We start from the raw sequence: 57,166 nt of genomic DNA, 5'->3' as shown, positions 1-57,166 counted from the left end.
ACCTGTTCTGGATGGGGCGTTATGCCGAGCGTGCAGAAGCGGCCCTGCGGATACTGCGTACGGCCTTTATGATGCTGAATGGCGAAGAGCGTATCAGCGATATAACCCAGCATCAGCTACTGCATGCCGTCTCCATGATCACCGCGACGCCGTCACGTTCCACCGATGACCAGACCGCAGAAGAAGCTCTGCGGGGCATTATCGAAAATGGTTCGGTACTGCGCAGCATTTCCGGCAACCTTAATGCGATGCTTTATTGCGCCGATGAAACCAAGGAACTGTTGTCGTCGGATACTTACCGCGTTATCAACGACATTCGTGATGCCTTGAACATGCTGGGTATCAGCTTTTCTGGCAGCCTCGCATCGGCGCCGGAAGAAGCACTCGACCCGCTGGTGACCGCGCTGATGGCTCTTTCCGGTCTGACCCAGGAAAGCATGATTCGTGGTTTCGGCTGGCGTTTTATGGATATGGGAAGACGTCTCGAACGGGGTTACCAGATCGCGATTGCAATCGACAGTCTGATTGTACCGGTATTGTCCGAGTCGGATCAGAGCAAACTGTGTGAAGCATTATTGCTGTCGCTGGAAGCCCTGATCAGTTATCGCCGCCGTTACCGTGCCCGTGTCGGCATCCAGACGAGTCTGGATCTGGTGATGATGGATCCGACCAATCCGCGTTCCTTGATGTATCAGGTGGAACAATTGCGGCAGCATATTCGGGCGCTGCCGAAAACACCAACCCAGATGCACGAGTTGGCCGCCGATGAGCGCCGGATTCTTGAGTGTGAAACGCTGCTCAAATTATCGTCGCTGGCTGAACTGAGTAAAGCCGACGGATTCCAGCGCAGTCACCTGGATGAGCAAATGAAAAAGATCGCCAGCCAGCTGAGTGGCTTGAGTGAAATGATTACTGACAAATACTTTGATCACCGGGAAGCCTCACAGCAACTGGTTAACAGTACCTGGGAAAGTATCTAGTGTTATATCGAATCCGTCATACCACAGAATATGTTTATCACAGTCGGGTATCCCACTGTTACAACATGGCCCATGTCACACCTCGGGATACCTTGCGACAGCAATGTTTATCGACACGTGTTGATGTGCTGCCAGGTGCTGCATTTACCTCCAATCGCAGTGATTATTTTGGCAATAACGCCTACCACTTTGAAATTCAGAAGCCGCACAAGAAACTGGTGATTACATCCACCAGCGAAGTACGGACGGGAGTACAAAAAGCGGCACCCGACCTGGAGTTTGGAATCAGTTGTCGTGATGCTCTTGAGGCGATGAGCAGCTCCCGTGCTCCAGAAGTGTTATTGGCGCGGGAGTTTCTGCTGGATTCACCGATGCTCAAGTCATCGCAAATCTTGCAAGAATTTGCCGCTAATCTGTTTGAAGATGACAAGCCGCTACTGACTGCTGTCATGGCGCTGACCAGTAAAATTTACCAGGAATTTGAATATTCACCGGCATCCACCACCATTGCGACGCCGTTGCAGGAAGTCCTGGATACCCGCAGAGGTGTCTGTCAGGACTTCGCCCACCTGCAAATTGCCATTCTGCGCTCACTGGGGTTTGCGGCCCGCTATGTCTCCGGTTATCTGGAAACCCTGCCGCCGCCAGGGCAAGAAAAAATGGTTGGGGCTGATGCCACACACGCCTGGTTAGCGGTTTATGCACCCGGTGAGGGGTGGTTTGAATACGACCCTACCAATAACTGTATGGCACATGAACAGCATATTGTGACGGCCTGGGGACGGGACTTCTATGACGTGACGCCGGTGTGCGGGGTGATCTACGGTGGCGGCAGTAATCCAGTGCTACGGGTTGCGGTCGATGTAACACGCCTGACCTGAGCCGCTGTATTTTTACCTGAAGGACAGTTGATGATTCGTACCCTGATGATTAACGGCAATGGCCAGGCGTCCATTGGTGGAGAGGAGTTGGTGCATGACTGGCGTAACGACGCCAGCAGTCGGCTCTGGCTCGATTTGACGTCGGAAGGACTCGAACAGCATCAGGCAGAACGGCAGATATTGTTGGGACTGGGTTGCCATGCGCTGGCCATCGAAGATGCCCAGCGTGATCGCCACCCGCCCAAGCTAGAAGTATTCGACGACCACGTGTTTATCCTGTATCGCGGTATCGCCCGGTTTGATAGCCAGTTACACCATAAATCCCAGTCGATTTCATTTTTTATCAGTGAGCGTTTGCTGATCAGCTATCACCCGTTACCGGCGGAAAGTATCAATCGTTTGATGGCAGGACATGGCGGTATTCATTTACAGCGCTGCCCGGCCCAGTTGGCGTTACGCATTATGCATACCTCGGCCGGTATGTATCTGGAACATGTACTGGCGTTTGAAGACCAGCTGAGTGACCTTGAAGATGCCTTGCACGACCAGGGAACCGATGCCCTGATGCGCCAGTTAATGGGCTATCGGTCACGACTGGTAAAGCTGCGGCGCATTTTTAATTATCACCAGAGTATTACCGATGAGCTGAAATCCAGTGATCTGGCGCTGTTTGAACAGCCGGATCTCGGGCTGGATCACACTTTGAATGATCTGCACGACCGCTTTGAACGTCTTGCCAGTCTGGTGTCGATGTTCTACGACATTTGCGGCGATCTGATTGACGGTTATCTGGCCGTTACCTCGCACCAGCTCAACAACACCATGCGAGTACTGACCGTGATTACCGCGATTTTTATCCCGTTGGGTTTTCTGGCCGGGCTGTACGGTATGAACTTCGAATACATTCCCGAACTGAAACTCCACAACGGCTACTTTATCTTGCTGGGGGCCATGGCTACATTAGCCGTTGGGTTGCTGGCCTGGTTCCGCAAGCTGCGCTGGTTATAAGCGCAGCTGGCATCTCGGCTGTAAACCAGGAAAGCGATCCCCAAGGCACTTGACCTGTTACCTGAGTGCCCGTTCCATAACACCAAACTCGCTCTGGCTCCCCTCTAATAGCACATCATCCCTAACGGCGGGAGCCGAGCGTCCCAGCGGCAAATTGCTCCAGCGTTTTCATCGGGATATGGTCGCTGGTGTGGCGGCCGTACCAGGCGAGCTGGATTTCTCCTTGCTCCGAAATCAGGAAATCGGCAGGCACCAGTTTGATATGAGGATTCTTCGTATCGCCAGTGCCACCTTTCAGCAAGCCACTGACGATACGGGGCAAGCGTAACAGTATGGCTTTGACGATGGCCATGGCAGATTGCTCGATACCATAACGTTCGTACAGTTGCAGATCGGGGTCGCTCAACAAAATAAAGGGACGCGGATGACGAGCAACAAAATGTCTGACTTCTTCTGCGGTTGAGCTGAATACGGCGATAACTTCAACGTTGGCGGCTTGCAAGGTTTTGTATTGGTTGGTGAGTTCATAAAGGCGCAGGTTGCAGAAAGGGCAGGCGGCATCACGAAAAAAGGCCAGCAGAATCTTTTTCCCGGCGTAATGGCTCAGACGAATGGGATTGCCGTAAATATCTTTAGAAGAAAAATCAATGGGAGAACATGGGGCAGTGAGTTTCATGATGCAAGTCCCTGTCTGAATTGAGCGGGTGATGTAATGATTATCCCAGCCAAGTGTGGTCAGGCAGCGGATGATGTTATTCAGGTCGTACTGTCGAGATGGTAATCCCGTTACGAGTTTATACCATGAATACCATCCCTTTGTTCCCGGAATGCGGTTGGCGACAGGCCAACCCGGCGGCGAAAAAAGCGCGAAAAATAGGCCGGGTCATTAAACCCCAGATCATAGGCGATCAGTGAAACCGGCACTGAGGAATAAATCAGCATACGCTGGGCTTCCAGTATCAGGCGGTCGTAGAGCAGGTCGGTGATGTTCTTGTCGGCCACCTGCTTGCAAGTACGGCTCAGGCTGGCCGGGGTGGTGCACAGTTCCTGCGCATAAAACTCGACCGCCTGGTGTTGGCGATAGTGCCCTTCGATCAGGGTGTTCAGGCGGCGGAAGCGTTCGCTGTGAATATCTTCCGGGCCGGTTTCCGGACGCTCTTCGACCAGACGCCCCAGCTTGATCAGTAAACCGAATAGTAGCCAGGCAAACATGGCTTTTTTGCCAATGGCATTACCCTGATACTCATCCGTCAATTGCAGGGCCGTCTGGTCGATAAAGGCCAGATCCTTCGGGTGGTGGGTCAGGTTGATAATACGGGCGGTTTGCAGTAATTCCTGTTCGAACGGAAACTGGCGGGCAAACTGGTCGTCCTGAATCAGCAGGCGGGAGACGGTAATCACGCAGCCTTCGGTGGCTTCGCGTTCAAATTCGAAACCATGCACCACCCCGGCAGGTACCGAGATAATCACCGGCGCACTGTGGTTTTCTTCCTGGCCATCAATAAATATCCGCACTGAACCGGTGTGGACAAAGACCAGTTGGAACATATTCGGATGGGTATGAATATTGATGGCCCAGTCGAACAGTCTGGCCCGGCTGGGAATATCCTCAATGTGGACAAACTCCGGGTCACTGGCGGACGGCGCCTCGCTGTACAGGGTGTAGCGGGAAATTCGCTGATACGTACCGGATGGTGATTTGGCGTTGCCATCGGTTGCTCTACTGGATTGCGCTGAATTCATAAGATGTTTTTATTGTTGTTTTTGTAAGCCATGGCTTTGCGACAGTATTTGCCGAAAGCCATGGATGTTATTGGCAGGCGTCGTCGGCTACGACAACAATCAGCTGCTGAATTCTTCGGTATCAATTTCAACCTGCTGGGCCGGGCTGTAGCGGCTGCCGGTGACGGTGGTCTGATTGATCAGCAGGTTCAGCTGGCGGATGATGTCGGCAGACAGGGTAATGTCTTGGGTTTGCAGGTTTTCTTGCATGTGGGCCACTGAGCGTGTCCCGGGAATGGGGACGATATGGTCGCCTTGAGCGCAAACCCAGGCCAGTGCCAATTGCGCAGGCGTACAACCAACCGTGGTGGCAATCTGGTGGTACTGTTCCAGCAGCTTGAGGTTGGCAGCAAAGTTCTCTGGATAAAAGCGCGGCATATTACGGCGAATATCCTTCGGCTCCAGTGAGTCCACGTCCTGCAGGCCATTGGCGAGGAAGCCACGCGCTACCGGAGAGAAGGCAACAAAGGCGGTACCCAACTCTTTAGTGGCTTGCAATACGGCGATTTCGGCGTTACGGCTCCACAGCGAGTATTCGGTTTGTAACGCTGCAATCGGGTGTACCGCATGGGCCTTGCGCAGGGTGTCGGCGGAGACTTCAGACAGGCCGATCGCACCAATTTTGCCTTCTTTTACCATCTCGGCCAGTGCCCCAACCGATGCTTCGATCGCTGTGTTCGGATCAAGACGGTGCAGGTAATAGAGGTCGATGTGTTCAACCTGCAAGCGCCGCAGACTGTTTTCGACCTGTTTGCGCAAGGTGGCTGGAGCGCCATTGATTTCCTTGACGCCGCTTTGCTCGCCGATCTGCATGCCGCCTTTGGATGCCAGAAAAATATCGTTGCGCAGCGTTTTCAGGGCCTTGCCCAGCAGCAGTTCGTTCTTGCCACCACCATACAAGGTGGCGGTATCAAAATGGCGATAGCCCATATCAAACGCGGCATGTAATGCCTTGATGGCTTCGTCTTCCGGGAGCGGAACACCATAGGCATGGGACAGGTTCATACAACCCAGACCGATACCGGGGTTGTTAAATTCAGTCTTCAGCGTGGTCATAAAAACACCTCATGTCAGAAACGGAAAAACCGGCGGAGCCGGTTTTGGGAAGCGAGTTGGCGCGTGATTCGGAGTTGCAGCGTCGGATGCTTGACTCGTTCCCACGCTTCGGCGTGGGAACGGATGCCACCCATGGCTACCATGCCGGAGCGTGGGAGCCAGCAGTAGAGCAGCAGATCACCGCAGGATTCCGTTACAACGGATTATTCGGCTTCCAGCAACTGTTCCAGCTTATCCAGAGTTTCCATTGCGGGCAGAACCTGGGCAACAGAAGAGTTAGGCTCACGGCCTTCTTTGACGGCGGCGATGAATTCACGATCCTGCAGTTCAATACCGTTGTTGGATACGGTAACGCCTGACAGGTCGATCGGGTTTTCGTAGCCATCTACCAGGTCATCGTAACGGGCGATGTAGGTGCCCTGGTCACAGATGTAGCGGAAGAAAGTACCGAATGGGCCTTCGTTGTTAAACGACAGCGACAGGGTACAGATTGCACCGCTGGGTACTTTCAGGCCAATGCTCATGTCCATGGCAATGCCCAGATCTGGATGAATCGGACCTTGTAGCGCCTGAACCTTGCTGCAAGTTTCACCGGTCTGATACTGGAACAGGTCAACGGTGTGACAGGCGTGGTGCCACAGCAAGTGGTCGGTCCAGGAACGTGCCTGACCCTTGGCATTGGTGTTGGTACGACGGAAGAAGTAGGTTTGTACATCCATCTGTTGAACGTTCAGCTCACCGGCCTGGATCTTGTTGTGAATCCACTGGTGAGACGGGTTAAAACGACGGGTCTGGCCAGACATGGCGACCAGGCCGGTACGCTGCTGCACTTCAACCAGCTTGCGAGAGTCTTCGATGTTATCGGCCATCGGAATTTCAACCATCACATGCTTGCCGGCTTCCAGACACTGGATCGCCTGGGAGGCATGCATGCTGGTCGGTGTTGCCAGCAGTACGCCGTCAACGTCGTCACGGGCCAGGGCTTCAGCCAGGTCGGTACAGTAGTGTGGAATGCCACGTTCTTCTGCTACCTGTTTGATGACGTCGGGACGGGTACCGACAACGGATACCACTTCAGCGCCTTCAATGTTGGCGACCGCGTCCAGGTGTTTCTGGCCAAAGGCGCCGGCGGCACCTGCAACACATAATCTCATTCTTGTTCTCCTGATCTGTGTGTCTGTAGCACCGGGGATGCCGGTTATTTACTGGGTTTGCAAGGAATATTGCAGCAACAGGCTGGCGGAATGTTCAGCGTGAACGCTGAATGATGGGAGTTCAGCGCTGAAAGTTCGCAAGCGTACTGAAGATTGACATCGAACGGTCTGAAAAAACGCCCGCTGCCAATATTGCCCGGTGTGATCCTGAAGAACCATACCTGAGCAACACGGGACAACGGGCAACAACACAAAACTCAAAACGACCAAGTTCGAGAACTCCAATCTAACATTGGCCCCGGAATCAGGGTAATTGATAAACCGGATTAGCTATTCAATTTTGATAATGCATTGTTCTGGTGCGGCAAAAAAAAGAGTGTCTCGACAGACTCGTGTCATTGTTTGCCGGGGCAATAAAAACCGTTAAAAAGTACCAGCTTGTGGGCCTGTAGCCGCCTTGTTTTTTACTGCTGGCCTGAATTGATGCAGGCACGGTCGGTTGCCGTTACCCTATTTTCAAGCTGGTTCTGGCCTGATTAGCTATCAGGTATTGGTTTTCTACAACGATCCTGTTTGATCACTCACAGATCACTCACAGATCACTCACAGATCACGGCAGGCGGCGGCCTGCTCGCGCAATATATCCAGAAACTGCATCTGGCTGGGGGTTGCCTGCCAGTTCTGGCGTAAGGTGATGCCGATAGCGCGACGGGTATGTTCAAGGGTGACGGGTAATACGGATAACAGCCCGGTATTCAGTTCATGTTCTATCTGATGAGTTGAAATCAGGGTCAGGCGGTCGCTGCCGCGTAACAGTTCCCTAATCAGGATTTGAGAACTGGTTTCGACCAGTCGTTGTGGCGGCTTGATGTCATGTTGTTCAAACAGTGCCTCAAATGCCTTGCGGGTTGGAGTGCCTTCGCGCGGCACAACCCAGGGGTAGCGGGGCAGATCGTTCAGGGTCGGCAGCGCGAGATCACCGCTGGCGGTGATGAGTAGTGGGTGTGCTGGGCGGCAAATAATCGCCAGCGGCGGGGACAGCAGCTCTTCCTGCAGCACGTCGTCGACTGGTGGCGGGAAGCGCAGGGCACCAATGAGAAAATCGAGATCGCCGTGGCGCAGGTGGTGCAGCAGATCGTCGTAGGGCGCATCGACGACCTGGATATCGATATCCGGGTGCCTTTCACTAAACCGAATAATGGCCTCCGGCAGGATTGAGGTGCGCGCCAGCGGCATGCTGCCCAGTACGATTTTGCCCACTTCACGAAATTGCAAGGCGCTGACTTCAGAGTAGCCCTGATACAACTCCGAAAAGGCCAGCTTGGTCGCACGAGCCAGTGCCTGAGCGGCTTTGGTGGCACTGATGCCGGTGCTGGTCTTCTCGAACAGCGGCACTTGTAACAGGTGCTCCAGCTCGCGGGCGGCCCGATGCAGGGAGGACTGGGAGACACCGACCGCACGGCTGGCGATGCTGAAATTTTCTGCTTCGGTAACGGCCACCAGTGCCTTGAGTTGGGTCGTGGTCAGCAGTGAGACCATCTGTTGTGCCGACTGGGTGCGACTGCTGCCGGAGCGCAAGGCTTCCCTGGTGCCTTGTAACAGGCAGGAAATACAGCGTTCGACACGGTTATACCAGACGTCTCCCGAGGCTGTGGGGTACATGCCTTCGGCACGGCGTTCGAATAGCTCGGTTTGTAACATGTCTTCCAGTCGCGCCAGTGCCTGGGTGATCGCAGGCTGTGACAAAAAAACCCTCGGAGCGGCCTTGCTTATGCTTTTTTGTTCGGCAACCTCAAGAAAGACGCGCAGGTGTCGCAGGTTGGGTATGACAAAATCCATCACTTGCTCCAGAGCTTCGAATAAACAGGTCTATATCAAAATCCAATATTGTAGCAGTGAAATTGAAATAGCCAGCCCGGCATGTCAGTTCCTACCATGGGAGGCAACATCCAGGCAGCTGTAAGCTTTGCCGTCAGTCGTTTGGAAGTACCGCTTGTCGAGCACCTGTCTGCCACTTCTCTTCCGGACGGCAGGTTTCGGCATCCGACAGACGCTGCGGTTCGCTGTTTGCCTGCTCTGCGGGAACAGGCCCTGCGAACAACACCATCAACGAGCGAGAGAAGAATAATGATCATCGATTGCCATGGGCACTACACCACGACACCTCCAGGCGTAGGCGAATATCGCGACCAGCAAAAAGCTGCCGTCGCCGCCGATCCGCTGTTCAAGGGTGAAAAAGGCACGATTAATATCACGGATGACGAGATTCGCGAGTCCATCGTCAATAACCAGCTGAAGCTTCAGCAGCAACGCGGCACGGATCTGACCATCTTCTCTCCTCGCGCCAGCTGGATGGGACATCACATTGGTAACGAGTACACCAGCCAGTTCTGGACGGAACATCAGAACGACATTATTCGTCGCGTCTGCGATCTGTTCCCTGAAAACTTTGTCCCGGTCGCCCAGCTGCCACAGTCTCCGGGTGTTGATCCGGCCAAATCCGTGCCCGAGATCATTCGTACCGTTGAAGAAATGGGCTTTATCGGTATCAACCTGAACCCGGATCCCAGTGGCGGTCACTGGAATGGTTCATCGCTGGCAGATCGCTCGTTTTACCCGATTTACGAAAAAATGGTTGAGTACGATATTCCGGCCATGGTGCACGTATCGGCATCCTGTAACGATTGTTTCCACACCACCGGCTCCCATTATCTGGGTGCTGACACGACCGGCTTCCAGCAGTTGATGATGTCGGACGTGTTCAAGGACTTCCCGGAACTGAAAGTTATCATTCCACACGGCGGCGGCGCAGTGCCTTACCACTGGGGACGTTTCCGTGGCCTGGCGCTCGACAACGGTTTTGAGTTGGAAGAACGGGTACTGAACAATGTGTATTTCGACACCTGCGTGTATCACCAGCGTGGTATCGATCTGTTGCTTGATATTGTACCGACCAAAAATATTCTGTTTGCCTCTGAAATGATTGGCGCGGTGCGCGGTATTGACCCTGACACTGGCCACTACTTCGACGATACCAAACGCTACATCGACGGTAACACCGCGTTGTCTGCTGAACAGAAAGCGGAAATCTTTGAAGGTAATACCCGTCGCGTCTTTAGTCGCCTGGCTCTGCCCCAATAAACTGGCCTGTGTGATTAAACTGAGGAATCAGAATTATGAAAGAAACCGTCGTAGTACAACATATCGAACGAGCCGACCAGACCGTAATTGATGGTTTGGCAGAATGTGGCGTCGCCACTATCCACGAGGCCCAGGGACGCGTTGGCTTGCTGGCGTATTACATGCGCCCGATCCAGCAAGACAAGAGCGTTGCCGGTTCCGCCATCACGATCTCTGGTGCTGCCGGTGATAACTGGATGATGCACGTGGCGATTGAGCAGTGCCAAGCCGGTGACATCATGGTGTTTGCCCCGACCTCACCGTCCAATCACGGTTTTTTTGGTGATCTGCTGGCAACCTCTGCCCAGTCCCGTGGTGTGGTTGGGTTGATCATTGATGGCGGAGTGCGGGATACCCGTGACCTGCGACAGATGAATTTTCCGGTCTGGTCAAAAGCGGTCTTCTCTGAAGGCACCATCAAGGAAACCGTTGGCTCCGTCAACATCCCGCTGGTGTGCGCTGACGAACTGGTTTATCCCGGTGATGTGATGGTGGCAGATGATGATGGCGTGGTGGTGGTGCGTCGTGAAAAAGCCGCTGAAGTACTGGAAAAAGCCCGTGCCCGTATGGCGCTGGAAGAATCCAAACGTGTGCGTATGGCCAACGGTGAACTGGGCCTGGATATTTATGACATGCGTCCTCGTCTGAAAGAAAAAGGCCTCAAATATGTCTGATGCTCGCACCTTCGACCCGATTGAAGGTGTGCGCTGCATGTGGATGCGAGGTGGCACCTCAAAAGGGGGCTACTTCCTAGCGCAGGATCTTCCGGCTGACACGGCCGTGAGAGATGCGTTTCTGTTGCGGGTCATGGGTTCCCCTGACCCGCGCCAGATCGATGGTTTGGGCGCTGCCGACCCGCTGACGGCCAAGGTCGCCGTCGTCAAACGTTCCGAGCGTGACGATGCCGATGTGGACTACCTGTTTCTGCAGGTCTTTGTTGATCAGGCTATCGTGACGGATGCGCAGAACTGCGGCAACATCCTCGCCGGTGTTGGCCCGTTTGCGCTTGAACGTGGTCTGATTGACGTGACCGGCGAGAGCACTGACGTTCGTATCTTTATGGAAAATACCGGCCAAATCGCCACCGCCAATGTACCCACGCCAAACGGCAAGGTCAGTTATGTCGGCACGGCGCGTATCGATGGTGTGCCCGGTTTTGCTTCGGCCATCCCGGTTACCTTTGCCGATACGGCAGGTTCCAGTTGCGGCGCTTTGTTGCCAACCGGTAATACCGTTGATGTGATCGACGGCATCGACGTTACCCTGATTGATAACGGCATGCCGGTCGTGGTGATGAGTGCGGCGGCTATGGGTATTACCGGCGCAGAAAGCCGAGAGGAACTGGAAGCCAACGACGCCTTGCGGGCGAAGCTGGAGTCCATTCGTCTGCAGGCCGGGCCATTAATGAATCTGGGTGACGTGAAAGACAAATCCGTTCCCAAGATGACCATGGTCAGTGCTGCCAGCAATGGCGGTGCCTTGTCGACGCGTACTTTTATACCCCATCGCTGTCACGCTTCGATTGGTGTGCTGGGCGCAGTCAGTGTGGCTACGGCCGCGGTGTTGCCAGGCTCACCGGCTGCTGCGGTTGCCAATGTACCGGATGGACAGCAGAAAATTCTGGCGGTTGAACATCCGATCGGCGAAATGACCGTGATTCTGAATATGGATGACAGCGGTAACGTCGGTTCTGCGGCGTTACTGCGTACTGCACGCAAGCTGTTTGACGGTGATGTGTTCGCGCATCCCAACGATTAAAAACGATTAAACCGGCCACTTTTATGGGGAAGGGCAGCGGTTGATGATAAGCCGCTGGCCGTTTCTGTTAATGAATAAAAGTGCCAATAATGACCCGATAAAAACAAGGGCGACCTAATTATGATGGATCCAGATTACCTGCCGTTTCATGCCAACCCGAGCAAGCCAGAGTTCAAGACACCGTCTGGTGCGGTCGACGCGCACTGCCATGTTTTTGGCCCGGCTGAGCAGTTCCCATACCACCCGAAGCGCAAGTACACCCCGTGCGATGCCTCAAAAGAACAGCTGTTCGCACTGCGCGATTATCTGGGCTTTGAACGTAATGTCATCGTCCAGGCGTCCTGCCACGGCACCGATAACGCTGCCCTGATTGACGCCCTTGAAAGCGCTGGTGAGCTGGCCCGTGGTGTGGCGGTAGTTGATCCGGCGATCACTACGGAAGAGCTGGAAGCAATGGACAAGGCGGGCGTACGGGCGGTGCGTTTCAACTTCGTCAAACGTCTGGTCGATACCACGCCGAAAGAAGTGTTCCTGTCTGTGGCAGCAAAGATCAAGCCACTGGGCTGGCACATCGTGGTGTACTTTGAAGCGCCAGAACTGGAAGAGCTGATTCCTTTCCTCAACGAACTGGATACCACCATTGTGGTTGACCACATGGGTCGTCCAGATGTTGCCAAGGGCGTTGATCATCCGGACTTTCAGCGTTTTGTCGATCTGATGACCAATAATGAAAAAGTCTGGGTCAAGGTGACTTGCCCGGAACGCCTGACGCTCACGCCGCCGGATTACAGCGATGTGGTGCCGTTTGGCAAAAAACTGGTGGAGCTGTTCCCGGATCGTGTGTTGTGGGGGACTGACTGGCCACATCCGAATATGAAATCCCATACCCCGGATGATGGCAAGCTGGTGGACGTTATCCCCATGATTGCTCCGACGGCAGAACAGCAGCAAAAATTGCTGGTGGATAACCCGATGCGTTTGTATTGGTAATAGCAAGGTCGGAAGTCTGACGCCAACGGCAGCAGGCTTCCAACGTTCAGCGTCCGACCAATCAGTGAGGGTACGGCAATGTCAGAATACGAATTACGTGAAGTTGAAGGCACCATCCATTTTGATGGACCCATGGCCACCAAGGGTTTCAAGTTCAACAAGATGTGTTACTCGTTTAACAGCGAAGAGAACCGCCAGGCGTTCCGTGATGATCCGGAAGGTTATATGGAAACGTTCCAGATCTCTGAAGAGCAACGTCAGGCGGTGCGTGACAAAGACATCATCCGCATGCTGGAGCTGGGTGGCAGCATCTACTACATGGCCAAATTCGCCATTATTTTTGGCTGGAACATGCAGATCGTAGGCGGTATGCAGTCTGGCCGCAGCACGGAAGAATTCAAAGCATACCTGGACAGTCAGGGGCGAGGTAAAAACAATGGCTAAGCTGATCGGTGGTATTACCACCTCACACATTCCTGCCATTGGCGTGGCGATGGACAAACATCTGGAAGACACACCGTACTATCGTGATCTGTTTGCCATCTACCCACCGATTCGTGAGTGGCTGCAAGAGCAAAAACCGGACATCGCCGTATTGTTCTATAACGACCACGGTCTGGAAATGTTCCTCGATAAAAAGCCGACCTTCGCTATTGGCTGTGCACCTGAGTACCATAATGCTGACGAAGGCTGGGGCATTAATCCGATTCCACCGGTCACCGGTGAAACCGAACTGAGCTGGCACATCGTCAACCACCTGATCGAGAACGACTTTGACCCGACGGTATGTCAGGACATCAAGGTTGACCACGGTGCGACGGTGCCACTGACGCTGCTGTGGCCGAACTTTACCTATCAGGGCATCAAGGTCATTCCGGTCAGCATCAACTGTGAACGTCATCCGATGCCCAAACCATCCCGCAGCTTTGCATTTGGTCAGGCAATTGGTGACGCGATCCGTTCCTGGGACAGTGACCAGAAAGTGGTCGTCCTGGGAACCGGGGGGTTGTCACACCAGCTTGATGGTCAACGTGCCGGTATTCTGAATGGTGATTTTGACAACTATTGTATGGACAAGCTGGTCAACGAGCCGGAAGAACTGTGTCAATACAGCAACTCTGACCTGATCGAAAAAGGTGGTGCCCAAATGGTCGAACTGGCCATGTGGCTGGCGATGCGCGGCACCATGACCGGTGAATTAAAAGAAGTTCTGCGTAACTACGTGGCACCCATCTCCAATACCGCCGTTGGAGTACAACTGCTGGTCAATACCTGATTCGGATCAGCCGGGTGTTTGCCCGGCTGTGATGATGGCCCTGGCCGTGTCTGCTCCAGATCACACCTCTCCTGGGATGGTGATCGATAATGAGCAGGGACGGTCTTTTTTGATTTCCTGGATTAATATCACCGTTGCAAATTGAATCACCCGAGTTTCGGGGCGGCTGTTTCAGTAAAGAAAACCTGGCTGGTTTTTGGCCTCGTTGTATTGATGACACTCATCGTTTGGTTTATGCCGTTGGCGATCGATTTGTTACTGCCATTTCGTGTCGTTATCGCTACTTGGTTATCGCTACTTGGTTATCGCTACTGATTGTATTATGGACTTCTCATCTTAACAGGCTGCTGGATGTTCAGTAGACGGTTGCGCCATAATTCATCCTATGAATACCATGTACAGCGCTGAATGCTGATATTTATGGTTGCAATTCATCTATTCCGGATTAGGATGGACACTTCACTAAAACGAACGCTTCGGTATTGCAATGAACTCAGCACGGTTACGTCAACGCTTGAACAGCTCTACGGCCCAGGTCGCAGTGGCAAGAGCGTGCTTGAGCGGTGCAGTCGTGGCGTATTGGTATTTTGGTTATGGCTATTTTAGCCAGGAGCCAGGCTGCCAGTAGTGTGAACAGAACACTCGGCAGTTTGGCTTCAAGCCAGCTGCCACCGGAAACCCCGATTGGCAGCTGGCTGATCGGGGTTTTTTTATGATTGTTTTTCACAGGATTCAGGTCGAGATTGCTATGCAAGCATTGGCAAAACTCAAAATTTCTCAAGCTTGCACCGGTGTGTGCAGCTTCTGGCGGTGGCGATTTAGCTGCGGTGACGTGCGGGCGCGATATTGGCGCTAGCCCATCACCGAGCAAAGCGAATACACCACATCCAGTAAAAAATTGAGGAATATCGATATGACAACCCCCACTTTGACTTCCCGTTCTGCCAGCAGCAACGACCCGGCGGTACGCCCGATTGCAACACCGGCCATGCTCAAGGCACGGCTGGCATTGAGTGACGACGTCCGTATCCGGATTGAGCAGCAGCGCCAGCAGATTCGTAACATCCTGAATGGCGAAGACTCACGTTTGCTGGTGATTACCGGCCCCTGTTCCATTCATGATGAAGCCGCAGCGCTGGATTATGGCCAGCGTTTGATGGCGCTGAATGAGCAGCTTGGCGACCGCTTGCTGATTGTGATACGTGCCTACGTCGAAAAACCACGTACCCATATTGGCTGGAAAGGTCTGGCCTACGACCCTGAACGTGATGGCAGTGGTGATATGCAAGCCGGGCTGGAGCGTTCTCGCAAGGTGATGTTGGCACTGGCCGAAATGGGTTTGCCACTGGCGACAGAAGCGTTAAATCCACTGGTGATGATGTACCTGGATGATCTGATCAGCTGGACTGCTATTGGTGCTCGCACCACTGAATCACAGATCCATCGTGAAATGGTCAGTCACCTGGGGATGCCCACCGGATTAAAAAACGGCACCGATGGTTCCATGATGACAGCCATCAATGCCATGGTGGCGGCTCGTCACAGCCATCATACCCTGGGCGTTGATTGCCACGGTCAAATGGCGATGCTGACCACCCCAGGTAACCCGGATACTCATATCGTGTTACGCGGTGGTAATGGTATGACCAATTACGATGCGGCCAGTGTCGCCGCCGCCCAACAACAGTTGCAGGAAGCGGACTGCAATGTGGGTGTGCTGGTGGATTGCAGCCACGCCAACGCGTGCAAGCAGCACCGTCGCCAAACCGCTATAGCGCTGGACGTTGTTGGTCAGCGCTTGGCCGGTAATGACCGGATTCTGGGGGTGATGCTGGAAAGCTTCATTAACGAAGGCAATCAGAAAATGTCGGCCAATCTGGTGTACGGTCAGTCCATCACTGACCCATGTCTGGGTTGGGATCAGACCGAAGCACTGCTGCGTGAGATGCACCAGCAACTGGCTGAGATCAGGCCGTGATCCCCATACTCTGCAAGCCCTGCCAAAGCAGACGCAGGGCGAGCAGAGTAACAACGACCCTGAACGCCTGTTTAAACCACTCACCGGGAATACGGTTCAACAATTTAAGACCCATCCAGGTGCCAAACGCACCGCTGGCAATCATCAGAAGCACCAGTGGCAGCCACTGCCAGAAAGCAAAACCCACGGCGGTAAATACGATCGCCTTGAAGGTATGTTGCAGGGTCATGCAGGTGGCAAAGGTACTGGTGAGTTGCAGTTTGCTGTAGTTGTTACGGTGCACAAAACCGGCAACCAGTGGCCCGGTCGCACCGACAAACATGGTCAGAAACGTGGTGAGTGCCCCGGCAAATATTCGCCCGATCGGGCTGAGCTGGCGTTTGCCCGGCTTGTTCCCCCACACCAGAAACAGAATAAAACCCGCCACCGCAAATTGAATCAGGTAGAGCGGCAGCTGCACCACAACCACACTGGCTAATCCAGCACCGAGTACTGCCCCGATACTGAAGTAACGCAGCATGGCCCAGTCGATATGTCGAAAGGTCATCAACATGCGATTGCCGTTTGAGCCCAGCTGCACCAGACCATGCACCGGAATCAGTGCGTTGACGGGGACCAGAGAAGCCATCACCGCCAGTAACAACAGGCCACCGCCGATGCCGACAGCGGCCGTCATAAACGATGTGAAACCGGCAAACGCAATCAGGACGAGCGCCGATGTCAGCGACAGATCGGCAGGTGTCAGCAGTTCAAGCATCATGAGTCCGGTATCCTTGTGGGCCAATCAGCGTCAGCGCCGCGTCGGTTTTTGCTGGTGTTGATGAGAAGACGATGCGGGCGGATGCGGGCGTTTATGTGGGTTGTGCTGCTGCCCGGTACGTTTTAACCCGGTCTGTTTTAACCAAATACGCTTTAGCCAGGTGAAAGTACCGCTCAGCGCCAGAAAAATCAGCACAATACTGACCGCATCAACCACCCATACGCCAATGCGCCCAAACAGGCGACCACTGTGCAAGTCCAGGAGCAATCGCTCGCGGGTGATACCTGGCACCGGCTTGTCGCTGTTGAGCTGCGCTGTCAGTTCTTGGGGTAGCGATTCGGGTGTGGCCCAGTCGGCGGCCAGATCAGAGCGGGCAGGCTGCCAACTCCAACTGTTGTTGTCGAGGTAATAGGGTGAGTTTGCCTGTAGCAGCAGGGAGCCATTCTCTGGCGTGTTGTTCGAGGTGTTGTTCGAGGTGTTGTTCGAGGTGTTGTTTGGAGAATGGTGTGTGGCTGTCGCCATGGTGCCAATCGCGCTGGCCTGAACCGGCAGATTAGTCAACTCTTCAACCAGTTGACCATCCGGCAGATACAGTGCAATACGATTGTTACACAGCAGGGCGATGGTTTCTTGCCAACGCAGCGCGCCCAATAACGGCTGTTCACAATGGCCAATCGGGCTTTGATCCAGATAGAGGCTATTACCAACCTGACTGACCCAGTGCTTGCCAGTTGCGAAGCCTTGATCAATATCCGTGTCATGGATGCCATACAGCCAGGCCACCCAGGACGAATAAACCGGTGTCTTGGCCCAGCCCAAAGACTGGCTGTGATTAATCAGGATGCCGGTGATCGCCAGCATCAGGATCACCGGCAGAATGATCAAACCGCTGCGGCGATGCCAGTGAATCAGAAAGGGAACGAGTTTCAAAACAGGGCCTGTAATCGGGTGTCGTCGGGGTGGGTCAGGGCTTGCTGGCGGCCTGATTGTGGCTGACCCCGGTTTGCTCTGCAAGGTACAGCGCCAGACGGGCGACATTGGTGACGGCACGTACCGACAATGTGGCACCGGTAATGCCGTCAATGTGGCTGCTTAACTGCTGTGTTTCATCCAGCCGGGCACCGCTAAACTGGTCGGTAAAAAACGGATAGCGGACTTCCCATCCCCGGGATTCAAGAAAGGCCAGCACCGAGACTGACTGTATCGTATCGTCAACCACCACAACCCCGATCGTAATTGGCCGCTCCTTGCCAATTTCTTCCATAATCCAGGCACTGGTTGCCCCGGCTTGCCAGTATCTGACCCGTAGCCCGGAATAGGGATGCCCCAGCAGTTTTGATGCGGCATTCTTGTGTTCGGGCTTGAGCCACAGGGTTTTGGCAGCCGCTTGTTGCTCGCCAAACGTCTGTGACAGAAAGGCTTCCTGACTGAGGTAGTTATCGGCGCTGGCGGCGTTGGCCAGCAGCCACAGGATCAGGCTCCGCAGAGTCAGGCTCCAGAGGATATTATTCAGCTTCACAGTTTTCCCACTCGACATCCGGAATCAGACTTTCGTAGCGGGCATCGGTCAGCGTCATCATAAAGCACACCAGCACTTCCACATCGTCGTCGTCGAGCAAGCTGCCGTCCTGAAGCTCGGTGAGGTTAACCGTGTCGCTGATTTCCGGGTCAGCCCAGGCGACACCGGTTTCCGGATTGAGGCTGTTACTGCTGCCGGTCAGCCAGTGGTCGTAAAACTTGACGACCGTGGCTAATTCATTAAATACACCGTTGTGCATATAGGGTGCGGTGACGGCGACGTTGCGCAGGGTTGGCACCTTGAATTTACCGGCTTCCGTGTCAGCAGTGACGGCGCTGTTGTTAAATTGCAAACCGGTATCAATAAAGTCATCGGCCGAACCATTGGCACTGCGGACGGCAGTGTTAATGGGAACGCCGATGTTGTGGTATTCGTAGCCAGTAAAGGTTTCGCCGCTGCTGCTCTGGCGTTTCAACTGGTGGCAAGTGGCGCAGTTGGTGAATTGCTGGGAAAAAAACAGCACCTTGCCTGAGGCGACTTTAGAGATGACGCCATAGTCGTAATAATCCGGGTCATCTGAATCCAGTAATGAACGATCGTACTTGGAATCGAACGGTGCAAAGGCGTCGGTGGCTTCAAAGCGGGCGATGGCATCGGTCATGGCGTCATAGGCGGTGTCGGTAGCGTCGAATACGTCTGTGCCGTAAAGGGTTTCAAGGGCGGCAATATAGTCTGTATTTTCTAACAGTCGTTCTACTACGCTGGCACGATCCGGCATACCCATTTCAATCGGATTTAATGGCGGGCCACCAGCCTGGTCGGCCAGGGTGGTGGCCCGGCCATCATGGAACTGGCCGCCAAGCCAACCACTGTAATCGGATTGCTGGCTATTGAAGCGGGTACGGCTGCCGTTGTGAAAATCGGGTGTCTGTGAGGCGTAGGTCACTGTGGGGGCGTTACGGTCACCCAGTGAAACACCGTCATCACCGATGGAAACAGCGGCGGTCTGGTCACTGTCGTTTTTGCGACTGTCGGTAAATGCCTGAGCGACATCGTGGCAGCTGGCACAAGACTGGGTACGGTTAAACGACAGACTGACATCGTTAAACAGGCTTTCACCCAGAGCTTCCTTGCTGTCAAAAGCGGGGCTGGAAGAATCGGATGACCCACCACAGCTGCTCAGTAATAGCGCCAATAATACAGTTAGATACTTTCTCACGACGGCTCCAATTTCACCCCGCTCCATTGGGGAATGTTCAGGTTGATGGCTTTGCGATTGTCTTGCTGCAATCTGTCTAGGAGTCTACCACGCAGTCATCATGTTGCTAAAGGTAATGCAAGTTCGAGTCTATTTGTAAATCATTTGCATTAGTAATATGATCCCGGTCAACTTCAATCGGAACTATTCCGTTTTACTGTAAGTGCGGATGTTTTCCGTAAGACGGATAAACCGTCGACTTTGCCTTATTTTCAGACAGGAGTGTTGAATGATGAAATTGACCTCGCTTGCTGCGGCTATCGCCGTAACGTCCATGTTGACGGCCTGTGGTGGTGGTAGCTCAAGCAGTTCCACGGATGCGGATGACGCTCAGGCGACCGCCGTCATTAACGTGGCTAACGTCAGTAAAGTGTTGGAAACCAATGCGGATATCGCACTGGCAACCTACAGCGATGCCGTTGACACCGCTATTGAGTTACAGACTGCGCTGCAAACCTTCCGTGAAAACCCAACCGAAGAAAATTTTGTTGCCGCCAAAACAGCCTGGCTGGTAGCGCGTGAGCCTTATGGGCAGACCGAAGTTTATCGCTTCCGCCTGAGCCCGATTGACTCCACCGACTACAGCTCGGAAGACGGCCCGGAAGGTGACATCAATGCCTGGCCATTAGGTGAGGCCCTGATCGATTACGTGCAGACCAACGATACGGATTTTGGTACTGATCAGGTGGGCGTAACCGCCAACGCCGCTGGTATTAATGGTGGTGGTGCCTTGACGGCAGCCGGTGCGGAAGATCAGTCGAATAACATCATTGGCAATACCAGCATCGACATTAGCGCCGACCTGCTGGCTAATACCGCCACCGCTGATGACGAGCACGACGTGATTGCCGGATACCACGCCATTGAGTTCTTGCTGTGGGGCCAGGATCTGAACAATGATGGTGAAACCACTGATGGTACGGATCGTGATGAGGCGGTGAAAGCCAATACCGCTACTAACTACGCGGAAGGCGGTGATCGTCCTCTGAGCGATCTGGCTGAGGGTTACTCTGAGACCGACACTTACGACAGCAGCAATTTGTCCAACCGTCGTCACAAATTTATGGAAATGGCCGTACAGAAGCTGATCGACGATTTAACCACAGTCCGTGACGGCTGGGCCGAAGGCGCTTCATACCGCACTGCTTTTACCACCATCAGCACCGAAGACGAAGCCAAGCAGAAACTGGCAGAAATCCTCACCGGGATGGGCACTTTGTCTGAAGGTGAATTGGCCGGCGAGCGGATGCAGATTGCCTTTTCTTCCAACTCTCAGGAAGACGAACATTCCTGCTTCTCGGATAACACTCACCGTGATATCTGGCTGGATGCCGAGGGTGTTTCCAACAGCTACTACGGTGAATACGCCGGTTACGACAGCACGCTGGATGGTACCGACGACGCGACGGCTCGTGCCGTCAGTGGTTATGGCATTGATGATTACCTGGCTGATGCCGGTCTGACGGAATTGGCCAGTGATATGGAAGCGGCTTTGACCACGACTCAAACGGCTTATGTGGCAATCGATACTTTGGCTCGTGCCGGTACGCCTTTTGACGTCCAGATCATTGAAGCGACCAGCAGCGAACCAGCCTACGATGCCATCAAGGCATTGAACGCTCAATCATCGGTGATTGCGGATGTGGCCGAAGCACTGGAAATTGACGCAGAAGTCATTGATGGTGACGCTACCGAGTGCAACACCGAAGATCCAACCGCTGAGTGCTAGTATTGATGGTTGATCACCTGTTAGCAGGGGCTGAGTAATGCGCAGTCTCTGTTTTCACCATAAGACGGGCTTGTCCCGGCTTTTCGGCATCTGTGTTCTGGCCGTGCTGATGGCTTCAACCAGTGGTTGTTCCGATACCGAGGTGCCGCCACCGGATCCTGCTGAAGCCAGGCCGGGTGGCGATGCGACGACGTCGATAATCCCGTTTCCGGCATTGGACAAGGTGACGCCGAACTTGCCCGATGACGAGCGGCCGCAGTTTTATGCGGGCCGGGCGCTGGCGCATCAGCCCTGGATCAAGGCACCGACGATTACCGATGCCCGTGATGGCCTGGGGCCAATTTATAACGCTCGCGGCTGTCTGGCCTGCCATATTCGTGGTGGTAAAAGCCGGATGCCAGACGATTCCGAAACGCCCTTGTTTGGGCCACTGGTACGTATGAGTCGAGTGCTGGCAGATCCGCAGCTTATGGCTGCGGCGGCCAATAGTCACGCTGGAGTGATACCGGATCCTGTTTATGGTGACCAGTTACAAACCCAGTCCATTGCCCTGTTGCATCAGTTGCGCCAGGCCTCGCCGGTCGCTATAGCGGAGCAACAGCAGGTAGCGCCGGAAGCGTATGCTTATGTGAAATGGCATGAACAGGCCTTTGTATATCCGGATGGCCGTCAGATAACACTGCGCAAACCCGAGCTGGATCTGCGTTATGTTGCCTACGGGGAATTTGATGCCGCTACCCGTTTCAGCTTGAGAAACGCGCCGCCGATTCATGGCATGGGGTTGCTGGAGCTGATTCCGCAGGCTGATCTGGAGGCTCTGGCCGATCCGGATGATGCCGACGGTGATGGTATCTCGGGCCGTCAGAACCGGGTTTGGGACGCCAGAAGCCAACGCTGGCAAGCGGGTCGTTTTGGCCACAAGGCCAATCGCTCCAATATGGATATGATCGTTGCTTCCGCATTTGCCAACGATATTGGTATCAGTAATCCACTGTTTCCGTTCCAGCCCTGTACTGAGCAGCAGCCGCTGTGCCAAAAGCAAAGAAATGGAAATAATAGTCAGGGATTAGAACTACCTGATAATCTTTTGCGCCTGGTCACGAATTTCACTCGCAATCTGGGTGTTCCCACACGCCGGAATGTTGATAATGCCGATGTCCGGAAAGGACGACCCTTTTTTTACACCAGCGGCTGTGCCGCTTGCCATCAGCCGGGCTATACCACGGCGGCCAGTAGTGCACAGCCACATTTGGGTAACCAACGTATCTGGCCGTACACCGACTTGCTGCTGCACGACATGGGGCCGGAACTGGCTGACGGGCGTCCAGACTTTGCTGCCAGCGGTAGCGAATGGCGTACCGCGCCGCTGTGGGGAACCGGTTTGATGGGGCAGGTCAACGGCAGCAAGCAGTATTTGCATGATGGCCGCGCCAGCAGCATAGAGGAAGCGATTCTCTGGCATGGCGGTGAAGCACTGGCGGCCCGGCAGAGATTTACCCATTTAAGCGCCGCAGAGCGCCGTTATCTGATCCAGTTTGTTGAGTCACTCTAGGAGTCTGCAGGACTTGGGCGTTCGTCGCGAGGGAAAGACTGGTTTGAGCGATTTTTTGCGCAAAAAAGAGCCAGATTCAGCTATCCCGTAGTAGAGCAGTCCTAAGCCCGATAGATTCCTAGCTATCTGCTAGATGGGAGAACCCGAATGTCAGTGAATTCTGTTTCACAACGATTACTTCAAGATCCGTCCCGACGGCGTTTGCTGGGCGGGGTGGCCGGTAGCTTGGCTGCTTCTGCGTTGCTGCCGGGATCGGCATGGTCGTCAACGCTTGCTGGCGACCAGGCAACCAGCGCCGGCTCGGAAGTCTGGATCAGTGCCGAAGGTAATGGCGACGAAGGCTATTTTGCCAGCTGGATTGTCGATGGCGAACACCGGGCCGATGTGCATTCTGCCATCAGTGGTTTTCGCGGGCATGGCCTGGCGCAACACCCGCAACGTGCGGATATTGCCGTGATGTTTGCCCGTCGTCCAGGCACCCAGGCACTGGTGATCAACCTGCTGGACGGCACGGTGGACAGCCTGATCGACTGTGCCGAAGGCCATCATATGCACGGTCATGGCTGTTTCAGCCCTGATGGCCAACAGCTACTGACGACGGAATCGGATTACCGCAGCGGCACTGGCAAGTTGATGGTACGTAACACCCGCAATTGGCAGGTCGAGGCCGAATATCTGACCCATGGTATTGGCCCGCATGATGTTCACGTAATGCCGGACGGCAAATCCCTGGTGGTCGCCAACGGCGGTTTGCTTACTCACCCGGATAGCGGTCGCAAGATCCTCAACCTTGACACCATGGATCCATCGCTGGTGTATCTGTCACTTTATAACGGTGAAGTGATCAGCCAGCACCGCTTGCCGGAAAGCAAAGCCAGTATTCGCCACTTGGCCCTGGCGGACGATGGCACCGTGGCAATTGCGACCCAGTTGCAGCGCCCGGCGATGAGCAGTAATACGCTGGTGCCGCTGGCGGCGGTACATCAGCCAGGTCAGCCGCTGATTGCTCTGGAAGGCCCGGATGCCCTGATTCACAAATTTGATGACTACATGGGCAGTACCGTGCTGCATAACGGCGAGCGCATTGCGGCGTTTTCCAGTCCTCGAGGAGACCTGGTAGCGTTCTGGCACCTGGACAGCCATCAGCTGGTCGGCTATCACGCCTTTTTTGATGTCTGTGGCCTGACGGTCAGTCGTGACCAGAAATATTTTGTTTTGAGTAATTCGAATGGCGACGTGCGCATGATTGATGCGCGCAGCCTGAAAGAAGACCGGGCCATGCGGCGCTCGTTTGCCGGACGCCATTGGGATAACCATATGTTCACTTTCACCTTACCAGACCAGTCCGTATGACATTGATAAAGAGAACAACCATCTTCAAATCTGCCTCCCTCTGGTTCTGTCTGGGCGCTTGCCTGAGTCTGGCCAGCTGCGGTGGCAGTCGTGAAAACGATGCGGCAGTATTGTCCGAAGGCTCATTGGCATTGGCACTGGAGCAAGTGATTGATGGCACGGTCATTGTTGCCAGTGAGCAATTTGCCAGCGAAGTCAGTCACTTCAATAGCAGCATAGACAGCTTTTGTGCTGCTCCAGATGAGTCTGGCCTGAGCCAGCTCCAGGCCGACTGGAAAACCATGGCGAATGCCTGGTACCAGCTGGTGCCCTTCAATTTTGGCCCGCTGTACGATGACACCGTGTTTCCCGCCTACCAGTACGTAGATTCTTTCCGCGTGCGGGGTACCAACTACACTGCCACGGTGCGAACCCTGATCCAGAACCTGATAACTGCCGACACCGATGTCAGCAGCAGCTACTTCGACACCAGAACGTTCCAGTATGTTGGCTTGTTGCCTCTGGAAGTGGCGGTATTCGAAACCGCTAGCGGCCAAAGCCAGCTGGCAGCAGATATCATCACCGAGTTCCAGCAGCAGCCGCGCAAGTGCGAAGTGATGGCTGGCTTGGCAGGCAGTTTGCAAAATCGCGCCGACTACGTGGTGAATGGCTGGACGGTCAATCATCTTGAATCCGGTACGCCTTACCGCGATTTATTTCTGGCTGCTGAGCTGGATGATGGTTCTGCACCATTAACCGCCTTGATCAGTGCCGTACAGAGTTATCTGGATTACTTACAACAGCGCGATACGGTCAGTAATGTCGCGGCCTTGTCGGGCAATGCCTGGCCTGAAATGCAAGCCAGTATCGATGTGATTAGCGAAATGCTGGACGGCTCAGAGGCTACTACCGTGAGTTTGCTGGAGCTGATCGAATCGGCAGGCAATATCACCGAAGCCAACACCGTACGCAGCAACCTGGCCCAGGCCAGTGATGCCATCAGTGATCAGGACGCCACGACGTTTAACAGCATGGCAGCGGCGCTGGATGGCAACTTCAAGCGTGAAATTCCCAACGGGCTTGATGTCAGCCTTGGCATCAATTTCAGTGATGGCGACTGAAATAGCGACCGAATTTAACCTAGATACCTTGAGCAGGATACCGTAATGAAATACACCCTGGCCCCTCTGGCGCTGATTGCCGCGACAGGATTTGTTACCCCGGCACAGGCTGCCGATGACCAGCAAGATACCATTCGCCAGCTGGAGCAACGTATCCAGCAGCTGGAAGACACGCTGAACAGTCGTATGGAAATGATGGCGGATGCAATCGATGCCCAACAACAGGCATCAGCTTTAAGCAAGGTTCACTTTGGTGGTTACGGTGAACTGAATTATCAAAACCTCAGTGCTGATGGTGTTGATGACAAGCAGCTCGACTTCCGTCGCTGGATTCTGTTTGTCGGTTACGATTTTTCTGACCGGGTGCATTTTCACTCGGAATTCGAAGTGGAGCATACCGTTGTTCCCGGTTCCGATGGCGAAGGCGCCGTTGAGCTGGAACAGGCGTTTTTGCAATTTGACCTGTCCGATACGCAACAGCTGAAGACCGGTATCCAGCTGGTGCCGGTAGGCATCGTGAACGAAACCCACGAGCCAACCACTTATTATGGCGTTGAGCGTCCGGTACTGGAAACCACCATCATACCGACCACCTGGTATGTCGGCGCTATCATGTACAGCCAGCAATTTGCCAGTGGCCTGAGTTACGACGTGATGCTGTCGGAAGGCATGAAAACCGACGACCCCACCACCGATGCCGATGCCGATCCGTTTGACCTGAAAGCCGGTAAACAAAAAGCTTCCAATGCTGATGCCTACGATCTCGCCTCCACGTTACGGCTGCGCTACACCGGCGTACGTGGTCTGGAACTGGCAGCCTATGCCCAGTATCAACCGGATCTGGATCAGAGTGCGGAAGATTCCTATGCCGAATCTGCCACCTTGCTGGGTGGCCATCTGGTGTATCAGCTGAACGATGTCACGATCAAAGGGATGTATGCCCGTTGGGATCTGGCTGGCGACGCTGCCAAAGCCGCAGGTAAACAGGTGCAGGATGGTGGCCAGCTGGAAGTTTCCTGGAGGCCGATTTCGGCGGTTGGTGTGTTTGCCCGTCATACTGCCTGGTCGCAGGTGGAAGACGTGAACCAGACCCAGTTTAATGCCGGTGTGAATTACTATCCGGTCGCGGATGTTGTCTTCAAGTTTGATTATCAGCTGCAGAACGAAGCAGCGGGTAACACCGATGGCTTCTACCTGGGTATGGGTTACCAGTTCTGATATCCACTGAAACTGAATACCAGCAACCGAACCCGCCCACCGGCTGACGCCGGTGGGCGGCTGGTTTCCGGGTTTTTGACGTTCGGGGGTTGAGGTTCAGGGGTTTTGAGGTTCAGGGGTTTTGAGGTTCAGGGTTGCAGATGAATACGCAGCAGCCGACTGCTATTGGAGGTTGGTAAACGCAGTATGCCAATGCTTTGATCGGCGGCGGTGCTGAGTGACTCTGGTCGCCCGGTCTGATGCTTCAGAAACTGCGGATCGGCATCGGCTGTGTGAACCACAGCGGTGTCGTTATCACTATGATCCTCGTTACTTGCTCCATCGCCCTCTCCATCGCCCTCTCCATTGCCCTCTCCATTGCCCTCTCCATTGCCCTCTCCATTGCCCTCTCCATTGCCCTCTCCATCGCCTTTCCTGTGGCTCATATTCCGTGTCGTCGTCAGACTGGCGAGTCGGTGTTTAGCCGCCGTTGTGACTGCAAGCCTGTCGTTCAATGCTGCCAGCTGCCAAGAGGAGGAGGCTGGCTGACTCAACCGCTGCTGGAGAAATGTAATGGTCTCCGGGTAGGGGTGGCCAATCAGTACTGCCTTGCCATATTTGCTGGCAATCGCGACGGCCTTGTCAAACTGCCGCGCCAGTGCTTCCGCAGAGCGATCGTTATCGAGAAAGACATCTCTCCCCAGTACCGGCACGCCGGCTTGCAATGCTGCTTGTCTGGCGCAGGTGGCGGTTGTGGTACGGCTGTCGATAAAAAACAGTTGGCGTTGGCGGGCAATAGCCATCACCCAACCCATGCGCTCACAGTCCTGGGTCAGCAAGCTGCCCATATGATTATTCAGGCCGCTGACGGCGGGAATGGCGTCAAGGTCTGCGTTTAAGGTGGCGTCAAACTCGTCTTTACTCATCTCCGGGTACAGTCCGCCAGGGCCCAATTTGGCACCGGATTTATTCGCCATCGGCGCGTGTAACAGCACGGTGTGTCCTTGTGCTGCGGCTTTTGTTGCGAGTCGGGCGGCGTAAGGGGTGTGTGGCAAAAATGCCATATTCACTGGCGCGGGCAGTGTCAGCAGTTGTTCACCCAGCGCGCGGTTGTTGCCGATGTCATCAATCACCAGCAACAGATCGGCGGCGCTGGCCGGGAAACCCCAGCAGCACAGCCACAGTGTCAGGCATAAACGTCGTGCCGTCATGGTTAATCAGATCCTCTGCGAGGCACTCACGGTTACTGGCTGGCCCCCAGAATGGTCATGCCGCGCAACAGGGTATGGGCTTCGTAGAGCTGGAAGTCTTTTAATAACTGGTCGGCGCTCGCGTCTGCGGCGTCAGACTTTGACATATCGGTGGTCGCGGCGGGCTGGCCTTTTTGCGGGTTGGCCAGGTGTCCGCGCAAGTCGGCTTCCTTAAAGGTGCGATTGCGCGCGCGCGGGGTGACATCACTCTGCTCTACCCAGATATCAGGTACGATGCCCTTGGCCTGAATGGAACGACCGTTAGGGGTGAAGTAGCGCGCCGTGGTCAGTTTGACCGCCTTGTTGTCAGCCAACGGCAAGACGGTTTGCACCGATCCCTTGCCAAACGACTGGGTGCCCACGACAACAGCACGCTGCTGATCCTGCAGCGCACCAGCCACAATTTCGGAAGCCGAGGCGGAACCGCCATTGATCAACACGATCAGCGGCAGGGCACCGGCGACGGTTTCCTTCTTGGCGGAGAAGCTCATTTCTGCACTGTCTACCCGGCCCTTGGTGTAGACGATCAGGCCGCTGTCCATAAAGGCATCGCAGACATCGACGGCGGCATCAAGCACGCCACCAGGGTTGTTGCGCAGATCCAGAATCAGTCCCTTGACGCTGTGGTCGGCTTGCCACTGCGATAAGGTGCGCACCAGCTCTGCACCGGTCTGCTCTTGAAACTGGGTGATGCGGATATAGCCGATATCATCACTGAGCAGCTCCGAACGTACACTGCGTACCTTGATTTCATCGCGTATCAGGGTAAAGGTCAGTATTTTGGGTTCGTCTTGACGGCGTATTTCCAGGGTGATTTCGGAGCCGGGTTCGCCCCGCATTTTTTCAATGGCATCTCCCAGTGACATGCCTATTACGGCTTCGCCATCAAGGCTGACAATCAGATCCCCGGCTTTGATACCGGCTTTGGCAGCGGGAGTATCGTCGATCGGAGTGACGACCATAATCATGCCATCCTGTTGGCCGACTTCCATGCCCAGACCACCAAACTTGCCGGAGGTGGTTTCTTGCAATTCGGCAAAATCGTCGGGCTGTAAATACACCGAGTGAGGGTCGAGTGCGGTCAACATGCCATTGATGGCATAGCCGAACAGGGTCTCGTCATCGACTTCTTCTACATAGGCGCTGCGAATACGTTCAAATACCTCGGCGAAGTTTCTCAGTTCATCCAGGGGAAGAACGCCTTGCGGTGCTACCGCAGGGGTCGGTTCACTGGCGGCAGAAAGTGGTTGTTCGGCGTATACCGGGGCGGACAAGGCCAGCGCCAGCGACAGTGCAGTGGCAGCGGAAACAATAGCTTGCATGAAGGTTCTCGTAGTCGTCAGTGATCGAAGCATGGCACAAAAGCGGGAAGCTGTTAACGCAGACTCCCGATCGGCTGCGGAGTTTCAATTCCCCTTGTGCCCTGGTTCCTGGTGAAAGTTACTTTTTGACCAGCCAGGCGGAAGGATCCTGTGGTTTGCCACGGTAGCGAATTTCAAAATACAGACGCGGTTCCTGCAGTCCGCCACTGCGGCCGACAGCACTAATCACATCACCTTGATTGACCCAGGCTCCAACGTCATACATCAACGTCTGATTGTGAGCATAGAGGGTCATGTAACCATCGCCGTGGTCGAGGATCATCAGCAGACCAAAGCCACGCAGCCAATCGGAATAGACGACTCGGCCGTGGTGTACAGCACGAATGCTGGTGCCTTCGGGGGCAGCTATCAGCCAGCCTTCCCAGCGTCCGACCCCTTCGGTGTTGGGATTGCCATAGGCGGCGATGATACGTCCGGCCAGCGGTCTCGGCAGTTGGTGTTTGAGCGCCTTGAAGGGCCGTACATCCTGCTTGCGGGGGCTTTTTTCGACCAGGGTTTGTACTTCATCAAACAGGGCTTCGAGACGTTTGCGGTCGGCCTGTTTTTGCGCCAGACGGGTTTTTTCGCTGCTCATTTGCTGGTTCAGTTGCGCTAGCAGCTTGTTTTGTTTTTGCTTTTGCTCGTTCAGGCGGCTGTTTTTCTGATCCAGCGATTGTTGTGTGGCCTGCAGCTGCAGCTCTTGGGCGACGATGGCGTCGGCGATATGTTCCAGCCGTGCCAGTTCGCTGAGGGTATGGTGGATTTCATCCATGCGGGCACGATTGAAGTAGCTGAAATAGGTCAGCATACGCTGGGCCTGTTGCGGATCGTCCTGGTTAAGCAACATCTTGATCGGGCTGTCGCCCCCCAGTCGATAGGCGGCCAGTAATTGTTCTTTTAAGCGGGCAGTATGGCCTGTGCGCAGCTCATCGAGCTGCACCTGATCCTGCCGAAGCTTTTTTAGGCGGTCTTGCTCCTCCTGGAGCAAGCGCCGGGTTTCTTCGATCTTGCGCGACAAGGCACCGATGTCCTGATCGGTGCTGCGTAACGACTCCGCCAGCTTGCTGTGTTCGGCGCTGGCCTGGTTTAGCCATTGCTGAAGTTTGGCAATATCCTGTTTCAATGCCTGTAACTTGGCAGCATCACCGGATTCTTCGGCAGCAACAGGGAAGACGGCGGCGAGGCTCAGCAAACAGGCCAGCAGCAAGCTGGACAGCGTCGGGGTTTTCATGGTTCAGCTATAGTCCACCAGAGAAGTACCGGTCATTTCGGCGGGTTGCTCCAGGCCCATCATCGCCAACAAGGTCGGTGCGACATCACACAGCCTGCCAGGATGGATAGCACCCTGTTCCCGTTCGTTAACGTAGACCAGATTGACCGGGCCGGTGGTGTGTTGGGTCATGGCACGACCCTGATCGTCGAGCATTTGTTCGGCATTGCCATGGTCGGCGGTGATCAGGCATTCGCCACCGACTTCGAGAATGGCACTGGTGACGGCTTCGAGGGCAGTATCAATGGCTTCGGCCGCCTTGACGGCGGCATCGAATATCCCGGTGTGACCGACCATATCGCCGTTGGCGTAGTTACAGACAATCAGATCGTAGCCGCCATTTTTGATGGCATCGACCAGTTTTTCGGTCACTTCCGGCGCGCTCATTTCCGGTTGCAGGTCGTAGGTTGCAACGCTGGGAGAGTTGATCAGAATGCGGGTCTCACCGTCGTATTCGGCTTCTTGACCCCCGGAAAAGAAAAAGGTGACGTGGGCGTATTTTTCCGTTTCGGCAATTCGCAGCTGCTTCATACCCAGGTTGGCAATGTATTCTCCCAGGCCGTTGCTCAGGGCTTCGGGCGGGAAGGCGCAGCTGGCATCGATACTGGCGGCGTATTCGGTCAGCATGACAAAATCACTCAGGGCTGGCCGTACTGCACGTTCAAAGCCGCTGAATTCGTCGCCTTCGACAAAGGCCCGGGTCAGTTCACGGGAGCGATCCGGGCGGAAGTTGAAACAGATAATGGCATCGCCATCCTGTACGGGGGCCGGTTCGCCAATCCGGGTCGCGGTGACAAATTCGTCGTTTTCATCGCGCTCGTAGGCTGCCTGCAGGGCATCGCTACCATGGCTCGCGGTGTATTGGGCTGTGCCGGTGGTCATCAGGTCGTAGGCGGTCTGTACCCGATCCCAGCGGTTGTCTCTATCCATCGCAAAGTAGCGACCGACAATGCCGGTCAGGCGAGCGTTGCCCAGGGCGGCGCATTTGGCTTCGATTTTGGCAATAGACTCTGCGGCAGAGCGGGGTGGCGTATCACGACCGTCGAGAATACCGGTGACACTGACCTTGCTAATGCCTCGGGCGCTGGCCATATCCAGCAACGCCACCAGGTGATCTTCATGGCTGTGGACACCGCCGGGAGACAGCAACCCGGTAAAGTGCACTGCACCGCCCGCAGCTTTAGCCTTGTCCATGGCTGCCACCAACGCCGGGTTTTGCTGTAGCTCGCCATCGACAATGGCTTTGTTGATGCGAGTAAAATTCTGATACACGATGCGGCCAGCCCCCAGGTTCATATGACCCACTTCGGAGTTGCCCATTTGGCCATCCGGCAAGCCAACGGCTTCACCGGACGTCTGGATCAGGGTATTGGGGAAAACATCCAGCAAGCGATCCCAGGTTGGCGTGTTGGCATTGGCAATGGCGTTGTTGTCGGTTTCTGCCCGATAACCCCAGCCATCAAGAATGATTAATGCAACAGGTGTGGGACGCTTGTTCATGATTCTGCACCGTGGGTAATTTTCAGATGGCCCTGATTGTACTGAAAGCCAGCTACTGATCCCAGTGCGCAGCGTTGTTCAGTGGGATGATCGGCTCTTCATGCGCGATTGATGTGCCATTGATGTGACATTGATGCACTACAGCATGCCATGGTGCTGTGAATCTGAACGGTTGCACAGCCCATTGATATTGCTGTTGCGGCTGTTGTCACAAATAGTCCGTTATCGGCTGTTATCTTGCTGCTGCTTTGATACTACAGAGCGCTGCTTCGAGCCCTTGAGAGGCGGGACAGTAGCGCAGTCAGGGGTTATACTCCGGGCCTGATTTTTCTGGCAATGACGAGAATTATGGAACAGGTGTTCGAATTTATTGGTAACCACTGGTGGCTGGTGGCTATCTGGGGCGCATTTATGGCGGCCCTGTTGCTTGACAACAAACATCGTAGCGGCGCTTCGGTTTCTCCGGCTCAGGCGACCCAATTAATTAACCGTGAAGACGCGATTGTCGTTGATATTCGGGATAAAAAAGAGTTCAGCGGTGGCCATCTGGCCAATGCCCGCAACATTCCGTTTGCCGAGCTGGCCAAGCGGATGAACGAGCTGAATGCCCATAAAGACCATCCGATTGTATTGGTGTGCAAAACCGGTACGACCGTGTCGGTGGCAGCCAAGATGCTCAAGGAAAAAGGCTTCAACACCGTACGTCTTGCAGGCGGCATGATGGAGTGGAGTGCACAGAACCTTCCGGTAGTACGTAAATAACCCAGGAAATACTTATGTCTGAGAATCAACAACCACAGTTTGCTCTGCAACGCGTATACGTCAAAGACGCTTCGATCGAAGTGCCCAACGCGCCGATTGTGTTTACCAAAGAGTGGAAGCCAGAAATCAAGCTGGATCTGAACACCGGTGCCCGTCGTGTCGACGACAGCCATTTTGAGGTGTTTGTAAAAGTGACCGCAACCGCAAAGCTGGCGGATGACGAAACGGCTTTTCTGGTCGAAGTCATGCAGTGTGGCCTGTTCCTGGCCGACAATATTCCAGAAGAACAACTGAAGCCGATGATGGGTGCCATGTGCCCGAATATCCTGTTTCCATACCTGCGTGAGTCGGTTGACGGACTGGTACTGAAAGGTGGTTTCCCGGCGTTGATGCTGGCACCGATCAACTTCGATGCCCTGTTTGCCCAGCGTATGCAGCAGGAAGCCGAACAGGCTGCAGCTGAAACCGCACCGGAAGCAACTCATTAAGCATTTGTTTTAAGCAATGTTTTTGCTGAGTGGTTTGACCGATAGAACGCCTGGCCTGTGCCGGGCGTTTTTTGTTGATTCTTTTTTGCCGAATATTTCACCACGTTTATTGCGCTCTTAATCGCCGTTAATCCCGTCCCCCGCCAGCTTTGCTCCCTCATATCCCACTTGCCGCCAGGCTTCAAACACCACCACTGCGGCGCTATTCGACAGGTTGAGGCTGCGGCTGTCCGGCAGCATTGGCAGTCTTAGCCAGTGTGCTGGCGGAAACTGTTGCAGTACCTCGGCTGGCAAGCCACGGGTTTCTGGCCCGAACATAAAATAGTCGTCTGGCTGCAGGGCAACGGATGAATGCACCGTACTGCCCTTGGTGGTGAATGGAAACAGCCGCGCTGGCTGTGCCTGTTGCAAAAAGTGTTCAAAGCTGGGGTAGGTTTTGACGCAGGCAAATTCGTGGTAATCCAGTCCGGCGCGGCGCAGCGCTTTTTCTTCCATGTTGAATCCCAATGGCTCAATCAGGTGCAACTGGCAGCCGGTGTTGGCGCACAGGCGAATGATATTGCCGGTATTGGGTGGAATTTCTGGCTCAAACAAAACGATATGAAACATGCAGTTATCCGGCGAACAAGCGGTCGGGCAGTATAGGTTTTCACCCCGTTGATCACCAGTGATGCTGGCAAACAGGTGATGGGTAACCACCGGGCACAGGTTCAGGGCTGAACCGGCAAACGCCAAAATCCTGTCTACACTGACAGTATTCAACAACTGGACTGACAATCTATGCGCTGGCCTTGGCAATCACGCTCCGACATTGGCACCGGTTATATCGGTATCGCTTTGCATCCATCGGGTGCGTTGGCAGCGGTGGCCAGTGGCGTGGTGTCGGCAGACGGTGGGCGCAAGGTGCTGGGTCATTGTTTTCAGCCATTGGCTGACTGGCAGGCGCTGGGTGTCTGGGCACGTCAGCTGCCCTGTCGGCGTGTACGTGTTGTGCTGGTGTTGCCGAGTGATCGCTATCAGCTGCAGCTGCTGGATGCGCTTCCGGTGGCAGACAGTGAGCTTGCCGATGCCATGCGTTTCCGCCTGGGCGAGCTGGCGGATGTACCGCTGGAACAATTACTGGTGCAGGCGTTTCGGTTGCCAGAAGACGCCTATCGCGGACGCCAGAACATGGTGTTTGTGGCGATCTCGCCACGGGATTCGGTGCAGACGCTGGTGAATCATTGCCGCGAGCAACAGTTGCGCATAGAGGCCGTGACGATTACTGAGCTGGCTTTGCTTGGCCTGTTGGAACCGCTGGAGCCAGAAACCAGTATTGCCATTCTGGAGCTGGAAAAAGACAACGGCCGGTTGCTGATCTACAGCCAGGGGGCACTGTATTTACGCCGCGATCTGCAAACCGGAGCGGCAGCCCTGACAACAGAATTAGCGCAACTGGACAACAATAGCGAGTTGACCGTTGCTGGCTCATGGTCTGACAGCCTGTCAGTCGGCGAGTCAGCACCCGCGGCGGGCGGTTTTCAGCGGCTGGATACGCTGGCGCTGGAAATCCAGCGTTCACTGGACTATTTCGACAGTCAACAAGGTATGGGTGTGGTGGGGCAGTTGTGGCTGGTGGCTGCGATCGACGAGCTTGACGACAGTTTGCTACTGGCGCTGGAACAGCGTCTTGCCATGCCCTGTCGCCGTTTGTCGTTAGGCCACTGGATTGAAAGTGATGGTAACGCGCTGACAGCCAGTGCTCTGGGGGCTGCCTGGCTGGCGCTGGATCCGCTCTGGCGGGAGGCCGTTTGATGAGTTGGCAAGCCCGTCAGCGGGTTAATTTTTACCTGCCCGAATTTCAACCGGTGCGGTTGCCGCCAGCGTTCCGGCAGCTGCTTCGACAGTTGCTGATACTGCTGGGTTTATTGGTGCTGGTCGTGGTCGGGCTGGCATTGGAGTGGCGTTATAACCAGTCGCGGTTGCAGCAACAACAACAGGTGGAGGTTCTGCGTCAGGGCGATATTAGCCGCCAGCACCAGCGTTTGCGTATACCGGAAGCGGACGCTGGCCTGCAGCAGCAAATAACGCACAGCGAACAACGTTTGCAGCAGAGCCAGCAACGGCTGGCCTTGCTGACACAGATTGAACGGCACAGTCGTCTACCGGACGGTTCGCAGTCGTTCCTGCCGTTGCTGTCCCAGCTGGGCAGTGTGTCGTCGAATAACGTCTGGCTGGCAGAGATTGCCATCCGCGATCAGGGCCAGCAGATCGCCTTGTCCGGGCAGGTGCGCGAGCCGGTGGCGGTGTCCCGTTATCTGGCACAACTCGGTTTACTGCCGGCCTATCAGCAACGGCGTTTTCAGCAAATAGGTATTACCGGGCAAATGCCGGGGTTCGGTTTTGTTCTGGACACCCGACCCGCGAAGCCCGGCAGGCGTGAATCGGTATGGCCCATAATCCGGGGAGAACAGCCATGAGCAGGAGAGCGGGCTGGGCAGAAAACTGGCTGGAACACGCGCTGGTTGTTGCGCTGGTTGTTCAGCTGACTACGCAACTGCAGCGGCTGGCACCGCGAGAATTACGGCTGCTGTCCATCACTCTGATGGTGTTACTGCTACTGGCAGGCTGGGTATGTATCGACCCTTTGTGGCAACAACGGCAGCAACAGCAACAACTGTTGGCGAGCTCACAGCAGACAATGGCCGATCTGGATCGCGAGTTGGCTGCTTTACAACAGCTGCAACCGCAGGATCCTAATCAGGCACTGGCACGTCGTCTGGAACGTCTGCAGCAACAACAGCGGGCGCTGGACCAGATGGCCGACAATCTTTCCGAGCAATTAGTGGCACCCAGGCAGATGGTGGCATTACTGGAGCCGGTGTTGCAGCAAACGCCGGAGCTGGTCTTGCTGTCACTGGAAAATCTGCCGCCAGAACCGGTTGCTGATTCGCTTTCACTTGCTGCTCCAATCACGACATCACTCTCTGCGGTACAGACTGCGGCAGTACCGGCTGGTGCCAATGCCATGACTGCTTCGATTCTGCCAATCACCGAGGCACCGTTGCTCTGGAAACACAGTTTCAGGATTCGCTTACAGGCCACCTGGCGTGGCGCCAACCATTACCTGCGTCTGCTGGATACCAGTCCTGGCCGGATTTATTGGCAGTCACTGGACTACCGTCTGCAAGAGCATCCCTGGGGAGAGCTGTCGCTGACGGTGTTCACTCTGAGTACACAAGCGGAGGTGGTCGGTGGATAACCTCTTGTTGCGAGTCATTCTGTGGGCAGCACTTACCGCTGTCATGACGGTACAGGCAGATTCGGATCCAACCCGGCCACCGGCCTGGGCCAGTAATGAATCCCGTCCCCCCGTCGAGTTTGTAGCCGCTGAGCCGCTGGTGTTGCAACAACTGCAGTTGGGCCGTCAGGCGGTGGTGGTGATTAACAATCAGTTGCTCTCCAGTGGCGATCGTATCCAGGGTTATCGGGTAATTCGCATTGATACGGAGGGCGTGCTATTGCGATCAGCCACCGACACTCAACGGCTGACGCTGGTTAACAGCGCCCTGCGCTCACAACCGCACCAGCACAAGACGACCACTGCGCGCCAGCACAAGACGACCACTGAAGGAAACCAATCACAATGACGGGGTCTCTGAGAATTCACCAGCAACGACGGCTATTCGGGCTGTTGCTTGCAGTATTCACCGGGTTGGTGTCGCTGGCTGGCTGTAGCCAGACGCCACTGCAACCACCATCGGCTGCCGCTGAACCGCTGCTGCAGGTCGCGGCAGCGGCAGAGGTTGTGGATCAACGGGCGCTGTCCGCAGACTCTAATACGGGTGCGGGTGCGGGTGCGGGTGCTGACCTGATGGCGAGTACAACCGCTGACAAGGCGAAGACCAACGCTGCGGTTGAGCGCTTTGATGTCATCGCAGATAACACCCCGGTCGCGGTGTTTTTTAACAGCCTGGTGCATGGTACAGGGGTCAATCTGGTCTTGCACCCGGAGGTGAAAGGGCTGATTTCGCTGCATTTACAACAGGTAACCCTGCGGGAAACACTGGAAGCAGTACGGGATATTCATGGCTATGATTTTATCGAAACCCGTTATGGCGTGAAGGTTTTGCCGCGTCAGCAGCAAACCCGGATTTATCCGATTGATTACCTCAATGTGAGCCGCAGTGGCCGTTCTGGCATGCAAGTCAGCAGTGGTCAGGTGTCCAATGTTGAACGTAATGGCGGCAGTGGATCTAACGTTTCAGGTTCCGGCAGTCGGACAGTGAACTCCAGCGAAGTTGAAACGGCGTCCCGAGCGGATTTCTGGCAACAACTGGGTTCCACCCTGCAACTGCTGATACAGGGTGAGGAGGGTGCACAAGTGGTCGTCGATGCTCATGCCGGTCTGGCGATTGTTCGCGCCATGCCATCGACTCAGGCAGCGGTCGAGGCGTATTTGCGCCAGGCCGAGATCAGCATTCGCAAACAAGTGCTGATCGAAACCAAAATTCTTGAAATCACCCTGAACGATGGTTTTCAGGCTGGCATCGACTGGAACACGCTGGCCGCCACTAGCAGCCGTAACTCGGTCACCGCCGGGCAGGCTGGTGTGGGGCTGGACAATGCCGATCGTATTGGCGGTATTTTTTCGCTCAACTTGAGTATGGGTGATTTCACCGGCGCGGTGGAATTGTTGCAGACCCAGGGTGATGTCCGGGTGTTGTCGAGTCCGCGTATTGCCACTGTGAACAACCAGAAAGCCGTTATCAAAGTGGGGTCGGACGAGTTTTTTGTTACTGAAGTCAGTACCACCACCACGACCTCGACTACCGGCAGCACCCAAAGCCCCGACATTGAACTGACGCCCTTTTTCTCTGGCATCGCACTGGATGTCACCCCTCAGATCAGCAACGGGCAAGAAGTGATCCTGCATGTGCACCCGACCGTGACCGAGGTGGAAGAGCGGGTCAAAACCATTGAGCTGGGGAGCGAGGAATTTAACCTGCCGCTGGCCTACAGCACCGTACGCGAGACCGATTCCATTATTCGGGCGCAGTCCGGTCAGGTAGTGGTGATTGGCGGTCTGATGCAAAACCGCAAGGTCACGACCGAAGCGCGAGTACCGTTACTCGGTGATATTCCCCTGCTGGGCTGGCTGTTCCGCCAGCAGCGGCAGGAAAGTGTGCAAAGCGAGCTGGTCATTCTGATTCAGCCGCACATCGTGGACGGAGCCATTCCGGTGGAAGAAATTGGTGAAATCAATCGCCGTTTCTCCACCCTGGCACCGTCTGTATCTACCCCCGGAGGGCCAACACCATGAACCATCAATGGTATACAAAAGGGTCAGTTGTGACTGCACCCGCCGAGACGCATGAATTGCGTACTCGTCCGCGTAGCCATGCGCTGCGCGATACTCCGGAAAGGGAACTTCCAATTAAAGACGCACTGCTGGTATTAGCAGGTGCCATGCTGATTATGCTTGGCATTGCGCTGCTGACCGGCTGGCTGATTGACGCCAGTAACGAACACTTGCGGCAACAGACTGCAGCCATAGCAACCACGCCTGCAGCCGCTGCGCAAGAGGCTGTGGCGGCGTTAAAACCGCAATCCCCAGCCAGTGATCTGACGTCGCTGCAGACACCCGTGCCACATGATTCTGTGGCAGAAAGCTATCCGGCCAGCGAGCGTTAGGCCAGGAGTGGCAATTTGATGGATACCTCGAAAAAGATCCGCATAGGTGATCTGCTGCTGGAGCGCCAGCTGATCACCGCTAGCCAATTGCAACAGGCACTGGCGGAACAAAAGCGTTCGGGCAAGAAGCTCGGGCGCGCCATCACCGATCTTGGCTTTTTAGCGGAAGAACAGCTGTTGGGGACATTGGCCGAGTGTTTCCATTTTCCTTTTATCGAACTGTCCCGCTTTCGTATTGATGCGGCACTGGTGCAGCGCCTGCCCGAGCGGCAGGCAAGGCGTTATCGCGCCATTCTCTTGGCCGAAGAAGGTGGCGGCTATCGAGTGGGTATGGCGGATCCAACCGATTTGATGCTGGTGGACGAATTACAACGGGCACTGGGTAGGCCGGTACTGCCCGCTTTTGTACGTGAGCAGGAATTACTGACCTTGCTGGACAGCCTCTACCGGCGGCAGGAACAAATTGCGTCGATTGCCGGTGAGCTGGAAGGCGAACTGCAAGCCAGCGATTTTGACATAGACCAGATGGCGCTGGACTCCGATTCCAGCGATGCGCCAGTGGTGCGACTGTTACAAAACCTGTTTGAAGATGCGGTGCAGGTGAAAGCCTCGGATATTCATATCGAGCCGGAAGAAACCCTGCTGCGTATTCGTTTGCGCATCGATGGTGATTTGCAAGAACAAATCATGAAAGAAAAACGGGTGGCATCGGCTCTGGTGTCGCGCCTGAAAATCATGTCGGGGCTGGATATCTCGGAAAAACGCCTGCCTCAGGATGGCCGTTTTAATATTCGTGTATCCAACAAAAGCATCGATGTCCGTTTGTCGACCATGCCGGTGCCGTTTGGCGAATCGGTGGTGATGCGTCTGCTGGATCAGAGCGGCGGTTTGCTCGACATTGAACGGCTGGGGATGCCAGCGCCATTACGGCAGCGTTTTTGCCATCTGATCCAGCGTCCTCATGGGCTGATTCTGGTCACCGGGCCGACAGGGAGTGGCAAAACCACCACTCTGTATGCGGCACTGAATTTGCTCAACCGGCCAGAGAAAAAAATCATCACAGCGGAAGATCCGGTGGAATACCGATTACCCCGCATCAATCAGGTACAGATCAACAGCAAGGTCGGGCTGGAGTTTGCCACGGTGCTGCGCGCTGCCTTGCGGCAGGATCCCGATATTGTTCTGGTGGGTGAAATGCGTGATCAGGAAACCGCCGAAATCGGTCTGCGAGCAGCCATGACCGGCCATATGGTGCTGTCGACATTACACACCAACGACGCCGCTTCCAGTGCCATGCGGCTGCTCGATATGGGCGTGGATACCTATCTGGTGGCGTCATCGCTGCGAGCCGTGGTAGCACAGCGATTGATTAAAAGACTCTGCCCGAATTGTATTCAGCCGCAGCCGCTACAAGAGCAGGAACGTGCCTGGCTGAACGCCATGGAAGCCGGAGCCGCAGACCACTCTTATCGCAGTGGCCATGGCTGCCACCAGTGCCATAACACCGGTTATCAGGGACGGGTCGGTATCTATGAACTGCTTGAAATACGTGGCCCGCTGATCACCGCATTACGTGACAATAATGCCAACGCCTTTGCTGAAGCCGCCGCCCGGCAGCCGGATTTTCGGCCACTGGGGCTGGTTGCGCTGGACTATGCCCGCCAGGGATGGACATCGCTGGAAGAAGTATTCCGGGTTTCTGCCACCCTTGATGAGGCCAATGGTTGATGCCGGGTTATGACTATCGAGGCCGCGATGGCCGTGGACAAGCGGTCACGGGTCAGGTGCAGGCCGCAGATCAGCAAAGTGCCGCGACGCAGCTGCAACGGCAGGGGATTCTGGTACTGGGGCTGAATGCCCGACCAGCCAGCCGCGATCGCGAGGCTATGCCACTCTGGCATTCCCGTCGTATCCGACTGGCTGAAAAAATCATCTTTACTCGCCAATTGCTGGCACTGACCCGTGCCGGAGTGCCCATTATTCGGGCCTTGAATGGCCTGGCCGAATCGTCTCCCAACGTCGAAATCAAACGTATCGTGGCTGATATTTCCCACACCCTGACCTCCGGCGGCGATTTGACGTCGGCCTTCCGGCAGCATCCCAAGGTGTTTTCGCCGATTTATATCAACATGCTGCACATCGGTGAAACAACCGGACGTATGCCAGAAGCCTTCAAAGCTCTGGTGGCACACCTGGAAATGGAACAGGAAACCTCAAAACGGCTTCAGTCCGCGTTGCGTTACCCGGCATTGGTGCTGATGTCGATGGTGTCAGCCATCAGCATTGTCACACTGTACGTCATTCCGAACTTTATCCCGGTGTTTGAAAATATGGGATCGGAGCTGCCATTGGCGACCCGTGTGCTGATTGCCAGCTCAGAGTTTGCAACCAACTACAGCTCCATGATCGTCCTGAGCGTGATCTTGCTGGTGGTAGCCGCCTGGCAATACCAGAAAACCCCGGACGGCGGCGTGTATTGGGATGCGTTAAAACTGCGGCTGCCGATCTTTGGCTCCTTGTTCCGGCGCATGGCACTGGCGCGCTTTGCCCGCTCACTGGCGATGATGATGTCGGCCGGAGTACCTATATTACGCTGTCTGGCGATTGTGTCGGACAGTGTCGGTAACCGTCATGTTGGTCGGGCGATCCGTTTGATGCAGACCGGAGTGGAGCGCGGCGACCAGTTAACCCGCACTGCCGCCAGTTCCGGGCTGTTTACCCCGCTGGTGTTACAAATGATGGCGGTGGGCGAAGAGACCGGTTCAATCGACCAGTTGATGAACGACGTGGCAGATTTTTACGAGGAAGAAATCGATTACGAGCTGAAACAGCTGGCGGACGCAGTGGAACCCTTGATGTTGGTGCTGATGGGCATTCTGGTACTGATACTGGCACTGGGCGTATTTTTACCGATCTGGGAGCTGGGCGCAGCAGCACGGGGAGCGGCAGCGGGGTAGCCTGTAAATATAGACCACCGTCCATGTGGTGGAGGACACCTGGAACCAATACACCCACCCGGCCCCGGCCTGAGGGAGCGGGATGATCAGATTGAAATGGCCCCTGGACGCCGTAGAAGGCGGCTTGCCGACGATGATTCAGTGTTGCGGATAGGCAGCACCATCGGCCCAGGGGATCTCTAATCTGACGGTGAGTGTTAGCGAGCGACCCAGCCACCATCCAGCACCATGGTTTGGCCGGTGATGTTTTTGGCTGCCGGGCTGGCCAGGAAAGCAACGGTGCCGGCAATTTCGGAGATGTCGATAAATTGCTTTTTCGGCATTGGTTCGAGCATGATTTTGTTGATCACTTCTTCTTCCGTAATGCCGTTTTCTTTGGCCTGGGAAGCAATCTGCTTTTCAACCAACGGTGTTTTGACGTACGACGGACAGATGGTGTTGACGGTGATGTCGGTATCGCCAGTTTCCAGTGCCAGTGTCTTGGAAAAACCAATCAGGCCGTGTTTGGCGGCGACATAGGCGGATTTGTAGGGCGATGCGACCAGGCTGTGAATCGAGCCAATGTTGATGATGCGCCCAAAACCTTGTGCTCGCATGGCCGGTAATAGCGCTCGCGACAACATGGCGGGGCCAACCAGCATCACATCAATCAGCAATTTCCAGCGGTCGGCAGGGAAGTCTTCCAGGCGGGAAACAAATTGCAACCCGGCATTATTGACCACCACGTTGATGGGATCGTCGGTAAAGTGGGCTGCCAGGGCATCGATTGCAGTGATGTCGGACATATCGGCGGCGACTGCTGTGGCGTTGATCCCTTCTTCTCTCAGTTGAACCAGACCTTTGTCCAGGGCTTCCTGACTGATGTCAGAAATCACGATGCGGGCGCCTTGTTTGCCCAGCTGTTCGGCAATGCCCAGGCCGATACCACTGGCCCCGCCAGTAATAAGAATGTGCAGGTTGTTCATGTGGGTCTAGCCTCCTGTCCTTTCGGTTTTGGTTTTGACTATAACAAGCGTTCTGACCACAGAGTATCCATCTTTGTTACGAGTGCGCGGGTAATCTGTTTGCTGCTGGCCGTGGTGATTGCGGCTGGCGTAGCAAGGGTATAGTCGTTTGATGGCTTGTCATACTGACACAAATCAGGCTGTGAAATTCTGAAAACCTGCCAGCCATTCGTCGGTAAGTGGCACTGGTGGCGTCATTTTTCCGTATTTTTTCCCGTGTTTTGTTGTGGTTCAGGGCGGCTCTGTGTCTTTTCGTAAGAGCGCGGGCAATCACGATGCTGTGATCTATGGTTAGGAGGAACAGATCAATTAATCCTCGCTGTCTCGTGTGTGCCGTAGCCCTGCTGCGGTCGTAACCTGACAGTCAGGCAGATGTCACGCAGGAGTGATGTATGAAACGTGTTTCCGGTTTTACCCTGATCGAGCTGATCATGGTGATTGTGATTTTGGGTGTGTTGTCGGCGTTCGCCTTGCCACGGTTTGCGGATCTCGGTGGTGATGCCCGACTGGCTAGCCTTAATGCGCTGGCAGGTACGCTACGTTCGTCGTCCAATATTGCCCATGCCCAGCAGTTGGCGGATGGCAATTCCGGCTCGTCGTCCGTGACCCTGGATGGCCAGGTGGTGACGATGGCTTCTGGCTATCCGACTGCCGACGCGGCCGGGGTTGTTGCTTCCGCGCAGATTTCCGATTACGCCACCTCAGACGTGGCGGGTGCCACGATTACCACTTTGCAGTTTGATCTGGTACCGGCCAAAACCAACTGTTATGCCCGTTACGAAGCAGCCGATGGTTCGACCAATATCACCCCGGTCGTTTCAGTGGTTGCTACCGGCTGTTGATGCCTGGTGGCTGCCGGGCGGCAGAACGGTTATTCGCTGATTGAATTGATATTGGTACTGGTGCTGGCCGGGGTGTTGTCTGCTGCTGCGGTCGGCATCTTTGCCAGCCGCGACAGCTATGATCGTCGCATCATTGTTGATCACTGGCTGGGGGTTTTTCAGCAGGCGCGTCAGGTATCGCTGTCGCGCTCCAGTGATGCGGCGGTGGGATTGGTGATTTCTCAGTTGGGTGATCAGTGGCTCGCCAGTTTGTCTGCTGATCAGGGTGTGGTGCTGTCGCAGACGCTGGAACGTGGCGGCCTGTCATTGTTGATTGGCCGCCGTCTGGCGGCTGGCTGCAGCGATTTGCCGTCCTTGCCGACAACGATTCTGTTTGATGGTAATGGTCAGCTGGTGCCCTATCAGCCGTTGCAGCTCTGTGTGCTTTCCTCTCCGCCTATTCAACTCTGTGTCAGTGCCTCGGGATACGCTTATGAAGGGTCATGTTTGTGAACGGCCATATGGCTGAGTCGGGTCGTTATGTGGCAGCGGGCTTCAGTCTGATTGAGACCGTTATTACCCTGGTGATTCTTGCGATTGCGCTGACGGCGGTTACGCGCAGTATCAGTTTTGGGGTGGGGCAGAGTGCCAATCCGCTGTGGCAGACCCGCGCCGTGCAGTTGGCACAATCCTATCTGGATGACGCTTTGGCGCTGAACTTCCAGCAGGATAGCCCGTTGGGTGGCGGCAGTGTCGGTCGTTGTGTGATTGATGGGCCAGAGGGTGGTGAGTCGGGGCGTAGCGATTTTGATGATGTGGACGATTTTCATGGTTTGAGCGAACAAGGCCGGTTTCTGGATGGCGCTTTGCTGGCTGCCGTGGCGCTGTATCAGGTGGATGTGCAGGTGAGTTGCCAGGATGGCGTTGGCAACGTCAGTAGTCGCAGCAAACTGATTCAGGTGACGGTCAGCGGGCCGGACAATCAGCGCTTGCGGCTGTCGGCATTGCGGGGAAACTTCTGATGCCACGGCGCTGCATGGCTGTGGGTGCTGGCGGCTTTACGCTGATCGAAATGATTATGGTGATTGTGATCACTGGCATTATTGGGCTGGTCAGTACTCGGTTTATAAGTCTGTCGGTGCTGGGCTGGCTCGATACCTCTTCCCGTTCAATGTGGGCCAGCAATGCCAGTGCGACAGCGGAACAGATCATCCGCGATATTCGCCTGGCGCTGCCAAACAGTGTACGGCGTTTTGAAAATAACGGTTCTTCCTGTCTGGAGTTGGTACCGGTTCTCGGCAGTAGTGACTATCTCACGTTGCCGCTGGGGTCGGCAGGTACTCTGATGGAGGTGGTGGAGTTTGCCGCGCTGACGTCGGGGGATTCTGGCTATGTGGCGGTCTATCCGGTCGGCAGTGAGGTTATTTACGGTGCGAGCGGCCCTGGTTCAGCACTTTCATCCTCTATGGCGACTCTGGGGTCGGTACAGAATCATCGTCAGACATTGGTGTTCAGCCAGAACGAACGATTTCTTACCGACTCTCCCCAGCGTCGCGTCTATCTGGTGGATATGCCCGTGGCCTACTGTGAGGACGCTGGCGGGCGCATCTGGCGCTATCGCGGCTATGGTTTTGCTGCCGACAGTAGTCAGTTGCTGCCAGCTACCGATGCCACGTTGATGCTGGACAGTCTGCTGCCAGGGTCGCTGGAATTCGGTTTGCTGGCATCTGGAGTGCAGCGTAACGCGGTGGTCAGCCTCCGTTTTACTACCTTGCGCTCTGTCCGCGATGGCAATGCAGCGGGCAGTGACGGAGAACGTCAGTCGATTACTCGGGAGGTGCATCTGCTTCATGTACCCTGACGCCGGGAGGCTTGTCCAGTTAGTTGTTGTTTCCACTATCGGTACGCGAAGTGCCGGACAACGTGCCGGACAACGTGCTGGCCGGGCGTGGCCAGCCAGCCAGGGAATGGGGTTACCGATGGCGCTGTTTATCTTGCTGATACTCAGCATGGTCGGTCTGGCGGTACAACGTATAACCAGTACGACTGCGCAGCAGTACAGCCAGACGGTGTCGGCGGCACGGGCTTATCTGGCGGCTTACAGTGGTGCCCAACTGGTGTTGCCTGACGCGCTGTCTGCTTCCCCCTGTCAATGTACCCTGGCCCGGCAGAAGATTGAGTTCGGGGTATCCGGCTTGTCTGGCTGCCAGGTGACGGTTGAATGCAGCCGGTTTGTGGTGGATACCGATACCTATTGCACCCTGACCAGCCAGTCATTGTGTGATGGGAGTAATGCCAGCCGGACGCTGGAGGTAAGGGTTAAATGATCATCCTGTGGCGCTGGTTGTTGTGTTGCTTGCTGCTGAGTGGCTCGAACACCTGGGCACAACTGCCGGAGCCGGTGGTGCATTATCAACTGGACGAAAGTGGCTACAGCGGCAGCGCGGGAGAAGTCCGTGATCGTGGCACCGCCGGGTTGAATGGACGAGCGTTTAACGGTATTGCCAGCAGCGACCTGTCGCCAGCCATCCGTGGCACGCCGGGCACGTGTCGCTATGGCCAGTTTGATGGGGTTGATGACTATATCGAAGTCAGTGATGCCGCTGTGCTGGATCTGGCCGCCGCCGTCAGTGTCGGTGCCTGGATACGGTTGGATGCTTTACCCGCAGATTTGGCGCCGGTGGTGTCGAAGGATGAAAACTACGAATTTCACATCAACTCAACGGGGCGGGTGTATTGGTGGTGGCGCGATTCGCGGGGTAATACCCGTTCGCTGACCAGCTCTAGTGGCGTCGTGTCGGGTGAGTGGGCGCATGTTGCTATCAGCTATCGTGATGGCAATCAGGTTCTTTTTCTGAATGGTGTCGTGGTGGCCAGCAGTTCGTTTTCCGGGTTATTGATGGAAAATAACGATCCCTTGCAAATTGGTGCAGACCAGAATTTTTATGGCCGATATTTACACGGGGCCATTGACGAGGTAGCTGTGTTTGCTTCTGCCCTGAGCCAGAACCAGGTGTTGGAGCTGATGCAACAAACCCATCCTTGTGGTGCCTTGAACAGCTGCTCTGCCAGCTTTGTTGATGGTCTGGCCAGTCATAATGGCGGGCAGATTTACTTCGGTAGCAATGCACAGTTGTTTAATAGCCCCTCCAATGTGTTGTCTGTCAGCCGTGTCTACGACGACCCCAATGCCTCGGCCCGTAGTTGTGTAACAGTCGCCTGTCGTAGTAATGGGTTATCGGCCCCTGCCATTGAGGCCCCAGAATTTTTGTCGATTGATTTTGATGGTCGGGATAAAGACAGGAATCGGAGGCATCGTCCAGGGAGTGAATATGTTGCAGATGGTTCATCTGTCACCCTCGGCCCGTTAACGACTCAATTCAACCGGGTGTCGGTGGGTCGTGCTGCCACACTGACCTTTGCTGGCGGTGCCAGCGACTATCGTATCGGCAGCTTGCAGCTGCTCGACAACGCGGTATTGCATCTGGCACCCGGTAACTACTGGATCGAGAACCTGATCGTTGGTAACCATGTGCGATGGGTGGTGGATGGCAAGCGCAGTGTGCGAATTTATGCCCGTCAGACGGTGAATATCGGCAGCGGGTTCGTCGCCAATTCGCCGGATTCTGGGTCTGGGGATGCCAGTCGGCTGTTTTTGTTTGGTTATGGCGACGTTAATATCGGTGATCAGAGTCGCTTCAGCGGCCTGATTTACGCCAGGGGAAGCGCTCAGTTGGGACGCTCGGCAACACTGTACGGGGCGGTGACGGCGGCTAATATCATGTTGCAACCTTATGTCCGTGTTTATTATTTGCAAGAGAGCGGGGCGGCAATGGACTTTGGTGATTTGTGTCCCGGTGCCAGCTGTGCTCTGGGTGGTTTTCAGATACAGCAACCGACATACGGCCTGGCGTGTCCATTCAGCCGTAGCGATGTCCGTATTCAGGCCTTGTGCGCTGATGGTATGACCATCAAGACGGACTATGTCGGAACGCTGGCTTTGGGCAGTACCGAAGCCAGTAGTAGTCATTTTTTTGCCAGTGCCAGTGGCGATGACGCAATCAGCGACGTAACGCTGGGCGCAGAGCAAGCGGGCGAAACCAGTGTGTCTCTGTTTCATGCAAACGAAAATACCCATCTGCGGGTTACTGTCACTGACCGGGAATCAGGCATTGCTGCAACGGCTGCCGCTGGTACGGACATTCGAACCCAGGGATTTGCGCTGGCTGAGGCACCGGAAGATTTTATCTGCGGTGCCACCACCAGCCTGTCACTGGTAGCGATTGGTGAAGACAGTGGCGGTAGACCGTGTCAGCAGTTGAGCGGATTTACCGGCATAAAAGCGCTGAAAAGCTGGTTTACGGCAAATAATGTGCCGCCACCTGCGGTGTCTCAGGCTCGGATTGTGGCGACAGCCTTGTTGCTCAACGGCCAGGGTATAAACGCCCAGCAGCAACCCGACCGCAGTAATCTGGAGCTGATGTTTGTTCAGGGGCGAGCAGATTTAACACTGGGGTATCTGAATACGGCGGAGCTTCTGGGTATTCACTTCCGCTATGACGCGGCTCCTTATAGCGACGCCGGTGAAGCCGCCAGCGCAGGTATTGGCTCTTTGAATGTCAGCACCGCCCGGCTGCTTGTGCGCCCGGCAGCACTCACGCTGAACCTGGCAGACAATAACGGGCAGTGTCTGGCGGCAGATGCCAGCTGCAGCCCGTTTGTAGCTGCCGGGGCGTCTTTTTCCCAGACGCTCAGTGCCCGTTGTGCGGATGGCTCGCTGGCAACCGATTTTATCGGTGAGGTACTGCTTGGTAGCGAACGACTGGCACCCGTTGCCGGAGTAGACGCAACACTGGCGGTCAGCACGGTTGCTATCAGCGCGGCGGATGCCGGTGATCGAGTGCTGGATCAGCAGCTTGATGAGGTAGGGGTGTTTCGTTTCAACAGCCGTACCAGCTACTTTGGCCAGACGGTTGCGGACTATAACAGCGAACCGGTCGGGCGTTTTTATCCCCACCACTTTGTGGCTCTGGATGGTGTCTTTAGCCAGGCTTGTGGGGCGTTTACCTATATGGGGCAGGCCGGAATGTTGACGACGTTGAGGGTGCAGGCGCGCAATACGAACAATGAAATCACCCGGAACTATCAGCAAGGTTTTGCCAGAGCATCGGCTTTATGGGCGGCTGAAAATAATCAGGATGGCATCGATTTATCGACTCGCTTGCAAGGTGGCAGTGCCCTGGTCTGGGATGCCGGAGAAGCGCTGGTGACCGATTCCCTGACGTTGCTGCGTCACCGTGATGGCGGTGTAACCCGCCCGGATGGCCCTTTTTCTGCCCTGGCGGTTGGTGTTGGCATTGATGATGGTGACGGTGGTTTGACCCTATTGCAGGGCATGAATATGAACCCGGCCAGTCATGGTGTCGGTGGTGAGGGTTGTGTCGCGGCTGGTGGTTGTATTGCACAGCAGCTGGGCACGGCGGATCTGCGCTTTGGGGTGCTGCAAATTGAAAATGCCTTTGGCCCGGAAGAGAGTCCGCTTGATCAGGCAGTGCATGTCTTGCAGTTTGATGGCTCTGGCTGGCCGGTCAATAGCGATGATAATTGCACGCCACTGGATGTGAGTGCCGCAGTCTACCGTGCCGATGCCGACAGCTGGAGCGGAAACCTGTCAGCAGCGGATACCTCGGCAATGTGGTGGCAGGATATTCAGAACGGAGAAGGCTGGATCCGGCACCTTCCGCCAGGTATGGGTCACAACGGCAGTGTGCGCTACCGCTATCAGGCACCGAGCTGGTTGTCAGGTGAGTTTGATGGTGATGGCGACTATAACGATGACTCGACGGCGTTGATCAGCTTTGGCCAGTTCCGAGGCAATGACCGGGTGATTTACTGGCGTGAGGCGGTACGATAGCCCGCTGTTTGGGCGGGCACGTGGCGTGGGTAATGGGGGTTGGCTGGTTTATTCGTCCGTTTCATTGTCGTCGTTGCCGGTTTCCATACCCAGCTCCTTGATTTTGCGAGTCAGGGTATTTCGTCCCCAGCCAAGCAAATTGGCCGCATCCCGTCGACGCCCTGCAGTGTGCTTGAGGGCGGTTTCGATCATGATGCGTTCAAAGATCGGTACGGCAGTATCGAGCAGATTGACCGCACCGTGAGACAGTTGTTGATCGGCCCAGAAGCGCAGGTTCTGTTCCCAGTTACCGGAGGTCTGGGTACTGCTCTGTTGCTCCAGCAGTTCGGGTGGCAGATCGTTGATCAAGACCTCTCGACCGGATGCCATTACGGTAATCCAGCGGCAGGTATTTTCGAGCTGACGCACGTTACCGGGCCAATCCAGCGAGGTGAGGAAGTCTTCGGTTTCCGGACGCAGGGTTTTGGACTCGACATCCAGTTCTTCGGCTGCCGACTGCAGAAAGTGACCCAGCAACTTGGGGATGTCTTCGCGGCGGTCGGCCAGACGCGGGATGTGAATACGAATAACGTTCAGGCGATGGAACAGGTCTTCGCGGAAGCGGCCTTCCTTTACCAGGCTTTCGAGGTTCTGGTGGGTGGCGGCGATAATACGTACATTGACGTTGATCGGCGTGGTACCGCCAACCCGATAAAATTCGCCATCGGCCAGTACGCGCAGCAAGCGGGTCTGGGTTTCGGATGGCATATCGCCAATTTCATCCAGGAACAGGGTACCGCCGTTAGCCTGCTCAAAACGGCCCCGGCGTTGACCGCCAGCACCGGTAAAGGAGCCTTTTTCGTGCCCAAATAATTCCGATTCGATCAGATCCCGTGGAATCGCGGCCATGTTGAGGGCAATAAAGGGCTCCACGGCACGGGGGCTGTGTTTGTGCAAGGCATGGGCGACCAGTTCCTTACCTGTACCGGATTCGCCATTAATCAGCACGGTGATATGGGAGTGGGACAAGCGCCCGATTGCCCGGAAAACTTCTTGCATCGCCGGTGCTTCACCGATGATTTCATGCTCGTTGATTTCTTTTTCCGGCGCCGGGGTATTGGCTGACATTTCTTCGAAATGGGCAATCGCTCGCTCAATCAGGCTGACGGCCTCGTCAACATCAAAGGGCTTTGGCAGATATTCGAAGGCACCCCGGCGGTAAGACGACACCGCGCTTTCCAGGTCGGAATGGGCGGTCATGATAATCACGGGCAAATCCGGATTGGCCTCATGTACCTGTTCCAGCAGCATCAGTCCGTCCATACCCGGCATGCGAATGTCGGTGATAATCGCGTCCGGTTGTTCCCGTTTCAGCTGATTCAGTGCGGGTTCTGCCTGTTCAAACACCCGGGTCTGGATATTGGCTTGGTCGAGTGCCTTTTCCAGCACCCAGCGAATGGATTTGTCGTCGTCGATGATCCAGACAGTACTCATAGCGATTCCAATGGTAAAAAGATGGAGAACACCGTGCGGTGGGGCACGCTGGTGAATTCGATAATGCCGTTAATCTGATTGATAATGGACTGGGATATAGACAGACCCAGCCCTGAGCCTTCGGCGCGGCCACTGACCATGGGATAAAACAGGTTGTCCCTGATCCCTTCCGGTATGCCGGGGCCGTTGTCGATAATTTCAACCTGGGCCACCAGACGATGGCGATGATGACCAATGGTGAACTGGCGTACGCTGCGGGTACGAATGGTCAGGCTGGGGCGCTCTTGTTGATCCGGGTTTTCCAACATCGCCTGCATGGCGTTACGGCCAATGTTCAGCAATGCTTGAATAAGCTGGCCCTTGTCGGCCTCGATTTCCGGGATGGAGGGGTCATAATCCCGGTGAATAACGACCTGTCCCCGGCTTTCCACATCGACCAGCTGGCAGATGCGTTCCAGCACCTCATGAATGTTGACCGGTTCCTGCTTGGGGATATTACGCGGCCCTAACAGGCGGTCGACCAGATCTCGCAGGCGATCAGCTTCTTCAATAATGATATTGGTGTATTCCTTCAGTTCGGCCGAAGGTAATTCTCGTTCCAGTAACTGGGCGGCGCCGCGAATGCCGCCAAGTGGATTTTTGATTTCGTGAGCCAGTCCGCGTACCAGGGAACGAGTGGTTTCCTGTTTGGCGATCAGTTGTTCTTCCCGACTGATACGCATCAGTCGATCGCGACCTTGCAGTTCAACCAGCAAGGTGGGCGTGCGGGTCTCTGGGTGAGTTACCGGGCTGACGCTGTAATCGAGGGTCAAGGTTTGCTGATTTTGCAGATGAATATGGGCTTCTCGCTTGGTGTAGGAATGCCCTGTAATTACCGCATCTCGCATGGCATCCACATCGCTCTGGTCTTCGACCGCCAACTCAAAAAAGTGGGTGCCGACGCCGCGTTTGCCGCTGACTTCCAGCAGGGCTTCGGCAGAGGGATTCATATGAATAATAATCAGCTCAGCATCCAGCAGCAGCACACCGGTATTCAGGTGCTCCATGATTCGTTGGTTTAACAGGGGGCTGGCGCGCATTGTAAGGTTCTCCATATTCACACCTAATTTGCAAAAAATAAGCCAGTTATAACCCAGTGCACAATAATGGCACCATCACCGCATTAAGTTGTGGCGTGGCTAACTAAGGTAATGTATTTCAGGATATTTTATGAATCAATTTGGTGCTCTCATGGGTATTTATGTTATTTATTGGTGCATTACTTGCGTCTGTCTGGGTTTTCCAATTCGTTGGACGGAGGGTGTCAGTGGGTGGGCGCAGGTCAGGGAAGGGGCTTGTTGGCTGGAACTTGCGGAAAAAAGCTAACTGACGCTGGCTGGTCTGCAACTTGCTGCTGACAGTGTCTTCATGTACTCGGGCGGTGCCGAGATCGGCAGCAGTTTGTGGTGTTGTATGTGAGAGATGAGCAGAAATAGGGATGACCACACGGGGGATGGCTGATTCATGATATTTGATGCGTTTATTGTACTGGCATTTATTGCCTTGATCGTACTTGGCTACAAATACGGTACGTCGAAAGAAATGCTGGATCTGGCCAAGGTGTTTTTGCCGATATCCATTGCCAGCGCCTATAGCGACCACTTTGGTTTGTATCTGACCCAGATGGGTCTTTTGCGCGCCAATGACTGGGCGGTGCTGACGTTAACCGGCTTTCTGATTCTGTTTCTGACGATGTGGTTTTCCATTCGTTTGCTGGAAAAAATTGCTGTGCACTACAATGTGCACGGACGCTGGCTTGAGAACAATCGTTTCACAACGATGACCAATCGTGTGTTTTGCGCCATTGCTAACGGCGTTCAGGCGTTATTCTTACTGACTTTTTTCAGTTTTCTCAGTACTCAGGTAACGTTTGTGCCAAAAAACTACAAAAGTTATCTGATGGCTCATTCGTTGATGTACCCGGCGATTGACCGAATTTGCCGCAAGACAGTTAACGGCCAGTTTGTGGATTCATTGATTCATGATCCCACTGGCACTACAACGTTCGAGCTGATTCTGAAAACCGTTACCAATAAAGCCATGATTACCGATATTTCCGAGGAAATTCACCGCTCAACCATTGTGCGAGCGCGGGATCTTTTGGATAAAACGCTGCGAGAGCTTGAAAGCGCTCGCCAGCCCGGCAAGAGTATCGTGATTGAAGAAACCATCACCGTCAGCGCAGAATCTCCGATTCAGCGCTGAGTATTAACCTGACGGGTTGCTCGCAGGTATTGGCGGTTATTTTTGCAACGCTGCGGCTATCCACTGACGCAGTTGTGGAGCTGGCAGAGCACCGGCCAGACGATCCACTTCCTTGCCCTGGCGAAACAGAATCAGCGTCGGAATGCTGCGAATGCCAAACTGTTGGCTCACCATCTGGGCTTGCTCGGTATTGACCTTGGCAAAGCGTAACTGGTGCTGCTGTTCAGCGCAGAGTTCCTTGAAAATCGGCCCCATCATCTTGCATGGCCCGCACCATTCCGCCCAGAAGTCGACGAGGACGGGTAAATCGTTTTTGGCCAGAAAACGCTGGAAGCCGGTGTCATTTAACGCCACCGGCGTGGCGTTAAATAACGCGCTTTTACATTTTCCGCATTGGCCTTGCTGGTTGTGCTGGTCGTCGGGAATGCGGTTGATGGCGCCACAGGAAGGGCAGGTATAAAACATGGCTTGGCTCCGTGAAGTGATCCGTCAATACAACCTATATGCGGCTTTGGTTATGGAGTTTCAAGTAAAACCCTTGGTAATCTCGTCGTTTTTAGCAGGCCTCAGGGAGCGGTGCGGTGAAGAAATTCGGTTTTGGATATTTCCCCGGCAATACGTGATGCCGGAATTTCAGTCCCGTTGTGGAAAAACAACACCGTCGGTGGCCCGAAAACCGCCATGTTTTGCAGGAAATCGATTTGCTCTGCAGTATTGCGGGTGACGTCCAGTTGCAGCCAGGTCATGTGGCGCAGTTGTTGTTGTACGTCGGCATCGGCAAAAATCTCATCTTCCATCACCTTGCAGCTGATGCACCAGTCGGCGTACAGATCCAGCATCACGGGTTGTTGGCTGTTACTGATCAGATCTTGTATTTCAGCGACGGATTCGGTGCGGTAAAAAGCGCTGCTCTGCTTGCCCGCTCCGGGTGCTGACGACAGGTGCCTGGGGGTCAGCGGTTGAACAGGATTTTGGTTGCCCTGCAATGCCCCCCAGAACGCGGCAATGCCATACAGCAGTAATGACCAGGCGAGGCCTTTGAGTAAACGCTGGAGTGGAGTTGAGGCTGCTTCAAAAGCACCAAGCACCACGGCGTAAATCAATGCAAGTAGCCCCCAGAGTGCCAGGGAAATCGGGCCGGGCAGGATACGGCTGATCAGCCAGATAGCCACGGCGAGCAGCAGCACACCAAAAAATACCTTGATCTGGTTCATCCAGGCACCGGCTTTGGGCATCAGGGAACCACCACTGGTGCCCAGTACAATCAGTGGTGCGCCCATGCCAAGCCCGAGTGCCAGCAAGGCGCTGCCACCCAGCCAGACGTTGCCTGTGGTGCTGAGGTAAACCAGAGCGCCCGCCAGTGGGGCGGATACGCAGGGGGAGACAACCAGTGCTGACAGCACGCCAATCACAAAGACACTGAGCAGGTGCCCTCCGGATTGCTGTTGGCTCATCCGGTTAAGGCGATTGCGGATACCACTGGGTAATTGCAGCTCATACAGGCCAAACATGGCCAGCGCCAATAATACAAACAGCAGAGCAAACAGCACCAGCACCCAAGGGGTTTGCATCCAGGCCTGGATGTTGGCACCGGCACCGAGTAATCCCATGATCACACCAGCCAGGGCGTAGGTAATGGCCATGCCGAGGACATAGGTACTTGAGAGCAGAAAGCCACGGCGGGCTGAAATCGTCTGGTTTTGCCCCATCACTACGGCGGTCATGATCGGAATCATCGGCAATACACAGGGCGTGAACGTCAGCCCGAGTCCAAGCAGGAAAAACAAGCCGATGGTGGTAAGCCAGGAGCCTTCAAACCAGCTTGCTGATGTGCTCGCAGGTGCGGCGGTATTGTTGCTGCCGATACCGTTACTGTCAGGAGTTGTTGATCTGGTCGTAGCAGGCAACGCGGCGGGTGTGTCGAGTGTAGTGGTCGTGTTGGAGTCTGGCAGGGGTGAGACGGTTGAAGGAGCTACTGCTACTGGTGTAATTGGTGGCTTCGGTCGATGAACATCGGAGGCGGAAACATGAATGGTGAAACGCTGGGGTGGATAACAAAGTCCGGCGTCGGCACAGCCCTGATAATGCAGAGTCACTTCTCCGGCATTGAGCTGATCCAGTTTGAAACTTGTTTCCAACGGGCCGTAATAAGCGATGATATCGCCAAAGGCCTCATCAAACTTGGCCTTGCCCGGTTGGGAAAAGCTGGCGGGATCAATACGGCTATTGTTCTGGCTCAGATAAATGCGGTGTTGGTAAAGATAATAGCCGGGAGGAGTTTGCCACTGAGCAATCAGCAGGCCGTTATCCATATCCACTTGCAATGGAAAAGCTTGTTCCACCGGTAAAAATTGCGCTTCCGTGTTGCCTGGTGCGTCAAACAGCCCTGCCTGGGCGGTAGTGACCACCGTTAGCAGTGCCAGTATGGCAACCGTATATCTGGCAATCATCTGCATAGGAAATCCCTGACGTTGGCTTGGTGTGGTTATGTTTTACGCTGCACGGCGATTCGCGCCAGTGCGATCAGGGCGTCTTTGGCCGGTGATTGCGGTAAAAGTTGCAGCTGTTGTTCAGCCCGTTGTACGCAGGCATTGGCTTTGCTGCGGGTGTACTCCATCGAGCGGGTGCTGGTAACCACGGCCATCACCTCGTCCATGTTATCCAGACCTCCTTTACGAATAGCCTGGCGCACCAGTTTGCGGCCGGTTTCATCGGCATGCGCCATGGCATGGATCAGTGGCAGGGTTGGTTTGCCTTCAGCCAGATCATCGCCGACGTTTTTACCCAGATCGGCAGCATTACCTTCGTAATCCAGCACGTCGTCAATCAACTGGAAGGCCAGACCCAGCTCCTTGCCATAAATACGCAAGGCTTCCTGAACGTCGTCAGGCGCTTGCAGCAAGGCGGCGGTACCGTGAGTCGAGGCCTCAAACAGTTGTGCCGTTTTTCCCTGAATTACGTCCATATACTGGGCTTCAGTGATGTTGGGGTTTTTGACGTTGGTCAGCTGCAGCACTTCACCTTCGGCAATTACACAGGTGGTGGATGACAAAATGTCCATCACCTTGAGGTTGGCCAGTTCGACCAACATGTTAAACGAGCGGCTATAGAGAAAGTCTCCGACCAAAACACTGGGGGCGTTACCCCACTTGGCATTAGCGGTTGGATTGCCACGCCGCAGATCCGAGGTATCAACGACATCGTCGTGCAGTAGTGTGGCAGTGTGGAGGAACTCGATAATGGCGGCCAGCCTGACCACGTCCGGGTTGCAGTTGCCGAGCGCTCGGGCACTCAGCAGCACCAGCAGCGGGCGGATACGTTTACCGCCGCTGTTAACAATATAATCGGCGATTTTCTCCACCAGAGGCACACGGGATGAGAGTTGATCGTTGATTAACTGGTTGACCGCCTGGAAGTCGTCATCAACACGCGCCAGTATATCGGCCAGTGACATCGACGGGGCCGGGGATGGAGTTGTCATGGTGGATGGCGGCATGTTCATAGAATCCCGAAAAAACTGCCGCAAATGCTAGAGTTGACCGTCCACAGTGTCAAGGAAATGCGATAATCGCCGACTTGCAAGGGTACAGTCTCTGGGGTATAGTCTCGCGCCCGAATTTCAGCTCCCTGCCATATGGTAACCCGTGCGTTCCCAGTAGAAGCAGGTCGTGAAAGTAGCGTGTTCGGTTATGGACCGGTGCTGATCAGAGGCCCGGCTAAAACGCAGCCGATGGAGAACATCATGTACGCAGTAGTAATTACCGGCGGTAAGCAATACCGTGTTGAAGAAGGTCAGACGCTGAAGGTTGAAAAACTGGAAATAGCTACCGGCGGCGCTGTCGAGTTGGAAAAAGTTTTGCTGATTGGTAACGGCGATGACGTTAAAATTGGCACCCCTGTGGTTGAAGGCGCTAAAGTAACCGCAGAAGTTATTGCCC

At 55.0% G+C, this 57,166-nt stretch carries 53 protein-coding genes and 1 pseudogene (2 of these 54 cut by a window edge); 34 read left to right on the top strand and 20 right to left on the bottom strand.

All coding sequences use genetic code 11. The features are described 5' to 3' along the window. The 3 genes in view from SOJ49_RS14695 to SOJ49_RS14685 are tightly spaced (at most 30 nt apart) and all read left to right on the top strand, a layout consistent with a single transcriptional unit that may run on beyond the window. On the top strand, positions 1 to 980 hold the 3' end of the coding sequence (locus tag SOJ49_RS14695; protein WP_369855247.1) for a circularly permuted type 2 ATP-grasp protein. It extends 1,561 nt beyond the left edge of the window; 980 of the gene's 2,541 nt are visible here — the last part of the coding sequence; its start codon lies beyond the left edge, outside the window; its stop codon occupies positions 978 to 980. Then, positions 980 to 1,861 carry a transglutaminase N-terminal domain-containing protein gene (locus SOJ49_RS14690; protein WP_369855246.1) on the top strand — a complete coding sequence of 294 codons (882 nt, stop codon included), beginning with the start codon at positions 980 to 982 and terminating at the stop codon, positions 1,859 to 1,861. Before SOJ49_RS14695 ends, SOJ49_RS14690 begins: the two co-directional genes overlap by 1 nt. 30 nt (positions 1,862 to 1,891) lie before the next feature. Next, positions 1,892 to 2,869, top strand: a complete 978-nt coding sequence (locus tag SOJ49_RS14685) for a magnesium transporter CorA family protein (protein WP_369855245.1) — start codon at positions 1,892 to 1,894, stop codon at positions 2,867 to 2,869. A 121-nt stretch (positions 2,870 to 2,990) separates the two neighbouring features. Here SOJ49_RS14685 and SOJ49_RS14680 read toward each other — a convergent pair whose 3' ends face one another. From SOJ49_RS14680 to SOJ49_RS14660, 5 genes are all read right to left on the bottom strand, one after another. Beyond that, positions 2,991 to 3,545, bottom strand: coding sequence for a peroxiredoxin family protein (locus SOJ49_RS14680; protein WP_369855244.1), 555 nt, complete (start codon positions 3,543 to 3,545; stop codon positions 2,991 to 2,993). Between the two features lie 110 nt (positions 3,546 to 3,655). Continuing rightward, positions 3,656 to 4,612 (bottom strand): helix-turn-helix domain-containing protein, encoded by a 957-nt coding sequence (locus tag SOJ49_RS14675; RefSeq protein WP_369855243.1) that lies wholly within the window; start codon positions 4,610 to 4,612, stop codon positions 3,656 to 3,658. Between the two features lie 99 nt (positions 4,613 to 4,711). Further along, positions 4,712 to 5,707: an aldo/keto reductase gene (locus SOJ49_RS14670; protein WP_369855242.1), complete on the bottom strand. Its 996-nt coding sequence runs from the start codon at positions 5,705 to 5,707 to the stop codon at positions 4,712 to 4,714. Positions 5,708 to 5,910: 203 nt separating this feature from the next. Then, positions 5,911 to 6,861, bottom strand: a complete 951-nt coding sequence (locus SOJ49_RS14665; protein ID WP_369855241.1) for a Gfo/Idh/MocA family oxidoreductase — start codon at positions 6,859 to 6,861, stop codon at positions 5,911 to 5,913. Between the two features lie 603 nt (positions 6,862 to 7,464). Beyond that, positions 7,465 to 8,700 carry a LysR family transcriptional regulator gene (locus SOJ49_RS14660; protein ID WP_369855240.1) on the bottom strand — a complete coding sequence of 412 codons (1,236 nt, stop codon included), beginning with the start codon at positions 8,698 to 8,700 and terminating at the stop codon, positions 7,465 to 7,467. Positions 8,701 to 8,988: 288 nt separating this feature from the next. Here SOJ49_RS14660 and SOJ49_RS14655 point away from each other — a divergent pair, with 288 nt between their 5' ends. The 8 genes and pseudogenes from SOJ49_RS14655 (at position 8,989) to SOJ49_RS14620 (ending at position 16,043) form a co-directional block, all read left to right on the top strand. After that, positions 8,989 to 10,002, top strand: coding sequence for an amidohydrolase family protein (locus tag SOJ49_RS14655; protein ID WP_369855239.1), 1,014 nt, complete (start codon positions 8,989 to 8,991; stop codon positions 10,000 to 10,002). Positions 10,003 to 10,037: 35 nt separating this feature from the next. Continuing rightward, a complete protein-coding gene (locus SOJ49_RS14650; RefSeq protein ID WP_369855238.1) occupies positions 10,038 to 10,715 on the top strand; it encodes a 4-carboxy-4-hydroxy-2-oxoadipate aldolase/oxaloacetate decarboxylase in 678 nt (225 codons plus the stop codon). Further along, on the top strand, positions 10,708 to 11,799 hold the full coding sequence (locus tag SOJ49_RS14645) for a 4-oxalomesaconate tautomerase (RefSeq protein ID WP_369855237.1): 1,092 nt from the start codon (positions 10,708 to 10,710) through the stop codon (positions 11,797 to 11,799). Before SOJ49_RS14650 ends, SOJ49_RS14645 begins: the two co-directional genes overlap by 8 nt. Before the next feature lie 120 nt (positions 11,800 to 11,919). Then, entirely contained in the window at positions 11,920 to 12,789 is an 870-nt protein-coding gene (locus tag SOJ49_RS14640; protein WP_369855236.1) for an amidohydrolase family protein, read from the top strand. Between the two features lie 78 nt (positions 12,790 to 12,867). Beyond that, on the top strand, positions 12,868 to 13,233 hold the full coding sequence (locus SOJ49_RS14635; RefSeq protein WP_369855235.1) for a protocatechuate 3,4-dioxygenase: 366 nt from the start codon (positions 12,868 to 12,870) through the stop codon (positions 13,231 to 13,233). Continuing rightward, positions 13,226 to 14,065, top strand: a complete 840-nt coding sequence (locus SOJ49_RS14630; RefSeq protein ID WP_369855234.1) for a class III extradiol dioxygenase family protein — start codon at positions 13,226 to 13,228, stop codon at positions 14,063 to 14,065. The genes SOJ49_RS14635 and SOJ49_RS14630 overlap by 8 nt, the downstream gene beginning before the upstream one ends. A gap of 176 nt (positions 14,066 to 14,241) precedes the next feature. Beyond that, a pseudogene (locus tag SOJ49_RS14625) lies at positions 14,242 to 14,349 on the top strand (type II toxin-antitoxin system YoeB family toxin); the annotation flags it as partial. Between the two features lie 629 nt (positions 14,350 to 14,978). After that, complete coding sequence (locus SOJ49_RS14620) at positions 14,979 to 16,043, top strand: 3-deoxy-7-phosphoheptulonate synthase (RefSeq protein ID WP_369855233.1); 1,065 nt, start codon at positions 14,979 to 14,981, stop codon at positions 16,041 to 16,043. On the opposite strand, the gene SOJ49_RS14615 is transcribed toward SOJ49_RS14620, so the two are convergent. Genes SOJ49_RS14615 through SOJ49_RS14600 form a run of 4 tightly spaced genes read right to left on the bottom strand, consistent with a single transcriptional unit; the run spans position 16,033 to position 19,541 of the window. Next, positions 16,033 to 16,803: a sulfite exporter TauE/SafE family protein gene (locus SOJ49_RS14615; RefSeq protein ID WP_369855232.1), complete on the bottom strand. Its 771-nt coding sequence runs from the start codon at positions 16,801 to 16,803 to the stop codon at positions 16,033 to 16,035. The genes SOJ49_RS14620 and SOJ49_RS14615 overlap by 11 nt on opposite strands. A 30-nt stretch (positions 16,804 to 16,833) precedes the next feature. Continuing rightward, positions 16,834 to 17,733, bottom strand: a complete 900-nt coding sequence (locus tag SOJ49_RS14610; RefSeq protein ID WP_369855231.1) for a PepSY domain-containing protein — start codon at positions 17,731 to 17,733, stop codon at positions 16,834 to 16,836. Between the two features lie 34 nt (positions 17,734 to 17,767). After that, complete coding sequence (locus tag SOJ49_RS14605) at positions 17,768 to 18,322, bottom strand: FMN-binding protein (protein ID WP_369855230.1); 555 nt, start codon at positions 18,320 to 18,322, stop codon at positions 17,768 to 17,770. Beyond that, a complete protein-coding gene (locus SOJ49_RS14600; protein WP_369855229.1) occupies positions 18,309 to 19,541 on the bottom strand; it encodes a cytochrome-c peroxidase in 1,233 nt (410 codons plus the stop codon). Before SOJ49_RS14600 ends, SOJ49_RS14605 begins: the two co-directional genes overlap by 14 nt. 268 nt (positions 19,542 to 19,809) lie before the next feature. On the opposite strand from SOJ49_RS14600, the gene SOJ49_RS14595 reads away from it, so the two are divergent. The 5 genes from SOJ49_RS14595 to SOJ49_RS14575 all read left to right on the top strand — a co-directional run bounded on the left by SOJ49_RS14595 (position 19,810) and on the right by SOJ49_RS14575 (position 26,532). Continuing rightward, positions 19,810 to 21,309 carry an imelysin family protein gene (locus SOJ49_RS14595; protein ID WP_369855228.1) on the top strand — a complete coding sequence of 500 codons (1,500 nt, stop codon included), beginning with the start codon at positions 19,810 to 19,812 and terminating at the stop codon, positions 21,307 to 21,309. Positions 21,310 to 21,418: 109 nt separating this feature from the next. After that, a complete protein-coding gene (locus SOJ49_RS14590; RefSeq protein ID WP_369855227.1) occupies positions 21,419 to 22,861 on the top strand; it encodes a di-heme oxidoredictase family protein in 1,443 nt (480 codons plus the stop codon). A 147-nt stretch (positions 22,862 to 23,008) separates the two neighbouring features. Next, positions 23,009 to 24,214, top strand: a complete 1,206-nt coding sequence (locus tag SOJ49_RS14585; RefSeq protein WP_369855226.1) for a DUF1513 domain-containing protein — start codon at positions 23,009 to 23,011, stop codon at positions 24,212 to 24,214. Beyond that, entirely contained in the window at positions 24,211 to 25,314 is a 1,104-nt protein-coding gene (locus SOJ49_RS14580) for an imelysin family protein (RefSeq protein WP_369855225.1), read from the top strand. Before SOJ49_RS14585 ends, SOJ49_RS14580 begins: the two co-directional genes overlap by 4 nt. Before the next feature lie 45 nt (positions 25,315 to 25,359). Then, positions 25,360 to 26,532, top strand: coding sequence for a porin (locus tag SOJ49_RS14575; protein ID WP_369855224.1), 1,173 nt, complete (start codon positions 25,360 to 25,362; stop codon positions 26,530 to 26,532). Positions 26,533 to 26,660: 128 nt separating this feature from the next. Here the strand turns inward: SOJ49_RS14575 and SOJ49_RS14570 are convergent, their stop codons facing one another. From SOJ49_RS14570 to gpmI, 4 genes are all read right to left on the bottom strand, one after another. Beyond that, positions 26,661 to 27,722: a divergent polysaccharide deacetylase family protein gene (locus SOJ49_RS14570; protein WP_369855223.1), complete on the bottom strand. Its 1,062-nt coding sequence runs from the start codon at positions 27,720 to 27,722 to the stop codon at positions 26,661 to 26,663. Between the two features lie 32 nt (positions 27,723 to 27,754). Further along, a complete protein-coding gene (locus tag SOJ49_RS14565; protein WP_369855222.1) occupies positions 27,755 to 29,083 on the bottom strand; it encodes a S41 family peptidase in 1,329 nt (442 codons plus the stop codon). Between the two features lie 118 nt (positions 29,084 to 29,201). Next, positions 29,202 to 30,353 carry a murein hydrolase activator EnvC gene (locus SOJ49_RS14560; RefSeq protein ID WP_369855221.1) on the bottom strand — a complete coding sequence of 384 codons (1,152 nt, stop codon included), beginning with the start codon at positions 30,351 to 30,353 and terminating at the stop codon, positions 29,202 to 29,204. Between the two features lie 3 nt (positions 30,354 to 30,356). After that, positions 30,357 to 31,892, bottom strand: a complete 1,536-nt coding sequence (gene gpmI / locus SOJ49_RS14555) for a 2,3-bisphosphoglycerate-independent phosphoglycerate mutase (protein ID WP_369855220.1) — start codon at positions 31,890 to 31,892, stop codon at positions 30,357 to 30,359. Positions 31,893 to 32,228: 336 nt separating this feature from the next. Between gpmI and SOJ49_RS14550 the strand changes: the two genes are divergently transcribed. Further along, the gene (locus tag SOJ49_RS14550; protein ID WP_369855219.1) at positions 32,229 to 32,654 is read left to right on the top strand and encodes a rhodanese-like domain-containing protein; all 426 of its coding nucleotides are present in this window, start codon (positions 32,229 to 32,231) and stop codon (positions 32,652 to 32,654) included. Positions 32,655 to 32,668: 14 nt separating this feature from the next. Further along, positions 32,669 to 33,142 carry a protein-export chaperone SecB gene (gene secB, locus SOJ49_RS14545; protein WP_369855218.1) on the top strand — a complete coding sequence of 158 codons (474 nt, stop codon included), beginning with the start codon at positions 32,669 to 32,671 and terminating at the stop codon, positions 33,140 to 33,142. A 117-nt stretch (positions 33,143 to 33,259) separates the two neighbouring features. Here secB and trmL read toward each other — a convergent pair whose 3' ends face one another. Then, positions 33,260 to 33,751, bottom strand: coding sequence for a tRNA (uridine(34)/cytosine(34)/5-carboxymethylaminomethyluridine(34)-2'-O)-methyltransferase TrmL (gene trmL / locus SOJ49_RS14540; protein ID WP_369855217.1), 492 nt, complete (start codon positions 33,749 to 33,751; stop codon positions 33,260 to 33,262). A 171-nt stretch (positions 33,752 to 33,922) separates the two neighbouring features. Here trmL and SOJ49_RS14535 point away from each other — a divergent pair, with 171 nt between their 5' ends. The 8 genes from SOJ49_RS14535 to SOJ49_RS14500 are packed head-to-tail and all read left to right on the top strand — an operon-like array spanning position 33,923 to position 41,772. Further along, positions 33,923 to 34,936 (top strand): hypothetical protein, encoded by a 1,014-nt coding sequence (locus tag SOJ49_RS14535; RefSeq protein WP_369855216.1) that lies wholly within the window; start codon positions 33,923 to 33,925, stop codon positions 34,934 to 34,936. Then, positions 34,936 to 35,601 carry a hypothetical protein gene (locus SOJ49_RS14530; RefSeq protein ID WP_369855215.1) on the top strand — a complete coding sequence of 222 codons (666 nt, stop codon included), beginning with the start codon at positions 34,936 to 34,938 and terminating at the stop codon, positions 35,599 to 35,601. The genes SOJ49_RS14535 and SOJ49_RS14530 overlap by 1 nt, the downstream gene beginning before the upstream one ends. Then, a complete protein-coding gene (locus SOJ49_RS14525; protein WP_369855214.1) occupies positions 35,598 to 36,383 on the top strand; it encodes a hypothetical protein in 786 nt (261 codons plus the stop codon). Before SOJ49_RS14530 ends, SOJ49_RS14525 begins: the two co-directional genes overlap by 4 nt. Next, positions 36,376 to 36,771, top strand: coding sequence for a hypothetical protein (locus SOJ49_RS14520; protein WP_369855213.1), 396 nt, complete (start codon positions 36,376 to 36,378; stop codon positions 36,769 to 36,771). Before SOJ49_RS14525 ends, SOJ49_RS14520 begins: the two co-directional genes overlap by 8 nt. Beyond that, positions 36,768 to 38,444 (top strand): pilus (MSHA type) biogenesis protein MshL, encoded by a 1,677-nt coding sequence (mshL, locus tag SOJ49_RS14515; RefSeq protein WP_369855212.1) that lies wholly within the window; start codon positions 36,768 to 36,770, stop codon positions 38,442 to 38,444. The genes SOJ49_RS14520 and mshL overlap by 4 nt, the downstream gene beginning before the upstream one ends. Positions 38,445 to 38,473: 29 nt before the next feature. Beyond that, a complete protein-coding gene (locus SOJ49_RS14510) occupies positions 38,474 to 38,815 on the top strand; it encodes a hypothetical protein (protein ID WP_369855211.1) in 342 nt (113 codons plus the stop codon). Between the two features lie 18 nt (positions 38,816 to 38,833). Continuing rightward, positions 38,834 to 40,543, top strand: coding sequence for a GspE/PulE family protein (locus SOJ49_RS14505; RefSeq protein ID WP_369855210.1), 1,710 nt, complete (start codon positions 38,834 to 38,836; stop codon positions 40,541 to 40,543). Next, the gene (locus SOJ49_RS14500; RefSeq protein WP_369855209.1) at positions 40,543 to 41,772 is read left to right on the top strand and encodes a type II secretion system F family protein; all 1,230 of its coding nucleotides are present in this window, start codon (positions 40,543 to 40,545) and stop codon (positions 41,770 to 41,772) included. The genes SOJ49_RS14505 and SOJ49_RS14500 overlap by 1 nt, the downstream gene beginning before the upstream one ends. Before the next feature lie 197 nt (positions 41,773 to 41,969). Here the strand turns inward: SOJ49_RS14500 and SOJ49_RS14495 are convergent, their stop codons facing one another. After that, positions 41,970 to 42,737, bottom strand: coding sequence for a 3-hydroxybutyrate dehydrogenase (locus SOJ49_RS14495; RefSeq protein ID WP_369855208.1), 768 nt, complete (start codon positions 42,735 to 42,737; stop codon positions 41,970 to 41,972). 431 nt (positions 42,738 to 43,168) lie between these two features. Between SOJ49_RS14495 and SOJ49_RS14490 the strand changes: the two genes are divergently transcribed. Genes SOJ49_RS14490 through SOJ49_RS14465 form a run of 6 tightly spaced genes read left to right on the top strand, consistent with a single transcriptional unit; the run spans position 43,169 to position 49,511 of the window. Then, the gene (locus tag SOJ49_RS14490) at positions 43,169 to 43,618 is read left to right on the top strand and encodes a type II secretion system protein (protein WP_369855207.1); all 450 of its coding nucleotides are present in this window, start codon (positions 43,169 to 43,171) and stop codon (positions 43,616 to 43,618) included. A 6-nt stretch (positions 43,619 to 43,624) separates the two neighbouring features. Continuing rightward, complete coding sequence (locus SOJ49_RS14485) at positions 43,625 to 44,110, top strand: prepilin-type N-terminal cleavage/methylation domain-containing protein (protein WP_369855206.1); 486 nt, start codon at positions 43,625 to 43,627, stop codon at positions 44,108 to 44,110. Then, on the top strand, positions 44,101 to 44,619 hold the full coding sequence (locus SOJ49_RS14480) for a prepilin-type N-terminal cleavage/methylation domain-containing protein (RefSeq protein WP_369855205.1): 519 nt from the start codon (positions 44,101 to 44,103) through the stop codon (positions 44,617 to 44,619). Before SOJ49_RS14485 ends, SOJ49_RS14480 begins: the two co-directional genes overlap by 10 nt. After that, a complete protein-coding gene (locus SOJ49_RS14475) occupies positions 44,619 to 45,458 on the top strand; it encodes a type II secretion system protein (protein WP_369855204.1) in 840 nt (279 codons plus the stop codon). The genes SOJ49_RS14480 and SOJ49_RS14475 overlap by 1 nt, the downstream gene beginning before the upstream one ends. Then, positions 45,448 to 45,924: a hypothetical protein gene (locus SOJ49_RS14470; protein WP_369855203.1), complete on the top strand. Its 477-nt coding sequence runs from the start codon at positions 45,448 to 45,450 to the stop codon at positions 45,922 to 45,924. The genes SOJ49_RS14475 and SOJ49_RS14470 overlap by 11 nt, the downstream gene beginning before the upstream one ends. Continuing rightward, complete coding sequence (locus SOJ49_RS14465) at positions 45,921 to 49,511, top strand: DUF6701 domain-containing protein (RefSeq protein WP_369855202.1); 3,591 nt, start codon at positions 45,921 to 45,923, stop codon at positions 49,509 to 49,511. Before SOJ49_RS14470 ends, SOJ49_RS14465 begins: the two co-directional genes overlap by 4 nt. Positions 49,512 to 49,559: 48 nt before the next feature. On the opposite strand, the gene ntrC is transcribed toward SOJ49_RS14465, so the two are convergent. Both ntrC and glnL read right to left on the bottom strand, forming a co-directional pair. Then, positions 49,560 to 50,984, bottom strand: coding sequence for a nitrogen regulation protein NR(I) (gene ntrC, locus SOJ49_RS14460; RefSeq protein WP_369855201.1), 1,425 nt, complete (start codon positions 50,982 to 50,984; stop codon positions 49,560 to 49,562). Then, a complete protein-coding gene (gene glnL / locus SOJ49_RS14455) occupies positions 50,981 to 52,078 on the bottom strand; it encodes a nitrogen regulation protein NR(II) (RefSeq protein WP_369855200.1) in 1,098 nt (365 codons plus the stop codon). Before glnL ends, ntrC begins: the two co-directional genes overlap by 4 nt. Positions 52,079 to 52,487: 409 nt before the next feature. On the opposite strand from glnL, the gene SOJ49_RS14450 reads away from it, so the two are divergent. Next, on the top strand, positions 52,488 to 53,228 hold the full coding sequence (locus SOJ49_RS14450; RefSeq protein ID WP_369855199.1) for a CvpA family protein: 741 nt from the start codon (positions 52,488 to 52,490) through the stop codon (positions 53,226 to 53,228). A gap of 36 nt (positions 53,229 to 53,264) precedes the next feature. Here the strand turns inward: SOJ49_RS14450 and trxC are convergent, their stop codons facing one another. The 3 genes from trxC to SOJ49_RS14435 form a co-directional block, all read right to left on the bottom strand. Next, positions 53,265 to 53,693, bottom strand: coding sequence for a thioredoxin TrxC (gene trxC, locus SOJ49_RS14445; RefSeq protein WP_369855198.1), 429 nt, complete (start codon positions 53,691 to 53,693; stop codon positions 53,265 to 53,267). A gap of 101 nt (positions 53,694 to 53,794) precedes the next feature. Continuing rightward, positions 53,795 to 55,678 (bottom strand): protein-disulfide reductase DsbD, encoded by a 1,884-nt coding sequence (gene dsbD, locus SOJ49_RS14440; protein WP_369855197.1) that lies wholly within the window; start codon positions 55,676 to 55,678, stop codon positions 53,795 to 53,797. A gap of 35 nt (positions 55,679 to 55,713) precedes the next feature. Further along, positions 55,714 to 56,724, bottom strand: coding sequence for a polyprenyl synthetase family protein (locus tag SOJ49_RS14435; protein ID WP_369855196.1), 1,011 nt, complete (start codon positions 56,722 to 56,724; stop codon positions 55,714 to 55,716). A gap of 246 nt (positions 56,725 to 56,970) precedes the next feature. Between SOJ49_RS14435 and rplU the strand changes: the two genes are divergently transcribed. Next, positions 56,971 to 57,166: the 5' portion of a 50S ribosomal protein L21 gene (gene rplU / locus SOJ49_RS14430; protein WP_369855195.1), read on the top strand. The gene runs 116 nt beyond the window's last position; the window shows 196 of its 312 coding nt (coding positions 1-196); the start codon lies at positions 56,971 to 56,973; the stop codon falls past the right edge of the window.

This window comes from Candidatus Thalassolituus haligoni (genome assembly GCF_041222825.1).
GTDB lineage: Bacteria > Pseudomonadota > Gammaproteobacteria > Pseudomonadales > Oceanobacteraceae > Oceanobacter > Oceanobacter antarcticus.
Note: the sequence above shows the minus strand (reverse complement) of the source record. Positions and strands in the feature narration are given on the sequence as shown.

Excerpts from the sequence above, each read along its gene's own strand:
- SOJ49_RS14685 (WP_369855245.1), top strand. The coding sequence starts at position 1,892 with ATGATTCGTACCCTGATGATTAACGGCAATGGCCAGGCGTCCATTGGT.
- SOJ49_RS14680 (WP_369855244.1), bottom strand. The coding sequence starts at position 3,545 with ATGAAACTCACTGCCCCATGTTCTCCCATTGATTTTTCTTCTAAAGAT.
- SOJ49_RS14675 (WP_369855243.1), bottom strand. The coding sequence starts at position 4,612 with ATGAATTCAGCGCAATCCAGTAGAGCAACCGATGGCAACGCCAAATCA.
- SOJ49_RS14670 (WP_369855242.1), bottom strand. The coding sequence starts at position 5,707 with ATGACCACGCTGAAGACTGAATTTAACAACCCCGGTATCGGTCTGGGT.
- SOJ49_RS14665 (WP_369855241.1), bottom strand. The coding sequence starts at position 6,861 with ATGAGATTATGTGTTGCAGGTGCCGCCGGCGCCTTTGGCCAGAAACAC.
- SOJ49_RS14660 (WP_369855240.1), bottom strand. The coding sequence starts at position 8,700 with ATGGATTTTGTCATACCCAACCTGCGACACCTGCGCGTCTTTCTTGAG.
- SOJ49_RS14655 (WP_369855239.1), top strand. The coding sequence starts at position 8,989 with ATGATCATCGATTGCCATGGGCACTACACCACGACACCTCCAGGCGTA.
- SOJ49_RS14650 (WP_369855238.1), top strand. The coding sequence starts at position 10,038 with ATGAAAGAAACCGTCGTAGTACAACATATCGAACGAGCCGACCAGACC.
- SOJ49_RS14645 (WP_369855237.1), top strand. The coding sequence starts at position 10,708 with ATGTCTGATGCTCGCACCTTCGACCCGATTGAAGGTGTGCGCTGCATG.
- SOJ49_RS14640 (WP_369855236.1), top strand. The coding sequence starts at position 11,920 with ATGATGGATCCAGATTACCTGCCGTTTCATGCCAACCCGAGCAAGCCA.
- SOJ49_RS14635 (WP_369855235.1), top strand. The coding sequence starts at position 12,868 with ATGTCAGAATACGAATTACGTGAAGTTGAAGGCACCATCCATTTTGAT.
- SOJ49_RS14630 (WP_369855234.1), top strand. The coding sequence starts at position 13,226 with ATGGCTAAGCTGATCGGTGGTATTACCACCTCACACATTCCTGCCATT.
- SOJ49_RS14620 (WP_369855233.1), top strand. The coding sequence starts at position 14,979 with ATGACAACCCCCACTTTGACTTCCCGTTCTGCCAGCAGCAACGACCCG.
- SOJ49_RS14615 (WP_369855232.1), bottom strand. The coding sequence starts at position 16,803 with ATGATGCTTGAACTGCTGACACCTGCCGATCTGTCGCTGACATCGGCG.
- SOJ49_RS14595 (WP_369855228.1), top strand. The coding sequence starts at position 19,810 with ATGATGAAATTGACCTCGCTTGCTGCGGCTATCGCCGTAACGTCCATG.
- SOJ49_RS14590 (WP_369855227.1), top strand. The coding sequence starts at position 21,419 with ATGGCTTCAACCAGTGGTTGTTCCGATACCGAGGTGCCGCCACCGGAT.
- SOJ49_RS14585 (WP_369855226.1), top strand. The coding sequence starts at position 23,009 with ATGTCAGTGAATTCTGTTTCACAACGATTACTTCAAGATCCGTCCCGA.
- SOJ49_RS14580 (WP_369855225.1), top strand. The coding sequence starts at position 24,211 with ATGACATTGATAAAGAGAACAACCATCTTCAAATCTGCCTCCCTCTGG.
- SOJ49_RS14575 (WP_369855224.1), top strand. The coding sequence starts at position 25,360 with ATGAAATACACCCTGGCCCCTCTGGCGCTGATTGCCGCGACAGGATTT.
- SOJ49_RS14570 (WP_369855223.1), bottom strand. The coding sequence starts at position 27,722 with ATGACGGCACGACGTTTATGCCTGACACTGTGGCTGTGCTGCTGGGGT.
- SOJ49_RS14565 (WP_369855222.1), bottom strand. The coding sequence starts at position 29,083 with ATGCAAGCTATTGTTTCCGCTGCCACTGCACTGTCGCTGGCGCTGGCC.
- SOJ49_RS14560 (WP_369855221.1), bottom strand. The coding sequence starts at position 30,353 with ATGAAAACCCCGACGCTGTCCAGCTTGCTGCTGGCCTGTTTGCTGAGC.
- gpmI (WP_369855220.1), bottom strand. The coding sequence starts at position 31,892 with ATGAACAAGCGTCCCACACCTGTTGCATTAATCATTCTTGATGGCTGG.
- SOJ49_RS14550 (WP_369855219.1), top strand. The coding sequence starts at position 32,229 with ATGACGAGAATTATGGAACAGGTGTTCGAATTTATTGGTAACCACTGG.
- secB (WP_369855218.1), top strand. The coding sequence starts at position 32,669 with ATGTCTGAGAATCAACAACCACAGTTTGCTCTGCAACGCGTATACGTC.
- trmL (WP_369855217.1), bottom strand. The coding sequence starts at position 33,751 with ATGTTTCATATCGTTTTGTTTGAGCCAGAAATTCCACCCAATACCGGC.
- SOJ49_RS14535 (WP_369855216.1), top strand. The coding sequence starts at position 33,923 with ATGCGCTGGCCTTGGCAATCACGCTCCGACATTGGCACCGGTTATATC.
- SOJ49_RS14530 (WP_369855215.1), top strand. The coding sequence starts at position 34,936 with ATGAGTTGGCAAGCCCGTCAGCGGGTTAATTTTTACCTGCCCGAATTT.
- SOJ49_RS14525 (WP_369855214.1), top strand. The coding sequence starts at position 35,598 with ATGAGCAGGAGAGCGGGCTGGGCAGAAAACTGGCTGGAACACGCGCTG.
- mshL (WP_369855212.1), top strand. The coding sequence starts at position 36,768 with ATGACGGGGTCTCTGAGAATTCACCAGCAACGACGGCTATTCGGGCTG.
- SOJ49_RS14505 (WP_369855210.1), top strand. The coding sequence starts at position 38,834 with ATGGATACCTCGAAAAAGATCCGCATAGGTGATCTGCTGCTGGAGCGC.
- SOJ49_RS14500 (WP_369855209.1), top strand. The coding sequence starts at position 40,543 with ATGCCGGGTTATGACTATCGAGGCCGCGATGGCCGTGGACAAGCGGTC.
- SOJ49_RS14495 (WP_369855208.1), bottom strand. The coding sequence starts at position 42,737 with ATGAACAACCTGCACATTCTTATTACTGGCGGGGCCAGTGGTATCGGC.
- SOJ49_RS14490 (WP_369855207.1), top strand. The coding sequence starts at position 43,169 with ATGAAACGTGTTTCCGGTTTTACCCTGATCGAGCTGATCATGGTGATT.
- SOJ49_RS14480 (WP_369855205.1), top strand. The coding sequence starts at position 44,101 with ATGTTTGTGAACGGCCATATGGCTGAGTCGGGTCGTTATGTGGCAGCG.
- SOJ49_RS14475 (WP_369855204.1), top strand. The coding sequence starts at position 44,619 with ATGCCACGGCGCTGCATGGCTGTGGGTGCTGGCGGCTTTACGCTGATC.
- SOJ49_RS14470 (WP_369855203.1), top strand. The coding sequence starts at position 45,448 with ATGTACCCTGACGCCGGGAGGCTTGTCCAGTTAGTTGTTGTTTCCACT.
- SOJ49_RS14465 (WP_369855202.1), top strand. The coding sequence starts at position 45,921 with ATGATCATCCTGTGGCGCTGGTTGTTGTGTTGCTTGCTGCTGAGTGGC.
- ntrC (WP_369855201.1), bottom strand. The coding sequence starts at position 50,984 with ATGAGTACTGTCTGGATCATCGACGACGACAAATCCATTCGCTGGGTG.
- glnL (WP_369855200.1), bottom strand. The coding sequence starts at position 52,078 with ATGGAGAACCTTACAATGCGCGCCAGCCCCCTGTTAAACCAACGAATC.
- SOJ49_RS14450 (WP_369855199.1), top strand. The coding sequence starts at position 52,488 with ATGATATTTGATGCGTTTATTGTACTGGCATTTATTGCCTTGATCGTA.
- trxC (WP_369855198.1), bottom strand. The coding sequence starts at position 53,693 with ATGTTTTATACCTGCCCTTCCTGTGGCGCCATCAACCGCATTCCCGAC.
- dsbD (WP_369855197.1), bottom strand. The coding sequence starts at position 55,678 with ATGATTGCCAGATATACGGTTGCCATACTGGCACTGCTAACGGTGGTC.
- SOJ49_RS14435 (WP_369855196.1), bottom strand. The coding sequence starts at position 56,724 with ATGCCGCCATCCACCATGACAACTCCATCCCCGGCCCCGTCGATGTCA.